This window comes from Aeromonas sp. SE22 (assembly GCF_038739755.1).
Classification (GTDB): Bacteria; Pseudomonadota; Gammaproteobacteria; order Enterobacterales; family Aeromonadaceae; genus Aeromonas; species Aeromonas jandaei.
In genome coordinates this window covers 112,878-168,859 of the sequence record NZ_JBCGFD010000007.1, presented here as the reverse complement: position 1 = coordinate 168,859, position 55,982 = coordinate 112,878, and the positions used below count along the sequence as shown (strand labels likewise).

The 55,982-nt window shown below is 61.1% G+C and carries 50 protein-coding genes, 1 tRNA gene and 1 riboswitch (2 of these 52 cut by a window edge); of the genes, 29 read left to right on the top strand and 22 right to left on the bottom strand.

Annotated elements, in window-relative coordinates; genetic code table 11:
- Positions 1–132 carry the start of a LysR family transcriptional regulator gene (locus AAHA39_RS13280; RefSeq protein ID WP_182926884.1) on the bottom strand. The gene continues 783 nt to the left of window position 1, outside the view, so only the first 132 of its 915 coding nucleotides appear in the window; its start codon is at positions 130–132; its stop codon lies off the left edge, out of view.
- Between the two features lie 258 nt (positions 133–390).
- On the opposite strand from AAHA39_RS13280, the gene AAHA39_RS13275 reads away from it, so the two are divergent.
- The 6 genes from AAHA39_RS13275 to recD all read left to right on the top strand — a co-directional run bounded on the left by AAHA39_RS13275 (position 391) and on the right by recD (position 11,150).
- Positions 391–723: a hypothetical protein gene (locus AAHA39_RS13275; RefSeq protein ID WP_041210051.1), complete on the top strand. Its 333-nt coding sequence runs from the start codon at positions 391–393 to the stop codon at positions 721–723.
- Positions 724–753: 30 nt separating this feature from the next.
- Positions 754–1,440 (top strand): pirin family protein, encoded by a 687-nt coding sequence (locus AAHA39_RS13270; RefSeq protein ID WP_320657354.1) that lies wholly within the window; start codon positions 754–756, stop codon positions 1,438–1,440.
- A gap of 38 nt (positions 1,441–1,478) precedes the next feature.
- A complete protein-coding gene (locus AAHA39_RS13265; RefSeq protein ID WP_041210053.1) occupies positions 1,479–1,871 on the top strand; it encodes a DoxX family protein in 393 nt (130 codons plus the stop codon).
- Positions 1,872–2,128: 257 nt separating this feature from the next.
- Positions 2,129–5,482 carry an exodeoxyribonuclease V subunit gamma gene (recC, locus tag AAHA39_RS13260; RefSeq protein ID WP_320657355.1) on the top strand — a complete coding sequence of 1,118 codons (3,354 nt, stop codon included), beginning with the start codon at positions 2,129–2,131 and terminating at the stop codon, positions 5,480–5,482.
- Positions 5,482–9,090: an exodeoxyribonuclease V subunit beta gene (gene recB, locus AAHA39_RS13255; protein WP_320657356.1), complete on the top strand. Its 3,609-nt coding sequence runs from the start codon at positions 5,482–5,484 to the stop codon at positions 9,088–9,090. Before recC ends, recB begins: the two co-directional genes overlap by 1 nt.
- Entirely contained in the window at positions 9,087–11,150 is a 2,064-nt protein-coding gene (gene recD, locus AAHA39_RS13250) for an exodeoxyribonuclease V subunit alpha (RefSeq protein ID WP_320657357.1), read from the top strand. Before recB ends, recD begins: the two co-directional genes overlap by 4 nt.
- A 74-nt stretch (positions 11,151–11,224) precedes the next feature.
- Here recD and AAHA39_RS13245 read toward each other — a convergent pair whose 3' ends face one another.
- Positions 11,225–11,953 carry a hypothetical protein gene (locus AAHA39_RS13245; RefSeq protein ID WP_342690018.1) on the bottom strand — a complete coding sequence of 243 codons (729 nt, stop codon included), beginning with the start codon at positions 11,951–11,953 and terminating at the stop codon, positions 11,225–11,227.
- 842 nt (positions 11,954–12,795) lie between these two features.
- On the opposite strand from AAHA39_RS13245, the gene AAHA39_RS13240 reads away from it, so the two are divergent.
- Positions 12,796–13,794 (top strand): sensor domain-containing diguanylate cyclase, encoded by a 999-nt coding sequence (locus tag AAHA39_RS13240; RefSeq protein WP_320655684.1) that lies wholly within the window; start codon positions 12,796–12,798, stop codon positions 13,792–13,794.
- Between the two features lie 71 nt (positions 13,795–13,865).
- Here the strand turns inward: AAHA39_RS13240 and AAHA39_RS13235 are convergent, their stop codons facing one another.
- Both AAHA39_RS13235 and AAHA39_RS13230 read right to left on the bottom strand, forming a co-directional pair.
- Entirely contained in the window at positions 13,866–14,492 is a 627-nt protein-coding gene (locus AAHA39_RS13235; RefSeq protein ID WP_042030191.1) for a porin family protein, read from the bottom strand.
- A 345-nt stretch (positions 14,493–14,837) separates the two neighbouring features.
- Positions 14,838–15,020: a hypothetical protein gene (locus AAHA39_RS13230; protein ID WP_320655683.1), complete on the bottom strand. Its 183-nt coding sequence runs from the start codon at positions 15,018–15,020 to the stop codon at positions 14,838–14,840.
- A gap of 372 nt (positions 15,021–15,392) precedes the next feature.
- Here AAHA39_RS13230 and dcuC point away from each other — a divergent pair, with 372 nt between their 5' ends.
- Entirely contained in the window at positions 15,393–16,763 is a 1,371-nt protein-coding gene (gene dcuC / locus AAHA39_RS13225) for a C4-dicarboxylate transporter DcuC (protein WP_033115529.1), read from the top strand.
- A 430-nt stretch (positions 16,764–17,193) separates the two neighbouring features.
- Positions 17,194–17,958, top strand: coding sequence for a helix-turn-helix domain-containing protein (locus AAHA39_RS13220; protein WP_042030190.1), 765 nt, complete (start codon positions 17,194–17,196; stop codon positions 17,956–17,958).
- A 49-nt stretch (positions 17,959–18,007) separates the two neighbouring features.
- On the opposite strand, the gene AAHA39_RS13215 is transcribed toward AAHA39_RS13220, so the two are convergent.
- On the bottom strand, positions 18,008–18,820 hold the full coding sequence (locus AAHA39_RS13215) for a UTRA domain-containing protein (RefSeq protein WP_320655680.1): 813 nt from the start codon (positions 18,818–18,820) through the stop codon (positions 18,008–18,010).
- A 212-nt stretch (positions 18,821–19,032) separates the two neighbouring features.
- On the opposite strand from AAHA39_RS13215, the gene AAHA39_RS13210 reads away from it, so the two are divergent.
- From AAHA39_RS13210 to AAHA39_RS13185, 6 genes are read left to right on the top strand one after another with little or no spacing between them, the layout of a single operon-like run.
- Positions 19,033–20,079, top strand: coding sequence for an ABC transporter substrate-binding protein (locus AAHA39_RS13210; protein WP_033115526.1), 1,047 nt, complete (start codon positions 19,033–19,035; stop codon positions 20,077–20,079).
- Between the two features lie 10 nt (positions 20,080–20,089).
- A complete protein-coding gene (locus AAHA39_RS13205) occupies positions 20,090–20,923 on the top strand; it encodes an alkaline phosphatase family protein (RefSeq protein ID WP_041210062.1) in 834 nt (277 codons plus the stop codon).
- Positions 20,923–21,822, top strand: a complete 900-nt coding sequence (locus tag AAHA39_RS13200) for an ABC transporter permease (protein ID WP_320655677.1) — start codon at positions 20,923–20,925, stop codon at positions 21,820–21,822. The genes AAHA39_RS13205 and AAHA39_RS13200 overlap by 1 nt, the downstream gene beginning before the upstream one ends.
- On the top strand, positions 21,815–22,591 hold the full coding sequence (locus AAHA39_RS13195; RefSeq protein WP_320655675.1) for an ABC transporter permease: 777 nt from the start codon (positions 21,815–21,817) through the stop codon (positions 22,589–22,591). Before AAHA39_RS13200 ends, AAHA39_RS13195 begins: the two co-directional genes overlap by 8 nt.
- A 6-nt stretch (positions 22,592–22,597) precedes the next feature.
- Positions 22,598–23,605: an ABC transporter ATP-binding protein gene (locus AAHA39_RS13190; protein ID WP_320655673.1), complete on the top strand. Its 1,008-nt coding sequence runs from the start codon at positions 22,598–22,600 to the stop codon at positions 23,603–23,605.
- A 39-nt stretch (positions 23,606–23,644) separates the two neighbouring features.
- Entirely contained in the window at positions 23,645–24,304 is a 660-nt protein-coding gene (locus AAHA39_RS13185; RefSeq protein WP_320655671.1) for an HAD family hydrolase, read from the top strand.
- Positions 24,305–24,394: 90 nt separating this feature from the next.
- Here the strand turns inward: AAHA39_RS13185 and AAHA39_RS13180 are convergent, their stop codons facing one another.
- Positions 24,395–26,038: a sensor domain-containing diguanylate cyclase gene (locus AAHA39_RS13180; protein ID WP_320655669.1), complete on the bottom strand. Its 1,644-nt coding sequence runs from the start codon at positions 26,036–26,038 to the stop codon at positions 24,395–24,397.
- Positions 26,039–26,121: 83 nt separating this feature from the next.
- Here AAHA39_RS13180 and AAHA39_RS13175 point away from each other — a divergent pair, with 83 nt between their 5' ends.
- Together AAHA39_RS13175 and AAHA39_RS13170 are read left to right on the top strand one after the other, a co-directional pair.
- Positions 26,122–26,562, top strand: a complete 441-nt coding sequence (locus AAHA39_RS13175; RefSeq protein WP_139393932.1) for a DUF2214 family protein — start codon at positions 26,122–26,124, stop codon at positions 26,560–26,562.
- A gap of 72 nt (positions 26,563–26,634) precedes the next feature.
- Positions 26,635–27,534 (top strand): DMT family transporter, encoded by a 900-nt coding sequence (locus AAHA39_RS13170; RefSeq protein ID WP_320655665.1) that lies wholly within the window; start codon positions 26,635–26,637, stop codon positions 27,532–27,534.
- A 66-nt stretch (positions 27,535–27,600) separates the two neighbouring features.
- Here the strand turns inward: AAHA39_RS13170 and AAHA39_RS13165 are convergent, their stop codons facing one another.
- The 3 genes from AAHA39_RS13165 to AAHA39_RS13155 form a co-directional block, all read right to left on the bottom strand.
- Positions 27,601–28,227, bottom strand: coding sequence for a glutathione S-transferase family protein (locus AAHA39_RS13165; protein ID WP_201968085.1), 627 nt, complete (start codon positions 28,225–28,227; stop codon positions 27,601–27,603).
- Positions 28,228–28,335: 108 nt separating this feature from the next.
- Entirely contained in the window at positions 28,336–29,604 is a 1,269-nt protein-coding gene (locus AAHA39_RS13160) for an O-acetylhomoserine aminocarboxypropyltransferase/cysteine synthase family protein (protein ID WP_139428249.1), read from the bottom strand.
- 150 nt (positions 29,605–29,754) lie between these two features.
- On the bottom strand, positions 29,755–29,931 hold the full coding sequence (locus tag AAHA39_RS13155) for a hypothetical protein (RefSeq protein ID WP_320655661.1): 177 nt from the start codon (positions 29,929–29,931) through the stop codon (positions 29,755–29,757).
- 99 nt (positions 29,932–30,030) lie between these two features.
- Here AAHA39_RS13155 and sgrR point away from each other — a divergent pair, with 99 nt between their 5' ends.
- The 3 genes from sgrR to AAHA39_RS13140 are packed head-to-tail and all read left to right on the top strand — an operon-like array spanning position 30,031 to position 32,941.
- Positions 30,031–31,749, top strand: a complete 1,719-nt coding sequence (gene sgrR, locus AAHA39_RS13150; RefSeq protein WP_320655659.1) for an HTH-type transcriptional regulator SgrR — start codon at positions 30,031–30,033, stop codon at positions 31,747–31,749.
- Positions 31,750–31,799: 50 nt separating this feature from the next.
- Positions 31,800–32,195, top strand: coding sequence for an acyl-CoA thioesterase (locus AAHA39_RS13145; RefSeq protein WP_033115515.1), 396 nt, complete (start codon positions 31,800–31,802; stop codon positions 32,193–32,195).
- Between the two features lie 32 nt (positions 32,196–32,227).
- A complete protein-coding gene (locus tag AAHA39_RS13140; protein ID WP_320655655.1) occupies positions 32,228–32,941 on the top strand; it encodes a hypothetical protein in 714 nt (237 codons plus the stop codon).
- A gap of 44 nt (positions 32,942–32,985) precedes the next feature.
- Here the strand turns inward: AAHA39_RS13140 and AAHA39_RS13135 are convergent, their stop codons facing one another.
- The 3 genes from AAHA39_RS13135 to tyrS form a co-directional block, all read right to left on the bottom strand.
- Positions 32,986–33,726 (bottom strand): lipase secretion chaperone, encoded by a 741-nt coding sequence (locus tag AAHA39_RS13135; RefSeq protein WP_320655653.1) that lies wholly within the window; start codon positions 33,724–33,726, stop codon positions 32,986–32,988.
- Positions 33,723–34,634, bottom strand: coding sequence for a lipase family alpha/beta hydrolase (locus tag AAHA39_RS13130; RefSeq protein WP_042030171.1), 912 nt, complete (start codon positions 34,632–34,634; stop codon positions 33,723–33,725). The genes AAHA39_RS13135 and AAHA39_RS13130 overlap by 4 nt, the downstream gene beginning before the upstream one ends.
- Positions 34,635–34,831: 197 nt before the next feature.
- Complete coding sequence (gene tyrS, locus AAHA39_RS13125) at positions 34,832–36,097, bottom strand: tyrosine--tRNA ligase (protein WP_320655651.1); 1,266 nt, start codon at positions 36,095–36,097, stop codon at positions 34,832–34,834.
- Between the two features lie 180 nt (positions 36,098–36,277).
- Between tyrS and AAHA39_RS13120 the strand changes: the two genes are divergently transcribed.
- The gene (locus AAHA39_RS13120; protein WP_320655649.1) at positions 36,278–37,099 is read left to right on the top strand and encodes a helix-turn-helix transcriptional regulator; all 822 of its coding nucleotides are present in this window, start codon (positions 36,278–36,280) and stop codon (positions 37,097–37,099) included.
- A 38-nt stretch (positions 37,100–37,137) separates the two neighbouring features.
- Here AAHA39_RS13120 and AAHA39_RS13115 read toward each other — a convergent pair whose 3' ends face one another.
- Positions 37,138–37,914 (bottom strand): substrate-binding periplasmic protein, encoded by a 777-nt coding sequence (locus AAHA39_RS13115; protein ID WP_320655647.1) that lies wholly within the window; start codon positions 37,912–37,914, stop codon positions 37,138–37,140.
- 137 nt (positions 37,915–38,051) lie between these two features.
- Positions 38,052–39,305, bottom strand: a complete 1,254-nt coding sequence (locus tag AAHA39_RS13110) for a hypothetical protein (protein ID WP_320655645.1) — start codon at positions 39,303–39,305, stop codon at positions 38,052–38,054.
- A gap of 223 nt (positions 39,306–39,528) precedes the next feature.
- Here AAHA39_RS13110 and AAHA39_RS13105 point away from each other — a divergent pair, with 223 nt between their 5' ends.
- The 4 genes from AAHA39_RS13105 (at position 39,529) to AAHA39_RS13090 (ending at position 42,139) form a co-directional block, all read left to right on the top strand.
- Complete coding sequence (locus AAHA39_RS13105; RefSeq protein ID WP_320655643.1) at positions 39,529–39,846, top strand: DUF1496 domain-containing protein; 318 nt, start codon at positions 39,529–39,531, stop codon at positions 39,844–39,846.
- 309 nt (positions 39,847–40,155) lie between these two features.
- A complete protein-coding gene (locus AAHA39_RS13100; protein WP_041210082.1) occupies positions 40,156–40,671 on the top strand; it encodes a GrpB family protein in 516 nt (171 codons plus the stop codon).
- 105 nt (positions 40,672–40,776) lie between these two features.
- On the top strand, positions 40,777–41,274 hold the full coding sequence (locus tag AAHA39_RS13095; protein ID WP_041210083.1) for a GNAT family N-acetyltransferase: 498 nt from the start codon (positions 40,777–40,779) through the stop codon (positions 41,272–41,274).
- Between the two features lie 4 nt (positions 41,275–41,278).
- Positions 41,279–42,139, top strand: a complete 861-nt coding sequence (locus tag AAHA39_RS13090) for an AraC family transcriptional regulator (protein WP_320655691.1) — start codon at positions 41,279–41,281, stop codon at positions 42,137–42,139.
- A 92-nt stretch (positions 42,140–42,231) separates the two neighbouring features.
- On the opposite strand, the gene AAHA39_RS13085 is transcribed toward AAHA39_RS13090, so the two are convergent.
- The gene (locus AAHA39_RS13085; protein ID WP_041210085.1) at positions 42,232–42,819 is read right to left on the bottom strand and encodes a superinfection exclusion B family protein; all 588 of its coding nucleotides are present in this window, start codon (positions 42,817–42,819) and stop codon (positions 42,232–42,234) included.
- Positions 42,820–42,991: 172 nt separating this feature from the next.
- A riboswitch (yybP-ykoY riboswitch) is annotated at positions 42,992–43,099 on the top strand.
- An 87-nt stretch (positions 43,100–43,186) separates the two neighbouring features.
- On the opposite strand from AAHA39_RS13085, the gene AAHA39_RS13080 reads away from it, so the two are divergent.
- On the top strand, positions 43,187–44,173 hold the full coding sequence (locus tag AAHA39_RS13080; RefSeq protein ID WP_320655638.1) for a sodium:calcium antiporter: 987 nt from the start codon (positions 43,187–43,189) through the stop codon (positions 44,171–44,173).
- A 66-nt stretch (positions 44,174–44,239) separates the two neighbouring features.
- Here AAHA39_RS13080 and AAHA39_RS13075 read toward each other — a convergent pair whose 3' ends face one another.
- From AAHA39_RS13075 to pepA, 3 genes are all read right to left on the bottom strand, one after another.
- Positions 44,240–47,092 carry a valine--tRNA ligase gene (locus AAHA39_RS13075; protein ID WP_320655635.1) on the bottom strand — a complete coding sequence of 951 codons (2,853 nt, stop codon included), beginning with the start codon at positions 47,090–47,092 and terminating at the stop codon, positions 44,240–44,242.
- Between the two features lie 65 nt (positions 47,093–47,157).
- Entirely contained in the window at positions 47,158–47,613 is a 456-nt protein-coding gene (locus AAHA39_RS13070) for a DNA polymerase III subunit chi (protein ID WP_320655633.1), read from the bottom strand.
- A gap of 175 nt (positions 47,614–47,788) precedes the next feature.
- Positions 47,789–49,297 carry a leucyl aminopeptidase gene (pepA, locus tag AAHA39_RS13065; protein WP_033115499.1) on the bottom strand — a complete coding sequence of 503 codons (1,509 nt, stop codon included), beginning with the start codon at positions 49,295–49,297 and terminating at the stop codon, positions 47,789–47,791.
- A 172-nt stretch (positions 49,298–49,469) separates the two neighbouring features.
- On the opposite strand from pepA, the gene lptF reads away from it, so the two are divergent.
- Both lptF and lptG read left to right on the top strand, forming a co-directional pair.
- Positions 49,470–50,582, top strand: a complete 1,113-nt coding sequence (gene lptF / locus AAHA39_RS13060) for an LPS export ABC transporter permease LptF (RefSeq protein ID WP_320655631.1) — start codon at positions 49,470–49,472, stop codon at positions 50,580–50,582.
- A 25-nt stretch (positions 50,583–50,607) separates the two neighbouring features.
- Complete coding sequence (gene lptG, locus AAHA39_RS13055; RefSeq protein WP_320655629.1) at positions 50,608–51,678, top strand: LPS export ABC transporter permease LptG; 1,071 nt, start codon at positions 50,608–50,610, stop codon at positions 51,676–51,678.
- 61 nt (positions 51,679–51,739) lie between these two features.
- On the opposite strand, the gene AAHA39_RS13050 is transcribed toward lptG, so the two are convergent.
- Entirely contained in the window at positions 51,740–52,273 is a 534-nt protein-coding gene (locus AAHA39_RS13050) for an RDD family protein (RefSeq protein ID WP_242526711.1), read from the bottom strand.
- Between the two features lie 143 nt (positions 52,274–52,416).
- On the opposite strand from AAHA39_RS13050, the gene AAHA39_RS13045 reads away from it, so the two are divergent.
- Positions 52,417–52,502 (top strand) — tRNA-Leu (locus tag AAHA39_RS13045).
- A gap of 204 nt (positions 52,503–52,706) precedes the next feature.
- Here AAHA39_RS13045 and AAHA39_RS13040 read toward each other — a convergent pair.
- The 3 genes from AAHA39_RS13040 to AAHA39_RS13030 all read right to left on the bottom strand — a co-directional run.
- On the bottom strand, positions 52,707–53,330 hold the full coding sequence (locus AAHA39_RS13040) for a PepSY-associated TM helix domain-containing protein (RefSeq protein ID WP_320655690.1): 624 nt from the start codon (positions 53,328–53,330) through the stop codon (positions 52,707–52,709).
- Positions 53,331–53,394: 64 nt separating this feature from the next.
- Positions 53,395–55,437 (bottom strand): TonB-dependent receptor, encoded by a 2,043-nt coding sequence (locus tag AAHA39_RS13035; RefSeq protein ID WP_320655625.1) that lies wholly within the window; start codon positions 55,435–55,437, stop codon positions 53,395–53,397.
- Positions 55,438–55,652: 215 nt separating this feature from the next.
- Positions 55,653–55,982: the 3' portion of an acyltransferase gene (locus AAHA39_RS13030; protein WP_320655623.1), read on the bottom strand. It continues 708 nt past the right edge of the window; 330 of the gene's 1,038 nt are visible here — the last part of the coding sequence; the start codon falls outside the window, past its right edge; the stop codon is at positions 55,653–55,655.

Below are 55,982 nucleotides of genomic sequence, written 5' to 3'. Positions count from 1 at the left end.
GTAGCTCAATGCCGAGGGTACCTTGCCCAGCTCGTCGGCCGCCGCCGCGAAGCTGCCACGGCGGTCGATGGCATCCAGCACCCGGATTGCCTCCAGGGTGAGTGCGCGTTCCTTGTTCGACTCCTTGGCCATCTTTCACCTTCAATTTTTTTGAATATGTTCGCCAGATTATCTCGCTAACAAGTTAAGCCAAGCACCTTTAATATTCAATCATCGCTTAGGCAGGAACGTCTGGCGGCCAAATATGCGGGAAGTTCCGCACTGTGACAGGCCAAATCGGCATGTCTGATGTCGGTGAAAGAACAACACACTATTTGAATGACCTCTTGCATGGATGCATTGATTCTGGCCGAGCTGGCCTTGGCAATGACATATAAAACAAGAGAGTGAATGAACATGAAAAACGTAATCAAGATGCTGGCCGTTGCAGGCCTGATGACCACAGGTTTCGCCCACGCCGCCGTACCGGCTGACTTCAACGCCACCCCGGGTGTGCTGTTTGTGAAGTGGCACTCCACCGCAGCGCTGGATGGCAAAGCCAACCCGATGCTGGAAGTGCGCGACGAGTCTGGCGATCTGTTGGCATCGGTCCACGCCAACCTGATGGGCACCCAGCAGGTGAAGATCCCGGGTCGTACCCAGGGCAACCTGACTGTCAGCCTGGCTGGCGAGAGCAGCGAGTATCGCATTCCGTTCGGTCTCGGCGGTGGCAAAGATCGCTAAACCGAACCCCGGATAGATGAGGAGCACACCATGATGAAATTGAGAGCCGCAGAGGCGCGAGGCAAGGCCAACTTCGGCTGGCTGGACGCACGCCACAGCTTCTCCTTCGGTCACTACTATGACCCGGAGTGGATGGGACACTCGGTGCTGCGGGTGATCAATCAGGATCTGGTTGCGCCGGGTGGCGGATTCGCCACCCATCCTCACGCCAATATGGAGATCCTCACTTGTGTGCTGCAAGGCACCATAGAGCACAAGGACAGCCTCGGCCATGTCGAGCAGATCCCGGCAGGGGATTTCCAGCTGATGAGCGCAGGCAGCGGGATCCGTCACAGCGAATACAACCCCTCGCAGACGGAACCCCTCTCTCTGTTGCAGATCTGGATCGAGCCGAACGAGTTCGGCACGCCACCCGGATATCAGCAGAAGAAGATCGAGTCCAGACCGGGCATGACGCTGGTGGCGTCACCGGATGGTGAGGCAGGATCGCTGCGGATCCGCCAACAGGCCCGCGTATGGCGGCTGGAACTGGCCCCGGGCGAGACGCTCGACTGGGCACTGGCTGGCCGACACGGTTACCTGCAGATGATTTCAGGGGAGTTGACCGCAAACGGTCTGGCTGCCCGACCCGGCGACGGGGTACTCAGTCGTGATGAATACCGGTGGGAGTTGGTTGCGACAAGTGCCACTCAGGCCCTGTTATTTGACCTGCCCTGATTGGTCAGTGGCGATACGAGATAGACGAGGAAAGTGAAATGGACAAGATGAAAGATGTAGCGCTGCTGGCGGGTCGTGTACTGCTGGCGCTGATGTTCGTGATTGCGGGCTGGGGCAAGATCGGTGGTTACGCCGGCACCCAGGGCTATATGGAAGCGATGGGGGTGCCGGGTTTTATCCTGCCGCTGGTGATCCTGCTTGAGTTGGGTGGTGGCCTCGCCATCATGCTGGGTCTCTTTACCCGCAGCCTGTCGGTGCTGATGGCCGGTTTCACCCTGATGGCCGCCTTTATTTTCCACTATCAGCCTGCCGAACAGATGCAGATGCTGATGTTTATGAAGAACGTCTCCGTCGCCGGTGGTTTCCTGGCGCTGGCGGCGGCCGGAGCAGGGGCTTTCAGTGTGGATGCCCGTCTCGGCAAAAACTGGTAACAGCCAGTCAGTTTGAGTTTTCCAATGCCTTTTGGCCGGTGCCCTGCACCGGCTTTTTTCTGTCTGCGTTTTCCGGGTCGGTGAGGCTGCTGCACAAATCTGCGGCGCCCCTCATGGTTCAGCGGTTTGCCCGCCTGCTGGCCACAAGTGCCTTTTGCATCTTATCCCCCGATCCCTGACAATTCCCTCTCTTGTGAAGTGACGGAAATGGCTCGCCTTTTCCCTCGCCCCCTCTCATCCACAGGCGGGAATTGCTCATGTTTACCCTCTACCACTCCAATCAGCTGGATCTGCTCAAAGAGCTGCTGGTGAGCCGCATCCGGCAGGCCCCTCTCTCTCACCCCTTCGATCGGGAGCAGATCTTGGTGCAGAGTCCGGGTATGGCCCAGTGGCTCAAGCTGGAGCTGGCCAAAGCGTTCGGCATCGCCGCCAATATCGACTTTCCGCTGCCCGCCAGCTTTATCTGGGAGATGTTCACCCGGGTGCTGGCGGATGTACCGCGCCAGAGCCCCTACAACAAGGGATCCATGAGCTGGCAGCTGATGACCATTCTGCCCGCCCTGCTCGATCGCCCTGCCTTTGCCCCGCTCGCCGCCTATCTGGGCGGTGGAGAGGACGAGGATCCCGCCAGGGATCCCGAGCAGGTGCGGTTATGGCAGCTCTGCCAGAAGGTGGCGGATCTCTTTGACCAGTATCTGGTCTACCGGCCGGACTGGATCGCCCGTTGGGAAGAGGGGGAAGGATTGAGTCAGGAGCTGGCCGGGGTGAGCGGTCAGGATTGGCAGCCGGAGCTGTGGCGTGAGCTGGTGGCCCGCACCCTGGCGCTCTCTCCGAGTGGCTACCACCGCGCCAACCTCTACGAGGAGTTTATCCACGAGCTGGAGCGCACCGCCGAACTGCCGGGCAAGCTGCCGCAGCGGGTCTTCGTGTTTGGCATCTCGGCGCTGCCGCCGCGCTATGTGGAGGCGCTGCTGGCCCTCGGCAGTCGGCCTGAGGTGGAGGTGCACCTGTTCGTCACCAACCCCTGCCGCTACTACTGGGGAGATCTGCTGGATCGCAAGACATTGGCTCGGCTGGAGAACAAGCTCAAACCCGGCACCGATATCGAGACGTTGCAGGGCCCCGCCAACCCGCTGCTCGCCTCCATGGGCAAGCTGGGGCGCGACTACCTGCATCAGCTGATGGAGCTGGAGGTGCCGCAAATCGAGGCCTTCGTCGATATCGACGAGGTGGATGGCAAAGGCAATGTCAGCCTGCTGCGCGCCATCCAGAAGGATGTGCTGGAGCTGGCCGAACGGGGCGCAGGTCAGTTCGATCTCGACAGCAGCCATCACAAGAGCCCCATCGATCCGGCGGATGGATCCTTGCAGATCCATGCCTGCCACGGCCCGATGCGCGAACTCGAGGTGCTGCACGACCGGCTGCTGGCGCTGTTCGAGCAGGACCCGACCCTCACCCCGAAAGATGTGGTGGTGATGATGCCGGATGTGAACAGCTACGGCCCCTACATTCAGGCGGTGTTTGGCGCGCGCGGTCAGATCCCGTTTGCGGTCTCGGATCGGGCGGCGAGTCAGGAGAGCCCGCTGCTGCAAAGCTTCCTCGCCCTGCTCAGGCTGCCCAATGCCCGCTTCGGGGCAGGGGAGCTGCTCGCCATTCTCGAGGTGCCCGCCGTGCTGCGCCGCTTCGAGCTGGATGACGACGAGTTCAACCAGCTGCGGGTCTGGGTGCAGGAGACCGGCATCCGCTGGGGTCTGGACGACGGCTACCCTGTCCGCTTCGATCTGCCGCCCATGTCCGGCAACAGCTGGCTGTTCGGCCTGCGTCGCATGCTGCTCGGCTTTGCCATGGGGGATGGCGAGCCGGTGGCGGGCATTCTGCCCTACGCCGATATCGAGGGTCAGCAGGGGCTGGCACTCGGCAAGCTAGCCTGGTTTGTCGACTCGCTGGCCGAGTTTTTGCCCCGCCTGCAACAGGCGCAGCCGCTGGCCGAGTGGAACGCCTGCCTGCTGGCGCTGCTGGAGCGCTTCTATCTGGCCGACGAGGATGAAGAGCGTCAGCTTCAGCTTATTCGCAGCCAGCTGGTCGAGTGGCAGACCCGGCTCGGCGAGGCCCGTTTCGAGCAGCCCATCACCGCCGACTTGTTGCAGGATTATCTCGGCAGCGTGCTGGGAGAGTCCCGCTCCAGCCAGCGTTTCCTCGCCGGTCAGGTGAACTTCTGCACCCTGATGCCGATGCGCTCCATCCCCTTCAAGCAGGTCTGCCTGCTCGGCATGAACGATGGCGTCTACCCGCGTACCCTGGCCCCCATGGGGTTCGACCTGATGGCGGTAGCGTCGCGGCGTGGGGATCGCTCCCGTCGCGATGATGACCGCTACCTCTTCCTCGAGGCGTTGCTGAGTGCCCAGCAGGGGCTCTATATCAGCTATCAGGGCTTCAGCGCGCAGGACAACAGCGACAAGGTGCCGTCGGTCCTGCTGGCGGAGCTGATCGACTATGTGCGGCAGGGCTTTGTGCTGGCGGGGGATGAGGATCTCGATGACGAAACCTCCGGCAAGCGGCTGCTCAACCACCTGATGGTGGCGCACCCGCTCACCCCCTACAGCCGCAACTACTTCTACCCGGAGGCGGGTTCGCGCCTCTTTACCTATGCCGCCGACTGGCTGCCCGCTCTCAATCCGGTGCGCGGCGCGGCCAACTTCCAGAGCGGCGAGCTGCCTCTCCCGCCCGAATGGGGCAAGGAGCAGGGGCTGGAGCTGGCGGAGCTGCTGCGCTTCTATCGCCAGCCCACCAAATATTTCCTCAACCGTCGCCTCAAGGTGTGGTTTGAACTGAACGAAGCCAACATCGAGGACAGCGAGCCGTTCGAGCTGGATGGCCTGCAACATTATCAGCTGAAAGATCTGCTGCTCGATGCCCATCTGGCGGAAGGTGAAAGTACCGAGCGTCGCGAGCGGTTGCAGCTCACCGGCCTGTTGCCGCAAGGGTGGTTCGGCAGCCTGCTGCTGGACGATCTGGATGCCGAGATGGGCAAGCTGGCGGATCGGCTGCGGCCATGGGTTGCGGCCAATGAGTCAGAAAAGCAGGCGGTGGAGATCGATATCTCCCTCACTCAGGGCCAGCTGCAAGGGTGGATCGACACCCAGAAGGGGCGTTTGCTGGTGGTCAAACCCGGCAGCTTCAACGGCAAGGATCTGCTGCTGGGCTGGATCCAGCACCTCTGCCTCTCATTGAGCGACGTCCCCGGCGACACCCTGCTGTTCGATGCCAAACAGAGTCTGCGGTTAGCCAAGCTCGCTGCCGACGAGGCGCGGCCCAAGCTGGCGGCGCTGGTGGCGTGCTGGGCGCAGGGGATGAAGCGGCCGCTGCCCTTCTTCCCCAACACCGCATGGGATTGGCTCAAGGCGATCGAGAAGGATCCCGACAAGCCGGAGGCGGCCGACAAGGCGGCCCTCACCCGTTTCAACGGCGGCTGGATGATCAATGGGGAGGGGCAAGACGCTTACGTCGCCCGCTGCTTCCCCGAACTCGATGACGAGGTGCTGGGGCAGTTGCAGGCGCTGGCTCGCGAACACCTGACCCCGCTGCTCAATACCCTGGAGGAGCTGAAATAATGGCTAACCCGCTCAATACATTGCGTTTTCCCCTCCATGGTGAACGACTGATCGAAGCCTCCGCCGGTACCGGCAAGACCTACACCATCGCCGGTCTCTACCTGCGCCTGCTGCTGGGCCACGGCCCGCTCATCGAAGAGGGGGCCGATGCCGGTCAGCCGAGCGCCCACGAGCGGCCCCTCTCGGTGACCGAAATTCTGGTGGTGACCTTTACCGAAGCGGCCACCGCCGAGCTGCGCGGGCGGATCCGCGCCCGCATTCACGAGGCGCGGCTCGCCTTTATGCGCGGTGAGAGCAAGGATGACTTGCTGGCCCAACTGCTGGACGAGGTGGAGGATCACGAACTGGCGGCCCGTCGCCTGCTGGCTGCCGAGCGGCAGATGGATGAGGCGGCGGTCTTTACCATCCACGGCTTCTGCCAGCGGATGCTCAAGCAGAACGCCTTCGAGTCTGGAGCCCTCTTTGAAACCGAATTTCTTACCGACGACAGCCAGCTCAGGCTGCAGGCGGTGAGCGACTACTGGCGCGCCGAGTTCTATCCGGTGGATAAAGCCCTCGCCAGCGCGGTGCGCGCGCTCTGGCCGAGCCCCGCCGTCCTGCTGCGGGAGATGGGCAGCTGGCTCGACAACAGCGAGCTGGAGATCCACCCAGCCTTGGGGGACGAGACCCTCGCCGCCCGCCATCAGGCGGCCATGAGCCGCATCGCGGCGGTGAAGAGCGAATGGCTGGCGCAGACGGACGAGATCCGCCGCCAGACCGACGGCCAGATCAGCCGCTACACCGGCAAGAACTACGAAGGGTGGCTTGCCAAGATAGCTGACTGGGCACAGGACGAAGGCAGTGGCTACGCCATTCCCAAGGAGCTGGAGCGCTTCGGCCAGACGGTGCTGGAGGAGAACCTCAAGAAGGGGGGGACAGTGCCGACCCTGCCGCTGTTCAGCCAGATCGATGAACTGCTGGCCAGCCGTCCCGGTATTCGGGATCTGATCCTGCAACGGGCCGCCAAAGTAGTGCGCAGCCGGATGCAGGCCAGCAAGCGGCAGGCTCATCAGCTCTCGTTCGATGACCTGCTCAAAGACCTCGACGGTGCGCTCGGTTCCAGCCTTGGCGAGCGGCTCTGCGAGCGCATTCGCGCCACCTACCGGGTGGCGATGATCGACGAATTTCAGGATACCGATCCCCAGCAGTACCGCATCTTCCATCGCCTCTACGGCGGCCATAGCGACACAGCGCTCTTGATGATCGGCGACCCCAAGCAGGCCATCTACGGCTTTCGCGGCGCCGACATCTTTACCTACATTCAGGCGCGGCGAAATGTGAGCGCCCACTACACCCTCGGGCGCAACTGGCGCTCAAGCAGTGCGCTGGTGGGGGCGGTCAACGGCCTGTTCGAGCGGGCGAAAGATCCCTTTATCTACGAAGCGGATATCCCCTTCCTGCCGGTGGAGGCGCAGGGCAAGAGCAAGGCGCTGCTGCTCGATGGCGCCACCGCGCCGGTGCTCCACTGCTGGCAGCTGACCGGCCAGCCCACCTTCAATCGGGGGGATTACCAGAGCAAGATGGCCCGCGCCACCGCCGCCGAGATCCATCGTCTGCTGACCCTGGCCCGCGAGGGCAAGGCGAAGATAGGCGATCAGGCGGTGAAGGCCGGGGATATCGCCGTGCTGGTGCGCACCGGCGCCGAGGGCAAGCTGGTGCAGCAGGAGCTGGCGCGGCTCGCCATCGCCTCCGTCTATCTGTCGAACCGCGAGAGCGTGCTGGAGCAGACGGAGGCGCGGGAGATCCTGCTGATTCTGCACGCCTGCCAGAACCCGAGCGAAGAGCGCAGCCTGCGGGCGGCGCTCGCCACCGGCCTGTTTGACCTCGATGCCAAGGCGCTCGATGGGTTGGCCAGCGACGAGCGGGCGTGGGAGAGCGCGGTGCAGGAGTTTATGGAGTACCGCAAGATCTGGCATCGCCGCGGCGTGCTGGCGATGCTGCGGGCCCTGCTGCACCGGCGCAATCTCGCCTCTTCGCTGTTGGCGAGCCCCTATGGCGAGCGGCGGCTGACCAACTTCCTCCATCTTGGCGAGCTGCTGCAACAGGTGAGCAGCGAGCTGGACGGGGAATATGCCCTGCTGCGCTGGCTGGGGGAGGCGGTGAGCCGCCCCAACGGGCAGGATGCGGAGCAGGTACTGCGGCTCGAATCCGAGCGGAAATTGGTGCAGATCGTCACCATCCACAAATCCAAGGGACTGGAGTATCCGCTGGTGTTCCTGCCCTTTATCTGCAGCCACAGAACCGCCGAGACCCCGCTCTATCACGAGGCGGACGAGGCGGGCAATCGCACCATTCTCGATCTGACCGGCGCCGACTCGTCGCTCGCCGAAGCGGACAGGGAGCGCCTTGCCGAAGATTTGCGGCTGCTCTATGTGGCGCTGACCCGGGGTGTCTACGCCACCTGGCTGGGGCTGGCGCCGGTGCGGGCGGGGGCGGGCAAGTCGGAGAAGACCGACCTGCACCACACCGCCATCGGTTACCTGCTGCAAAAGGGCGAAGAGGGGGATGCACAGACGCTGGCGACCGCGCTGACCGAGCTGGCACAGGCGCTGCCCGGGGTGGCCGTCGGTGAGCCCTCGCTCACCCGTCCGGCCCCGCTGCCGCCAGAGGAGGAGCAGCTGGGCGAGCCGCAGGTGCGCCACTTTAGCGGTTCCCTCGAGCGGGACTGGTGGATCAGCTCCTACTCCGGGCTGGCGGCGCAGGGTCACGGTCACAGCAAGGGCGTACTCGCCAATCCCGGCTTCGATGACGAGGTAGTGACCGAGGCGGCCGCGCTGGCTGCCGAGCAACCGGAGGAGGCACCCCAGCCTTCCATCTTTACCTTCCCGAAAGGGGCGCGCCCCGGCACCCTGCTGCACAGCCTGTTCGAGACCATCGACTTTCAAAGCGCCGCGGGCGAGCTGCTGGCAGAGCATATCGCCACCTTGCTGGCGCAGGACGGCTTCGACGAGAGCTGGGCTCCCGTGCTGCAACAGCAGGTGGAGGCGGTGCTGGATACCCCGCTGGAGACTGGCTTTGGCGAGCCGGTGCGGCTGCGGGACTTGAGTGCCGAGCGCAAACAGGTGGAGCTGGAGTTCTTCCTGCCCATGGGGCGGGTGACGGCACCGGCGCTGACCGCCCTCTGCCAGCAGCACGACCCGCTGTCGCGGGGCAACAAGCCGCTCAGCTTTGCCACCGTGCAGGGGATGCTCAAGGGCTTTATCGATCTGGTGTTCGAGTGGCAGGGACGCTGGTATCTGCTCGACTACAAATCCAACCATCTCGGCATGAGCCCCGCCGATTACAGCCGTTCGGCGCTGGAGCGGGCGATGGCCGAGCACCGCTACGACCTGCAATACCAGCTCTACTCGCTGGCGCTGCACCGGCTGCTCACCCTGCGCCTGCCGGGTTACGACTTCGAGCAGCACTTTGGCGGCGTTTTCTATCTGTTCCTGCGCGGCATGCCGCAGGGGGGCATTTTCCATACCCGCCCGAGCCGTGAACTGGTGCTGGGGCTGGATGAGTTGTTTAGAAACGGTGATCGCTCTGGCGGTGTTTCATCAACAGAATTAAACGAGGTAGAGGCATGAGCGGCACCATGATCAGCACCGCAGCCAGCGCAATGATGGTTGAACGGCTCAAAACACTGGCGCTGGCTGGCCGCATCCGCCAGCTGGATCTGCAATTTGCCCGGCTGGTGGCAGACCTTGGCGGCAGCCCCGAGCTGGTGCTGGGGGCGGCGCTCACCTGCTTCGAGCTGGGGCGTGGCCATGTCTGCCTGCCGCTTGAAATGTTGACTGCCGGATCCCTGCGACCGTTCGGGCTGGATCCCCAGCAGAGCCGGGATCTGCTGGGGGATCTGGCGGCTCCTGCCCGCTGGCCCGCCCTGTTTGCAGAGAGTCCCTTGGTTGGCACCGAGCAGGATGACGGGCTAACCCCGCGCTGGCCGCTGCGGCTGTGGCACGGGCGGCTCTACCTCACCCGCTACCACGATTTTGAACTGGGGGTGGCCCGCCATCTGCGCGCCCTGAGCGAGCGAGCCGAATGGCCGGAGATTGCCCCGGCCCTGTCGCGGCTGTTTGCCCGCGACTACGGGCTGGTGTTTGGGGCCCTGCTGAAAGCCCGCCTCGCCCCCGACTTCTCGGCCCGCCACTTTATCGAGAAGTATCTCGATCTGGTGTTCCCCAATGAAGTGGATTGGCCCGCCATCGAGGCGCTGCTCGCCAGCGCCCAGGCGGCGAGCGACTTGAGCAAGCTGGATGCGCTGGTGCCCGAGGCGCTCTGCTGCAACGGCCAGAAACTGGCAGCGGCCACCGCGGCGGCGCGCCCCTTTGCGGTGATCTCCGGCGGCCCCGGCACCGGCAAGACAACCACAGTGGCCAAACTGCTCGCCATTCTGGTGGAGACCGGCCTGCAAGCAGGCAAGGCCCCGGCGATCCGGCTGGTGGCCCCCACCGGCAAGGCGGCGGCGCGCCTCACCGAGAGTATCGGCTCTGCCCTGCAGGCCCTCGATCTGCCCCCCGAGTGGGTCGAAGCGATCCCCACCGAAGCGGGCACCCTGCACCGGTTGCTCGGGGTCATTCCGGGGCGCAGTCAGTTCCGCCACCACGCGGGCAACCCGCTGCACCTCGACTTGCTGGTGGTGGATGAGGCCTCCATGGTTGACCTGCCGATGATGGCGCGCCTGCTCGATGCGTTGCCGAGCCACGCCCGCCTGATCCTGCTCGGCGACAAGGATCAGCTCGCCTCGGTGGAGGCGGGGGCCGTGCTCGGCGATATCTGCAGCTTTATTGAACAGGGCATCAGTCCGGCGCAGGCTGATTGGCTCTCCCGCCAGACCGGCTACCGCTTGCAGGGCACGCCCGCGGGGGCTCCGGTGCGCGACAGCCTCTGTCTGCTGGCCAAGAGCTGGCGCTTTGATCAGCATTCGGGCATCGGCCAGCTGGCGCGCGCCTGCAACAGCGGCGATGCCGCGGCGGTGGAATCAGTCTGGGGCGCAGGATTCGCCGATATCAGCCTGCACCCCTGGGCCGGGGAGGCCTACGATGCCCTGATTGCCCAAGGGGTGGCCGGTTACGGCAGCTATCTGCAGGCGGCCCGCGCGGGGGAAGATCCCGCCGCCGTGTTCAAGGCATTCAACAGCTTCCAGATCCTCTGCGCCCTGCGCGACGGCCCGTTCGGCGTGCTGGGGCTTAACGAGCGGCTCGAACTGGCCCTGTCACGGGCTGGCCTGATTGCCCGCGATGGCGACTGGTATGCCGGCCGCCCGGTAATGGTGGTGCGCAACGATCACGGCGTCGGCCTCTACAACGGCGATATGGGGCTCTGCCTGCCCGATGAAACTGGCCGGTTAAAGGTCTGGTTTGAGCAGCCGGACGGCACCCTGCGGGCTCTGCTGCCCAGCCGCTTGCCGCCCCACGAGACGGTCTACGCCATGACCATCCACAAATCCCAGGGTTCGGAGTTTGCCCATACCGTGCTGGTGCTGCCCGACAGCCCCAGCCCGCTGCTGACCCGCGAGCTGATCTATACCGGCATCACCCGCGCCAAGGCGAAACTCGATCTCTACGGCGATCGCGCCCTGCTGGCCCAAGCGGTACGGAAAAAGACCGAGCGTTATTCCGGATTGGCGGAGAGGTTGGGGGAGTGATTGATGGCGGCGGTAAAGGGATTTACTGCCGTCGAATTGGGAAATAATGTATATATTCACAGTCCCATATCAACCTATTTAAAATAAGGAGATACTTTAGCCCAGTTTAGAGAGATTAAAGGTTTTGGTTCCGATACAGGAAATTGGATTTCATCAATTGACTCCCGTCTAATCACATCAACGGATTTTAATTTTTCATTCCATAGGAAAATATAATCACCCATAAGGCCAACATAAACCAATCCTTTATTTTCATTATTTATTGAAATGTATTCCGTACTGGATTTTATGGATTTGGCACTGCTATTCCCGTATATGTATGAGAATGAAACCATAAATATCGCGATACAATAAGCTGCCATTTTAAATGGTTTTTCATAAAGTAATTTTCCAACCACCTCAATCGCAACCATCATCATGAAATTCAATAAAAGAAGCCAAAAAGCTGATGTGTCCACGAATATTGTGGAAAAAAGAAATAATATAATAATAGAAATCTGTATAGAACGGCAAAACATTAGTGCCAGATTACGTTTCGGCTCTTTAGTTTCTTGGCTTGCCAAAGTTTCCTTCTTGAGTGTTGTTGCTACCGCAATCAATCTACCTAGCCCAATTGCAAAGATGCCAATTAGAAATGTGATAATCATCGGTAATACGGAAATTTTTATGACATCTGAAGTGTTAATAAAGTGAAATGGGTTTATGTTAAAATTCAACCAAAAACCCAATAAATAAAGAGTAGAAAATAAAAGTGCATAAATTGTAGCAAATATTAATAATTTTTGAGCATCTATATTTTCCATTTTAAACACTATTTAAAATTAGTTTGGTCAGACTATACTACGGTAACATTGATGATTAGCCAATATTGATTTTTAAGAAATGTATTATTTGAATCCATAGATGTTGTGCATCTTTTACTTATCTTCTCACCACAACACATCGACGTCGTAGATTACGACTTCGTGTATCTCGTATGTTGGGCTTCGCAGGCTCAGCGCCAATCTACCGATCGTTTAGGTTGTAGCTGAGCGCAGCGAAGCCCAACGTTTACCGCGAAATCTCTTTTTTCCTTCCCCTCATCCCCGACCCTTCTCCTCCTTTTTTAATAAACGGGAGAAGGGAGTAATGCCGTTACCGCTGTCCGATTACGCTTCGCTAATCGAACCTACACGGCTGGTGAGCATATTTCCGATGCTGCTTTATCCCCTCTCCCTCCGGGAGAGGGCAGGGTGAGGGGAACAGGTTGGCACAATGCCCATTTCGCCCGCTTTGTGAAATCCGCTAGGGTGCAAAGAACGAAGTGAATTGCACCGCTGATATTGAGCTGGCAAAAGGTGTAATGCGCTTCGCTTATTACACCCTGCGCAGACGCTCTGCCTGTTTCCCTTCCGTCTGTTCCCCATCACGGCGGCCTCTGCGTATTGGTCTGCAAATGGGCTGCACTTGAGCCACACTTGCTGACGCCCTGAACGGCCCATTTATCATGCAGAGCGAGCAGCCGATAACCGGATAGCAGGGGGAGAGTGGCATTCTGGCTGACAGGATTTTCGCCGTGTGCCAAGGTAGCGCTTCACGCCGACTCGACAACGCCGTTTGGTGGGCAAGCAAGAGTGACGCAGGCAAGAAGAGAGGATGACCTCATATGCGCAAAGAGAGTGATCCGGTCAGGATCTCCGACCTCAGCGAGTCTGTGGTACACGGGATTCTGGAGGTGATCAGCGACGGCATCTGGGATTGGAATGCCAATACCGGCTTTGTCTATCGCAATCCCGGCTGGTATCAGATGCTGGGCTATGAACCGCACTCCCTCGGCAATACCGTCTTTACCTGGGAGAGCGTGATCCATCCCGATGACATTGCGGCGGTGATGGCGAAGTTCGATCTCTGTCTCAATGGCAGCGCCCATGAGTATCGCGCCGAGTATCGTTGCCGCACCCGCGATGGCGATTACCTCTGGATTGAGGATTGCGGCCACATTATTGCCCGCAATCCCGATGGCTCGGTGGCGCGGATGATCGGCGCCCATCGCAATATCCACGCCAGCAAGCTGCTGCAGGAGCAACTGGAGCGGCGCAACAGCTCGCTGGAGCAGCTGATCGCCGAGCGCACCGCCGAGCTGGCGCGGCTCAACGAGGAGTTGCAACGCAAAGTGGACGAGAATCGCCTGCTGGCAGAGACCGATGCGCTGACCGGCGCCGCCAGCCGTTATCGGCTGGAGCGGGCGTTGCAGCTGGAGTGCGAGCGGGCACGGCGCTTCCATCAGCCTTTCTCGGTGATCGCCATGGATGTGGACAACTTCAAGCAGATCAACGACAGCTATGGCCACCACACCGGGGATCAGACCCTGATCAACATAGTGGCGCTGATCCGCCGCCATATTCGCGAGATCGATCTGCTGGCCCGCTGGGGCGGTGACGAGTTTATGGTGGTGCTGCCCAATACTCGCCATGCCGAGGCACAGCTGGTGGCGAGCAAGTTCCAGCTGCTGTTGCAGCGCGAGACGATCTGCCCTCACGGCCCGGCGACCCTGAGTTTCGGGTTGGCGGAGTATGAGCAGGATGAGCAGAAGGAGAGCCTGATGGTGCGTGCCGATCGGGCGCTCTATCAGGCCAAGCTGCAGGGCAAGAACCGGATCTGCTGAGGGCGGGACGGCAAATGGAAAGGGCCGCAGGCGTGAAACCTGCGGCCCTTTTGCATGGGAACGCGGCCGCCTTAGAAGTGGTAGCGAATGCCCAGCTTGAGGGTGTCGAGGGAGTAGTGATCGTCACCCAGGGTCATGGCGTTGAACTGGCGCTCGTAACCGATCCCCGCAGAGATATGGTCGTTGAAGGCGTAGTCGATGCCCACTTCCAGATTGGGGTGAACGGTGCCCTTGGTCTCGCTGCGGCGACCCTGAACACTCATGCCGAGGATGGTGCCGTTGCCGATCATCTCGACTTCGGTGCTGGTGTAAGCCACGCCCGGCTTGGCGTAGGCGCTGAAGCCCCAGGCCAGCGGCTGGCTCAGCTTGGCGGCCAGGCTGATGCTGCGGGTATCGATGGTGGTGTCGGTGAAGCCGGTCAGGCCCGGGCTGGTGATCCACATCAGCTGGCTCATGCGCTGGGCATGCAGACCGCTTTCGATGGCCAGCCAGTCGTTGAGGTGGTAGCCGACGATCAGGCTGCCACCGTCGAGCTGGTCGTCGATGATGTTGGCGTCGTGCGCTCGCTGGGCCACGCCATCCAGATCCATTTTGGAGGTGGTGAGATCCAGACCGAGATACCAGCCCTCGGCACACGCGGCGCCGCTGAGGGTGAGACCGAGCAGGGAGAGGGCAACTGCACTGTTAAACTTGTTCATGGATTATCTGTCCTGATGTGTGAACTGCGTGTGATTGAACTCTTTCATCCATGAAAGTTATTAATATTTCCTGCACTCCTGTATTCGAGGCGGCGCAGTATAGTCAGCTCGTTTTTCAATAACAACCCGTGTGCCAGCGGTGATTTGCTGCAAATAAAAATCGGCATAAACAATAACTGGGTAATTAATGATTAATTTAGAGCTATCACTTTATTTATAAATTACCAAAATAAACGAAATAACCGTAACCGGGCTATTTGCTGGCCGATCGGCCGGAGGGGGTTGATATCCCTTGGGTTTCTTTTTCGCTCCGCAAGGAGCATCTGATTGCAAACTGAATGATGATTAATCAGTTGTAAATGGGGTCGATTGCCAACTTTTTGTTGTTATTTTGACCGGTCGGATCTCGTCGCTGGTGGCCAAAATTTTTTGGCTGGTTGCATTTTTTATCTGCAAAAGGCGATGTTTGACTCTCGTTGTTGCTGTCTTTTTGCTCGCCAATGGTCGCTTTTGCTGCATGTCGTTCATCTGAGCTCTGGCTGCCCCGGGAGGAGCAAGGGCCGACTTGGCCGAACCCGACCGGCCGGTTGGCCACGGCGCCGTTTGCCGATGGGTGAGACGAAAAAAGGGGGCGGGCAGGGTGAGTCGCTATTTTATGAGGGCGCGCACAGCGGCCTGATGACAACTTTGAAGGGCTCCACATTCTGATTATCCGGAGTGTGTTAGGGCAATATTTTGCCGAGCGATTCGCTATTGATTAAATCTTTATTATTGCGGTGCTGGTCACACCGACCAATTCAATTTGCCGGGGGCGGCTGATACGCTGCCGAATCCCGATTATGAGAAATAACAATCAGATGTAATCGGGTCGTCACGGGTGCTGCAACAAGGATAATAAATATGTCGACAATATTGATTCTGGTGGTGGTGGGGCTGGTTGCCTACGCCATGCTCAAGCGGTTCAATCCGCAGGCGACCTTGCTGACCGCGGGTCTGGTGCTGCTGGCGTATGCCCAGTGGGCGGGGATCAACCCGATCCTGCCGGCCGAGAACAGTCAGGGCTTCTGGTTTTTCGATCTGTGGGAGAAGTTCGCCATGGTGACCAACTCCCGCCTCGCCTCCACCGGTCTGACCCTGGTGGCGATTGCCGGGGTGGCCACCTACCTCAACCAGATCGGCGCCTCGGCGGCGCTGGTGAAGGCCACTTCCCGCCCCATCATGGCGCTGAAGAATCCCTATGTGCTGCTGGCGATCATCCTGCTGCTGGTCTCCATCCTCTACGTCTTTATCACCGGGGCGACCTCGCTCTCCCTGCTGCTGATGGGCACCCTCTATCCGCTGCTGCGCAACGCCGGGATCAGCGCTAAGACGGCGGTGGCGACCATCGTCATCCCCACCGCGTGGGAGTTTGGCCCCGGCCAGATCAATGCGGTGATCGGTGCCAAGGCGATCAATATCGAGGTGATGCCGTTTGTGGTGAACCATCAGCTGCTGTTCCAGATCGCGCTGCTGGTGATCATCCCCTTCGTCAATATCGCGTGGCAGCGCTACTGCGACCGCAAGGATGGCCATGACACCGCCGCCGAGCGGGGCAAGTATCTGCACGAGCTGGAGGCAAAACACGAGAACACCCCGGGCTACTACGCCCTGCTGCCGGTGATCCCCTTCGTCTTTCTGTTCGGCTTCTCCGAGCTGTTTGTCAGCGCCATCAAGATGACCATTCCGGTGGCCATGATGTCGACCATGACCCTCTGCATCATCATCGAGGCGCTGCGCTACCGCTCTCTCAACAAGGCATTCGCCAACTTCGAGGCCTGGCTGACCGGCACCGGGATGATCTTCGGCAGCGTGCTGACCCTGATGCTGGCGGCCGAGTTCTTTTCCGCCGGTCTCACCAATATCGGCGCCATCACCCAGCTGATCGATCTGGCCAAGTCGTTCGAGCTCAACCCGCTCGGGCTGTCGCTGGTCTTCTCGCTCTTTATCCTGCTGACCGCCTTTATCACCGGCTCGGGCAACGCCCCCGTGATGGCGTTTATTCCCATCGTGCCGCTGGTCTCCAGCCAGTTCGACATCAACCCGCTGTTGCTGCTGGTGCCGATCCTGTTCGCGGCCGGCATTGGCCGCACCATCTCGCCGGTGGCGGGGGTGATCATCACGGTCTCCGGCATCGCCAACCTGAGCCCGGTGGATGTAGTGAAGCGCACCTTCGTGCCCATGATGGCGAGCATGGCGGTGGTGATGGCGCTGACGGCCATTCGCTATATCTGATTGGATTGCCATCTGCTGACGCCTGCCCTGTGGCTGGCGTTTTTCATGGCGCAAAAAAGAGTAGAGCGGTGCTTTTGCAAGCGCCGCTCAAGATCAGGAAAGAGGAAAAACCTTGCGGTTTAAAAAATACAAATTTGGAAGCAAACAATCGATTTCTAAACCAGGAAGGGTCTTGAATTCGATACGTCAAAAGTATGCGTGATGAGCTATGCAGCACTAGCAAAATGTTTTCCGGTTCAAGGATATGCGCTGGCGGGTATCAGATTTTGCGACCGCTGGCCGGAACTGGTCAGGCCTCGGCGCCATTTCAGCCGTTTACGGGCGACCACCATCTTTTTGGTGTCAATATCTGAGCCTTGGCGGTACAAATAGAGGCGACCCCGCTGCGGCATAACCATGCAGTCACGATGCAACTACAAGGATGAGTCCCGTGAGCTACAGCCAGACCCTGGCCACCCAGATCCTCGATACCCTGAAGAAGACCCTGACCGACAAGGGGATCCGCTATCAGACGCTGGCGGAGGCGATGGGGGTCTCCATTGCCACCATCAAGCGGATGATGAACAAGCCCTCCCTGCCGTTCGATACCCTGCTGGAGATCTGCCATCTGGTGGGGCTCTCGTTCGAGGAGCTGCTGGAGCGCACTCAGGATGCCCAGAGCCGGCGCGCCGTCTTCACTCAGGAGCAGGACGAGGCGTTTCACAACGAGCCGGGCCTCTATGCCTTTCTGGCCAATATCTTCTGGCGTGACAAGACGTTGATCGATCTCAAGCGGGAGTACGGCCTGACCGATGCCTCCTGCTACCTCTATCTGCGCAAGCTGGAGAAGCTCGGCATCCTGCAGCTTGGCATCGACAACAGTTACCACTTCCTCATCAGCGAGCGGATCAGCTTCGAGCAGCACAGCCGCTTCGCCCGCCAGCAGGCGCGGCAGGCGATGTCGATGCTGGGGGAGTATCTGGTGGAGAACATGCACAAGTCGAACAACTATCTGGCGCTCTGCCAGCTCCACCTCAACGAGAGCGAGGCGATGGGGCTGATCGAGCGGATGAAGGAGTACTGGCATCAGGAGCTCAAGCTCAACCGCCCCGCCATCGGCCCGCAGGAGCACCGCAAGACCTACACCATGTCGCTGCAACTGGCCGACTGCGGCTATCAGAGCTTTGACGACATGATCCCCAATATCGACAACTGATCCCGGCGGATCCTGCGGGATCCGCATCTGCTCGTGAGCCTGAACGAGGCTACTCTGCCAGTTGCGCGGGCTGCGTTTTGGCGATGATGGGTTGCAACGCCCGCGTATCTAGGCAGATACGGATTGCATCCGGCCGCCAGTGTTCGATATCGCAATCCACCAGGGCCCCCCGCTCGTCGTAGTTGACCCGCACCAGCCGCAGCACCGCGATCCCCTCCGCCAGATTGAGGGCGCGGGCGATGGCGCCGCGCGCCGCCGAGGGGGTGATCTCGAGACTCGCCCCACCCTGGCCTATGCCATAGCGCTGCTGATAGAGCTCGGTGAGGGAGCTGGCCAGCGGTGCGCTGGCGATATCGGGAAAGCGACTCGCCAGCAGATGGTGGCTGACGTGGAGCACCGGGCGGCCGTCGATCAGCCGCAGGCGGCGAATTTCATACAGCGGCGTAAAAGGATCCAGCCCCATCCAGCGGCACAGCTCACTGCTGGCGAGCTCGCTGCCGTGGGCCAGCACCCGGGTTTCGGCGGTGCGCTGCTGCTCGCCGATCCACTGGTGAAAGTGGGTGTGGATGGCGGGATCGTAGGTGAGGCGAGGCGGCGCCACGAACCAGCCACGCCGCTCGGCCCGGTAGATAAGGCCATCCGCCTCGAGGCTGGATAGCGCCTCCTTGATGGTGATGCGGGTGGTGGCAAAACGCTCGCTCAGGGCCCGTTCGGCGGGCAACTGCTGCCCCGCCGCCAGCTGGCCGCTGCCGATATAGCGGCGCAGGGTCTGGCAAATCTGTTCACACTTGGAGGCGCGGCCCTCAGCCGCTAGCCGTTCGCTCAATCTCGGTTCAATCACGCTCATGTCCCTGTCGCTCATTCTGGCTGTGCGGGCTGGCCTGGCCCTTGTTGGTTCAGCCCTTGCTGGAGTAGTCCAGCCTCACTTGGGTTCAGAGTTGTAACCGCTGCGGATGACAGCGACATGACAGGGCAATTGTCATCAAACTGCCATCAAAGCGCCCCGCGACCGTCATATTTCCCCTCTAGCATCCCTCTCGAACCTTAACTGACCTAGTCCAGAGGGATGGGATGATGAAAAGCGTGATCGCAAGTGCACTGGCTCTGGTAGCCATCAGCCAACCGCTGTTTGCTGCCGAAAATATCGCGGATCTTGAGAAGGCCGCCCGCGGCGAAGGGCAGCTCAGCAGTATCGGCATGCCCGACAGCTGGGCTAACTGGAAGGATACCTGGCAGCAGCTGGGCAACATCTACGGCATCAAGCATCAGGATACCGACATGAGCTCGGCGCAGGAGATCGCCAAGTTCGCTGCCGAGAAGGCCAACGCCACCGCCGACATCGGCGACGTGGGCGGCGCCTTCGGTCCGGTTGCGGTCAAGCAGGGGGTCACCCAACCCTACAAGCCCTCCACCTGGGCCGATATTCCCAACTGGGCCAAGGATGCGGACGGTCACTGGATGCTGGCCTATACCGGCACTATCGCCTTCCTGATCAACAAGGATCTGGTCAAGGCCGCCCCCACCAGCTGGCAATCCCTGCTGGGCGGCAACTACAAGGTGACCCTGGGTGATGTGGGTGTTGCCTCCCAGGCCAACAACGGCGTGCTGGCGGCGGCCTACGCCACCGGTGGCAGCGAGAAGAATCTCAAGCCCGCCCTGGAGTTGTTCGGCAAGCTGGCCCAGCAGGGTCGCCTGTCGCTGAACGACCCGACCATCGCCAACATCGAGAAGGGCGAGGTGGAAGTGGGGGTGCTGTGGGACTTCAACGCCCTCAACTACCGCGACCAGATCGACCCCAAGAAGTTTGAAGTGGTGATCCCGAGCGACGGCTCCGTCATCGCCGGTTACACCACCATCATCAACAAGTGGGCCAAGAACCCCAACGCCGCCAAGCTGGCGCGGGAATACATCCTCTCCGATGCCGGTCAGATCAACCTGGCGCGTGGCTATGCCCGCCCGATCCGCAGCAACGTTGCGCTGCCAGATGACGTGAAGGCCAAGCTGCTGCCGGCCGAGCAGTATGCCAAGGCCAAGCCGGTGCAGGATCACGCAGCCTGGGAGCAGAGCTCCAAGGCCCTGCCGCGTCAGTGGCAAGAGAACGTCATGATCTACATGCAGTAAGGAGCGGCCAGTGCAACACAAGGTGATAGTGGTACTTGTGGATGGCCTCTCTGCCGGGGTAGCCCATGGGATGGGCTACCTCGCAGGCATGGTGGAGGCGGAGCGTGGCCTCTATACGACCCTCAGCTGCGCCCTGCCATCCCTCTCCCGGCCTCTCTACGAGTGCATCCTGACCGGCGTTCCGCCGGTAGCGAGCGGCATCACCCACAACGGGGTGAGCCGTCTCAGTCTGCATGACTCCATCTTCCATCTGGCCCGCGCCGCGGGTAAACGCACCGCAGCGGCGGCCTACTACTGGGTGAGCGAGCTTTACAACAAGAGCCCCTGGCTGGCGGCCCGCGATCGCTTTACTCACGACGAGCAGCTGCCGATCCAGCACGGCTGCTTCTACTGGGATGACAACTACCCCGACAGCCATCTGCTGATGGACGGCGAGTGGCTGCGCAGCCAGTACGATCCCGATTTTCTGCTGATCCACCCGATGGGGGTGGATGATGCGGGCCACAAGTTTGGCTTCGACTCCCGCCAGTACCGCAATCAGGCGCGCCGCATGGATAGCCTGCTGGCCGATCTGCTGCCCCAGTGGCTGGCGGAGGGGTATCAGGTGGTGGTCACCTCGGATCACGGCATGAACAACGACCTGAGCCACGGCGGCACCCTGCCTGAAGAGCGCACCGTGCCGCTCTGGCTGTTTGGCGATGCCTTCGTCGAGCGCTGGCCGGATGGGGTGGCGATTGCCCAGACCCAGCTCTGCGCCCTGATGGCGGATCTGCTGGGGGTTTCCCACGACAAGCCGGCAGCGCCACCGCTGCTCAAGGCCGCCTTTATGCGCGAGGTGCACTGATGATGCCTGCAACCACCGAGATCCTGGTGGATCAACCCGTGGCAACCAAGCAGAAGGTGCGCCGCCACTGGCTGCCCGCGCTGGTGCTGCTGCCGTTTATCCTCTTGATGATCCTGTTCCAGCTCGCCCCCATGGTGTGGGTGCTGGTGGGCAGTTTCCAGACCCCCGATGGCTGGGGCATCGACTACTACCGGGAGATTTTGAGCTCTCCCTTCTACCTGCAATCGTTCGGCAACTCATTGCGCATCGCCGGTATCGCCAGTCTGGCGGGGCTTGCTATCGGCACCCTCGGTGCAGCCGCGCTGCGCCACAGCGGCGAGCGGGTCAAGCGGGTGCTGCTGGCCTTTGTGACCATGACCGGCAACTTCAGTGGGGTGCCGCTGGCGTTCGCCTTCATCATCATTCTCGGCATCAACGGTGCAGTGACCCTGCTGCTGAAATCCTGGGGATTGATAGACGGCTTCAACCTCTACTCGGGCAGCGGCCTTATCCTCATCTACATCTATTTCCAGATCCCGCTCGCCCTGCTGCTGCTCTATCCGGCCTTCGATGCGCTGCAGGATGAGTGGCCGCAAGCGGCCGCGCTGCTCGGCTCGAGCAAAGGGCAGTATGTGTGGCACGTGGCGCTGCCGGTACTGACGCCTGCGCTGCTTGGCACCCTGATCATCCTGTTTGCCAACGCGGTGGGGGCCTATGCCTCCGCCTACGCCCTCACTACCGGCAACTTCAATCTGGTGACCATCCGGGTGGCCAGTCTGGTCTCCGGCGACATCTTCCTCGAGCCCAATATGGCGGCGGCGCTGGCGGTGATCCTGATGGTGCTGCTGGGAGTGGTGACGGCCGCCAACCAGTGGTTGCTGAAAAAGAGCTATGTGAACAAGGGGCAATCCCATGCATGATTTGATGCCGCGCTGGCCCAAGTGGGTGCTGGGTGGGCTGGTCGCCACCCTGCTGCTGCCGCTGTTGGCCACGTTTCTCTACTCCATCTCCACCCGCTGGGGGGCGACCCTGCTGCCGGATGGCTTCACCCTCGACTGGTATCTCAAGCTGTGGGGCGATCCGCGCTTTCTGGCGGCGTTTGGCCGCAGCCTCCTGGTCTGTTTCGCCACCCTGCTGCTGGGAACCCTGGTGCTGGTACCCACCGTGCTGGTGGTGGCCTACTACTTCCCCAAGCTGGATCCCTGGATGAACCTGTTGATCCTGCTCCCCTTCGCGGTGCCGCCAGTGGTCTCCTCAGTCGGGCTGCTGCAAATCTACGCCGACGGCGTGCTGCCGATTATCGGCACGCCGTGGATCCTGATCGGCACCTGGTTCACCGTGGTGCTCCCCTTTATGTACCGGGCGCTGGCCAATAGCCTGCAGGGGGTGCCGCTGAAAGATCTGATGGATGCCGCCCACCTGCTGGGGGCGAGTAGTCGGCGCGCCTTCCTGCTGGTGGTGATCCCCTGCCTGCGCAAGGGATTGCTGGCTGCGCTGTTTCTCTCCCTCTCCTTCCTGCTCGGCGAGTTCGTGTTCGCCAACATGCTGGTGGGCACCCGTTACGAGACCCTGCAGGTCTACCTCTACAACATGCGTGCTACTTCGGGCCACTTCACCAGTGCGCTGGTGATGAGCTACTTCCTGCTGACCCTGCTGCTCACCTGGGCGGCCAACAGATTTCATCGGTGAATCAACATGTTCCATCTAGAAGTGAATCAACTGCACAAATCCTACGGCGATACCAGAGTGTTCGAGGGGATCGAATTCGGCATTCGCAAGGGGGAGCTGGTGACCCTGCTCGGCCCCTCCGGCTGTGGCAAGTCAACCCTGCTGCGGGCGCTGGCCGGGCTCACCCCGGTAGATGGCGGTCAGGTGCGGGTGGCCGGTGAAGATATCACCTGGCAGGAACCCCAGAAGCGGGGCATCGGCATGGTGTTCCAGAGCTATGCGCTTTTCCCCAACATGACGGTGTGGGACAACGTTGCCTTCGGCCTCAAGATGAAACCCCAGCCGGGACGGGATCTTGCCGCCAGCGTGCAGGAGGCGCTGGAGCTGGTGGAGCTGACCGGCTTCGAGCGCCGCTATCCGGCCGAGCTCTCCGGCGGCCAGCGCCAGCGGGTGGCGCTGGCCCGGGCTCTGGTGGTGCAGCCGCGGATCCTGCTGCTGGACGAGCCGCTCTCGGCGCTGGATGCCCGCATCCGCCGCAGCCTGCGCCAGCAGATCCGCGAGATCCAGCAGCGCCTTGAGCTCACCACCATCTTCGTGACCCACGATCAGGAGGAGGCGCTGACCATGTCGGATCGGATCTTCCTGATGAACAAGGGATCCATCGTCCAGAGCGGTACGCCGGAGGAGATCTATACCCGTCCCGCCAGCGAGTTTGTGGCGAGCTTTATCGGCAACTACAACCTGCTTGGCGCAGAGCAGGGCAAGTCGCTGTTTGGCCCCCGTTTTCAGGGCAAGCTGGCGCTGCGACCCGAGTCCCTCTCCCTGCTGCCGGCTGGCGCTCACAGCGACGAACCGAACCTGCCGGGGGTGATCAGCGGGCAACAGCTGCTCGGCAACGTGATCCGCTATCAGGTGACCTGCGAGGCAGGTGTGCTGACGGTGGATTGCCTCAACCGCTCGGCCCGCGAGCTGCTGCCGGTGGGGCGCTCCGTGACCCTGGTAGTGGCCCGGGATCAGCTCTGTGAGGTAGCATGAGGCGGCATTTCATTTCCATTTTCACTGCGAGGAGCGCCCATGGCACTGGCACTGTTTGATCTGGACGAGACCCTGATTGCCGGGGATTCCGCCAGCCTCTGGCTGGAGTACATGGTGGCCGAGGAGCTGGCCCCCGCCAGCATGATTGCCGAGGAGCAGGGGATGATGTCCCTCTACCATCAGGGCAAGATGGACATGCACCAGTACATGGCCTTCACCCTGCAACCGCTGGCGGGCAAGACGCGCCAGTGGCTCGACTCGCTCTGTAGCCGCTTTGCCGAGCAGGTGCTGCGCGAGCGCATCTATCCAGAGGGGCTGGCACGTATCGAGTGGCACCGCCAGCGTGGTGACGAGCTGGTGCTCATCTCCGCCTCCGGCGAACATCTGGTGGCCCCCATGGCGCGGATGCTGGGGATGGAGCACTGTGTCGCCATCCTGCTCGATGAAGAGTCCGGCATGCTGACCGGCCAGACCCGCGGCACCCTCAGTTTTCGCGAGGGCAAGGTGGCCCGCATCAACCAGCTTTTTGCCGGGCGGGAACAGCTCTGGCAGGAGAGCTTTGGTTACAGCGATTCTCACAATGATCTGCCCATGCTGCGGGCAGTGAACCATCCCCATGCGGTCAATCCGGCCCCCGCGCTGCGTCAGCAGGCCGAGGAGCTGGGCTGGCCCGTGCTGGAGTGGCAGCGCCAGCTTTGAGTACCGGTTGGTGGGGATGAAAAAGTGGTGATGAAAAAAGAGAGAGGCCGGAAGGCCTCTCTCTTGTTATCTGAGCGCTGCTGTTGGCTGTCATGCCTCGTTGGCGCGTAGCGGCTCCTCATCAGACGCTTTGTCCGCGGGACGCGGTTCATCCGGCAGTGCTGTCTGTTCGCCGTTTTGCGGGAAGCAGATGCGGTTTTTCCCCTCCCGCTTGGCGCGATAAACGGCGTTGTCTGCGAGCTCAATCAGATCTTTGCCAGACATACCGGGTTTGCTGAAGGCGACGCCGCCGCTGATAGTGATGGTGAGATCCACCTCGCGCCACTCCAGCTGCTCCACTCCGATCCGGAAGGTCTCCAGCAGGGAGGGGAGCATGGGTTGATCCTCGCCATAGCGGAAGATGAGCACCAGCTCCTCGCCACCATAGCGGCAGAACCAGCCCCAGTCGTGGAACAGTCGCATGCCGAGTTTGCCCACCCGCTTGAGCACCACGTCACCGGTCTGGTGGCCGAAGGTGTCGTTGACCCGTTTGAAGTTGTCGAGATCGAACATCACCAGCCCGAAGGGGTGGCCCTGCTTGATCTGCTGTTGCAGGCATTCGTCGAAGAAGCGGCGGTTATAGAGGCCGGTGAGCTTGTCCTGATTGGCTTGCAGCCGGATCTGGGCGAAGTCCTGGCTGGCGGCATCCATCTCTTCGTAGACTTTGGCCAGCTCCAGCATGCGGCGGCCGTTGTAGGCGATACCGCCGGAGCGGCTGGCCCGGATCAGCAGGGTGATCTCGCCCAGCATGCGGCGGAAGTAGCGTGACCAGAGCATGGCGAGCAGCAGATAGAGTACGCAGGCAACGCCGATCATCAGCTGCACGTTGACGGAGACGCTGTCTATCACCCGTTCCATGCTGGCGGTAGGTTCGACGCTGAGCAGGACCCAGCGCTGCTCGGGAATGCGGTTGTAGGCGACCATCTGGCCGCTTGCCTCATCGAGGAAGAAGCCCTGATCGCCCTTCATCCGTATCAGCCATGTAGGGTCGGCCAGCGGCTTGAAGACGCGGGCGCGATCCGGGTGCGCCAGTACCAGCCCCTCGTGGTTGATCAGCATCTGATAACCCCGCCCGTCGTGATAATCCACACCGCGTTTGTTGTTGAGCCAGCTGGCGAGCGGAGTGAGTTGGGTATCGAGGGAGAGCACACCGACCCGTTTGCCATCCGGGGTCAGGATGACCCGGGCCAGCGCCATGGTGAGGGTGCCGAGGGTGTAGTCGTAGTAGGGGTCGGTAAAGACAATCTGGCCGGGGTGGCTGGCTGCCAGCTTGTACCAGGGGCGAACCCGGGGATCGAACCTTTCGTCAGCCTGCCATGCCGGGTGGATCAGCATCTTGCGATACTCGGTGCCGACATAGACATAGTCGAGCTCCATCACCTTGTGATAGGCCCGCCACGACTGGAGATAGTGCTCGCCGTTGCGAATGGTCGGCTCAATGAAGTCCTGATAATTTACCTGCTGGTAAATCAGCGTAAACTGGCGTTTGAGCGTCTCCAGATAGGGTTCGAGCAGGGTGTGCAGATATTGGGTATTGCGGGCCACCAGATTTTGTTCCTGCTCGTTGCGCAGGGTGCGCTCCATATGCAGGTAGTAGATGCTGCCCAGCAGCAAAACAGGGATAAAGAGCAGGAGGAGGCCCAACCGCATGCGGGAGATTAATGACCACGTATTCCTGGGCTTGCCGCGGGGCATGAAGAGATCCTTTTCAGCACGAGTGAGACCAGCATATATGATGGCGTTCGGCTCGTCTAAAGGCAGGATGTGAGAATTTGCTGATGCTCAATCATTCTCTGCTCTGCCATCTCCATGACGGCAGCATTATTCTGCTGCTGCTCGCCCTGTGCATCGAATACCTCATTTTTCGCCGCGGGCTCAACATGGTGCGAGTGCGCCGTCTGCTGGTGGTGGACGGGGTTTCGGCACTGGCCCTGTTCGGCATCTTTGCCACCGGTAGTCTGCTGGCGCTCGAACATGCCGGCTCGCTGGCGGCTCTCTTCGCCCACCCGGCTCACGGCATGCAGACCCTGCTCTTTCTGGTGATCGTGGGATCGCTCGATTACCCCAGTCGCCTCTTCTATCGTTGGCGCCGCTCCCTGCGGCTGGGTCGCGCGCCGATGATCTCCATCCAGCAGCAATTCCGGGTGATCTGGATCCTGCGTGGCAACATGTTGCTAGTGCTGATCTTCGCCCTGCTGGTAAAACATCCACTGCCATAAAGACAAGAGGGTGGGGAGACGGGTATCTTGGATCAGATAACCCGCAAAACGCTGATTTAAGGATGAATCATCATGCGTTCCAATCTGATGTTGCTGATGGCTGCCACCATCTGGGGCATGGGCTTTGTCGCCCAGCGTCTCGGGATGGACCATATGGGGCCATACACCTTCAATGGCCTGCGCTTTCTGCTCGGCGCCTTCTCTCTGCTGCCGCTGCTCTGGTGGCTCAAATCCCGACAACCTGTTGCCGTCGCGGGCGATCATCGCCAACTGCTGACCGGTGGTGTGCTGGCCGGGCTGGTGTTGTTCTGCGCCGCCTCCCTGCAACAGGTGGGGCTGCTCTACACCACAGCCGCCAAGGCCGGTTTTATCACCGGCCTCTACATCATTCTTGTGCCTGTGCTGGGTTTGCTGTTGCACCACAAGACCGGTACCAACACCTGGATTGGCGCCCTTATCGCGCTGGCCGGTCTCTATCTGCTGAGCGTGACCGATGACTTTTCCATCGGCTTTGGCGATCTGCTGCAGGTGATTGGCGCGCTGTTCTGGGCGATCCATCTGCTGCTGGTGGATCACTACTCCAACCGGGTGGCCCCCATCAAGCTGGCTTGCGTGCAGTTTGTGGTGTGCGGTCTGCTCAGTCTCGTTACCGCCTTCATCGTCGAAACGCCGACGGTGGCCGGGGCGGTTGCCGGTTGGCAGGCGCTGCTCTACGCCGGTCTGGTCTCGGTGGGAGTTGGCTATACCCTGCAGGTGCTGGGGCAGCGCGGTGCCCATCCGGCCCATGCCGCCATCATTCTCAGTCTGGAGACCGTCTTCGCCGCCGTGGGTGGCGTGTTGCTGCTGGGCGAAACGCTGGATGAGCAGACGGTGGCGGGCTGTTCGCTGATGCTGGCGGGGATGCTGATCTCCCAGATCCGGCTGCGCTGGTGGTGGAAGTCGCGCCGCGACAAGGTGCCGCTGGCCAAGTAAACCGCGCTCTGCCTGCATAACAAAAACGCCCCGACTGTCGGGGCGTTTTACATGGTGGCTGTTCGGTCAGGGGCGCTGATCCAGCTCGCGTTCCAGCTCCATGGCCTTCTGGCGAGCCGGATGGGTATTGAGGCGCTGCCAGTAGGCTTGCAGATGCGGGAAGTGGGCCAGCTGGCCGCTTTGTGCCAGCAGATCCACCAGGAAGGAGTTCATGATGTCGGCGCCGGAGAGGCGATCCCCCACCAGATAGTGGCGATTTGCCATCACATCGTTGAGGTAGCCCAGCACCTTGGCACACTCCGCCTTGGCATAGTCCGGCAGGAAGCGCATCGGGCTGCCATCCTTGCGCACAAACATATCCAGCAGCAGTGGCAGGATGCCCGAGCTCTCGGCGAAGTGGAGCCACTGCAGATATTCGGCATACTCCGGGCTGTCGGTGGCCGGTGCCAGCCGTTCCGGAGCGTGGCGGGCAATCAGGTACTCGGTGATGGCGCCCGATTCCGCCAGTACCCGGCCATCGAACTCGATGACCGGCGACTTGCCGAGAGGGTGAATGGCTTTTAGCTCGGGCGGTGCCAGAAAGGTGGTGGCATCGCGCTGATACGCCTTGATCTCATAGGGCTGGCCCAGCTCTTCGAGCAGCCAGATGATGCGTTGGGAGCGGGATTTGTTCAGGTGGTGCAGGACTATCATAAGGACCTCGATTCGGTGGCAGGGTGGGATGTACGAGCGGGCGAGGGGGGCGGTTCACCGGCAGTAAAAAAAGAGCGGGCTGATGCCCGCTCTCTCTCGTTGACTGACTTATGCCTCCAGCGCCTGATCCAGATCCGCCAGAATGTCCTCGATCGCCTCGATCCCGACCGACAGCCGGATCATCTCGGGTTTGACCCCAGCCTTGGCCTGCTCCTCTTCGCTTAACTGGCGATGGGTGGTGGAGGCGGGGTGGCAGGCCAGCGACTTGGCGTCACCGATATTGACCAGCCGCTTGAATATCTTCAGTGCATCGTAGAAACGCACGCCAGCCTCGTAACCATCCTTCAGGCCGAACGAGAGAATCGCCGAGGGGCGACCGGCCATGTATTTCTCTGCCAGCAAGTAGTGCGGGTGACCCGGCAGACCGGCGTAGCTGACCCATGCCACTTTGGGATGATGCTTGAGGTGGTGGGCGACCCGCAGGGCGTTGTCGACGTGGCGCTCCATGCGCAGGCTCAGGGTCTCCAGCCCTTGCAGCAGCAGGAAGGCGTTCATCGGCGCCAGCGCCGCGCCGGTATTGCGCAGGGGCACTGTGCGTACCCGCCCAATAAAGGCGGCCGGGCCAAAGGCCTCGGTATAGACCACCCCGTGGTAGGAGGGTTCGGGTTTGGTCAGCTGGGGGAAGCGCTCGGCGTGATCCGCCCAGGGGAACTTGCCCGAGTCGACGATGACGCCACCCAGCGAATTGCCGTGGCCGCCGACATATTTGGTCAGGCTGTGGACCACGATGTCAGCGCCGTGTTCGATGGGCTTGCACAGCACCGGGGTGGCGACCGTGTTGTCGACGATAAGCGGCACGCCACGGGCGTGGGCTGCCTTGGCCAGCGCGGCCAGATCGACGATGTTGCCCGCCGGGTTGCCGATGCTCTCGCAGTAGACCGCCTTGGTCTTGTCGTCGATCAGGGCGGCGATGGCTTCGGCGCTGTCATCCTTGGCAAAGCGCACCTCGACCCCGAAACTCGGCAGCATGTGGGCGAACAAGGTGTAGGTGCCGCCATAGAGCTGGGGCGTGGAGACGATGTTGTCACCGGCTGCGGTCAGCGCCTGAATGGCGTAGGTGATGGCGGCGGAACCTGCCGAGACCACCAGTGCGGCGATCCCCCCTTCCAGCGCGGCCATCCGCTGCTCCAGCACATCATTGGTGGGGTTCATGATGCGGGTGTAGATATTGCCCGGCACCGCCAGATTGAACAGATCCGCCCCGTGCTGGGCGCTCTCGAATTCGTAAGCCACCGTCTGGTAGATGGGTACGGCAACGGCTTTGGTGGTGGGGTCGTTGGTAAAGCCGTGGTGCAGGGCCAGGGTCGCATCTTTCATCACACACTCCTTGTTGGATGTTGCTTATGGCAGTTATAGATGGATAGACGTCCAATCTATCAGGCCCATGGCCGATGTAAACAGCAAGATCCGGCAAAGCAATTGCTCCCGCAGGGGATGCCCGTCCCGAGTGGATGGCACGGCTCGCACTCAGAGGCGGCGGCGATACTCCTTGTCGTCGATCTGGTTCATATCCCACTGCATCAGGCGGTTGAGCTGCTGCATGGGATCTTCGATAAGTGGCAGCGGGCGCGGCAGGATCCGCTTGAAGTAACGGCGCAGGATCTGCTGGATCCGGTTCGGTTTGGGATCGATGTGATGGTTCATGGTGAGGCTCCTTATGTTGTTGCTCAGCGTCATCGTCAGTATTGAGTTAAAATGAGGAAGTAAAAACTGATGACTTTTGAATGAAGGGTTTCCTCTTTTATGCCGACCGGTCGCCTCTACCAGCAATTTCAACGGCTCGCCCAGCAGCTTGGCTGCGATGAGCGGGAGATCAGTCTCGCCGAGGTGGCGGAGCTGCTCTGTTGCACCCCGCGCAATGCCCGTCTGCTGCTGCGGCGGATGCAGGATCAGGGCTGGCTCAACTGGACAGCGGAAGCGGGGCGGGGGCGGCGCTCCCGGCTCACTCTGCTCGACAGTCAGGAGAGCCTGACCCGGCGCCGCTTGCGGGATCTGCTCAGTGAGGGGCAGCTGGCGCAGGCGGTGCGGCTGGCCGAAGATCGCCTCGATCTGCTCACCCCGCTGCTGCTCGAGCAGCTAGGTCAGGCCACCCGCGAGGGGCGTCAGATCCTGCGGGTGCCCTACTACCGGCCGCTGCCGCAGCTGCTGCCTACCGGCCCGATGCGTCGCTCTGAGGTGCATCTCAGCCGCCAGATCTTCAACGGCCTCACCTGGCGAAATGAGGAAAATGGGGAAATCGAGGGCGATCTGGCTCACCACTGGGAACAGGTCGGCCCCTGCCACTGGCGTTTCTACCTGCGCCCGGCGGTGCGCTTTCACCACGGTCGAGAGCTGGTGGTGGAGGATGTGATGGAGAGTCTGCTGGCCCTGCGGGATCGCCCGCTGTTCGCCCATCTGGCGCGGCTGGAGAGCCCCTGGCCGCGCACCCTGGATCTCTATCTCGACAGCCCGGATCCCCTGCTGCCCGACCTGCTGGCCGAGCCGGTGGCGGCCATTTTGCCGCGCGAGCTCAAGGGGGAGGCGGGCTTTGCCCTGCAACCAGTGGGCACCGGCCCCTATCGGGTGATCGCCAACGACCCGCTGCAGCTGCGCCTCGCCGCTTTTGACGACTACTTCGGTCTGCGCGCCCTGCTCGACGAGATCGACATCTGGATGCTGCCGGAGCTGGCGGAGCGGCTGGAGAGCCACCTGCAGCTGGGACGCGACAGCCCCGAGCTTGGCATCATGCGCGGCGAGTCGGAGCTCGAATCGGGCTGCTACTTCCTGCTGCAGGATGAGCGCTCCCGTGCCTTGCAGGATCCTGCTCTGCGCTACTGGATCATTCAGCTGCTCAGTCCGGTGGCCCTGATGGCACGGGTTGCCCCCGAGCTGCAACGGGGCTGGACCAGCGCCCTCGGCATGCTGCCCCACTGGCGCGAGGCGCTGCCACCGCCGCAACCCCGGCCACAGAGCCTGCCACAGCGGCTGGTGCTCGCCTGTTTCAACCAGCATATCGAGTTCAACGAGTGTGCCGGTGCCATGGCCGACCTGCTCGGGTCGCAGGGAATTGAGCTGGAGGTGCGTACCCTCGATTACGGCCGCTGGGTGAGCGGCGAGGATGAGGATGTGGATCTCTGGCTTGGTACCCTCAACCTTGAACATGAGGGGCCCTTTGCCCCCTACGGCTGGTTGCAGGGCACTCCGCTGCTGCGCCGGGTGTGGGCCAGCCAGCTGCCGTTGTGGCAGGGGTTGACGCAGTGGCGCGCCAGCGGTGCCGAACCCGGCCCGCGCGCCCTGATGGCCCGGGTGCAGCAGCAGGGCTGGTTTGTGCCGCTGTTTCACCACTGGCTTGAGCTGGAGAGCCGTACCGGCGTGCACGGGGTGCGGATGACGGCGCTCGGCTGGTTCGATTTTCGCAGCGCCTGGCTGCGACCCGAGCTGGTTGGTCAGGCAGAGGGCGATGGCGGGGAGCTTGAGTCCTGATGCGGGGCGCGTTAGCCTGAGCGCGGTTCAACGACAAGGAGTCACCAGCCATGCTGGAAATGCAGATCCAACCCCGCTTTCAGGAGACAGATGCCCTCGGCCATATCAACAATACGGTGCCGGCGGTCTGGTTTGAGTCGGCGCGGGATCCCCTGTTCAGGATCTTTTCGCCCGAGCTGGATGTGCATGACTGGCACCTGATCATCGCGGGCTACACGGTGCAGTTCAAACGGGAGCTGTTCTACGGCCAGCCGGTCACCATCAAGACCGGTGTGCGCCGCATTGGCAGCAGCTCCTTCACCATCTGGCAGGAAGCCTGGCAGCAGGGGGAGCTGGCCGTCACCGGCGAGACGACCCTGATCCATTTTGACTATCGGGCACGGCAATCCATCCCTCTGAGCGAGACTCACCGGGAGGGGCTGCGGGCCTGGTTGATAGAGAGTTAACCCGGGCCTTTCGGCCAACACACAGGACACATATGCGCAATACCGTGATCGCACTGAGCCTCGGCTTGGGGCTGGGGCTCTGCTCCCTGCCGTCTCTGGCGGCAACTCTTGCCGAACAGTTCTCCCTGATGGAAAAGGGGGCCGCCAGTGCCCTCGATACCCGTCTCTTCAGCCACGACGGCGTCGACATCAAGGCCTGGGTCGATGGCGCCCCCGTCATCATCGCCGTGCCCATCATGAACGAGCTGGGCAAGCTGGAGGGGGAGAGCCGCTACTACTTCAAGGGGGGCAAGCTGTTCGGGGTCAAAGAGCCCGCCGCCCAGTTCGCCTTTGATGACAGCGGCAAGCTGACCCAATGGCTGGACGAAAAGGGTCAGCCAGCCGAGTTCGTCAGCAAGATGAGCATGCAGCAGCGTCAGGAGTGGCTCACCAAACGGGCCGCCGAGCTGAGCAAGCTCTTTGCTCCCGGCGCTGCCGAACAGAAGGCCGCCAAGGGCAGCGTCAAGCTCAAGGGGGCTGAGCTCGCCCACTGGCTCTGCAACGGCAAGCTGATGGAGCTGGCTGGTGGCGACAAGGTGATCTTCGAGCAGGAGAAGCTGAAGATTGGCGAGCAGGGGATCGCGGGCGATGTCTCCTTGCGTCAGGAGAAGGGGTGGCAGGAGCTGAGCCTCAAGTGCGAGGTGCAGGGCCATCAGGTGACTCGCCTCACCTGGCAGCCGCTGCCGGCGACCAACAAGCCGCAATAAGCGCACCACAACAAGGGACCCATCGCGGGCCCCTTGTCATTGGCTTACTGCTCCCCCAGCTTCATCCGGGTGAGCGCTTCGACCCGTCGCCACTGCTGTGGCTCGAACCAGCGGGCCAGCAGCTCCTGCTGCTGTTCGGCTTTGGCTGTGGCGGGTAACTGCCCCAACTCGGCCAGATAGCCGTTAAGCTGCTCCTTGAATCCCTGCCGATCCTGCTCAAGCTGATGGATCCTATCCACCGCTTCCGGCCCCGCCTTTTCAAGCAACAGGGCATCCCGTCTGGCTGGCTCCATCTGTTCCAGCGCCTGCAGCTCGCCCAGCAGGCGGCCGTTGGCTTCGGCCTCCTGAAACCACTGGGGCTGCGCCGCCAGCCAGATCTCCAGCTCGCTGGCCAACTCCTTCTTGTCGGCATCGCTTGCTTCGGCCAGCGCCTTGCGGCGCAGGGTCCACTGCTCCATCAGACGATCTTCGGCAAACAGCTGCTCCTGCTCGGCCGGGGTGAAGCTTTGTTGACGCAGTTGCTCCCGCTCGTCGAAGAGGATTTGCAGGCTGGCGAGGGTGATATCGGTGGGCACGGTCAGGCTGCTCTGGGCCGAGATAAAAGCGCGATAACGCTCCTGCAGCTCGTCGGCGGCCTCCTGCACGGGATCGTGGTGATGGTTGCTGGCGGCAGGTACGCCTTGCTGGCGCGCCACCTGCGCAGTCGGGGCTGCCGGCCAGAGCAGCACGCCGCCGAGCAGCAGGGCGATGGCGCAGGGGACGGCGAGCAGGGTGACGATCCTCATAGTCCCAGCTCCTTGAGGCGGTGGGCATGGTCGCGATAGAGGGTGACCGGGTCGGTTTCAAACAGGTGGTGGATGCCGAAGGACTGGTTCACCTCATCCAGATGGTTCATCCGGTAGTCGGTGCCGATCACCTTGCCGAGGTGGCTGCTGCAGACGCCGACCAGCCCGTCATTGGGCTCCTTGAAGAAGGTGCCGGTCAGCGCCAGCGCCGGATCCACCGGATCCAGAATATTGGTCATGTTGCCGCGTCCGCTCCAGGAGAAGTAGTAGACGCCGTTGGTCGCCCGCATCGGCCCCTCGCCGCAATACTGGCTGGGCAGCCCTTCCGGATAGCGCTGGTTGAACTGGCTGGCTCCCTTGCTGGTGAGGGCATCGAGCGCGGCGACCGGATCCTGCGGCAGCTGACTGCCCCCCGAGAGGAGAGAGATGACGCCGGAGAGCGCGTGGGCAGCGGCGGCAGCCAACTTCTCGGCGGCCGAGCCGGGCGCCGCATTGGTGCGCACCAGATCGGCGATGTCGGAGCCGTAGTTCACCCCGCCCACGCTGGTGGCTGAGGCGACCAGCTCAGGGGCGACCGAGGCGACATAACGAATGGTGGGGCCGCCGTGGGAGTGGCCGATCAGGTTGACCTTCTCGGCGCCGGTGGCGGCCAGCAGCAGTTCAATCTGGGCGAGCAACTGCTCCCCCCGCTGCTCGGAGCTGGCGGTAGCAGATACCTGAGCCACGTAGACCTTGGCGCCATCGCGGCTCAGGGCTTGCGGAATGCCGTAGAAGTAGTCGACCCCGAGCAGCTTGTCGAAGCCGAACAGGCCGTGCACCAGCACTATGGGGTAGCGGGTCTGGGTATATCCGCTGGCGTGCGCCAGCATGGGCAGGGTGCAGAGAAGCACCAGAAGCCATCTCTTCATCATCAGCATCCTTGTCGATTTGTCAGGGGTTGTGAGGTGGGGCGGACTCCATGTTCGCCGGTGCCAGTATGGTGGCTGCTTGAGAAACGGGCTGTGAGGGGGATCGCAAGTTGGGATTCAAAAGAGGTTGTGGCCATCCCTGGCCAGCGGTTGAGGCGGGGAGGCGACCTTGTGATGCCTCCCCAACCAAGCGGGAATCAGTGCCACATCACCAGCCGGTACTGCTTTTTGCCCCGGCGCAGCAGCAGGTAGCGGCCGAACAGCCGATCAGCCGTCGTCAGCGGCTCATCCCGGCGGATCTCGCCGTTGAGGCTGATGGCGCCTGCCGCCAGCAGCTCGCGGGCGATTCGCTTCGAGTTGGCCAGACCGCTCTCTACCAGCAGGGTCACCAGATCGGTTTCCCGCTCGATACGGCAGCTTGGCATGCCATCTTGTGCCAGCTGGGACAGATCGCTCTCGCCAAGGCGGGCCACCTCGCCACTGAACAGCAGTTCGCTGATGCGCTGCGCCGCTGCCAGCGCCCCCTTGCCATGCACCAGTTCGGTCAGCTCGTCGGCCAGCACCTGTTGGGCCAGTTTGCGTCCTTGCCGCGTAGCATCCTCCGCCTCCAGCGCCTCAATCTCGGCCAGCGGCATAAAGCTGTAGTAGCGCAGGAAGCGGTAGACATCCTCGTCCGCCGTGCCGAGCCAGAACTGGTAGAAGGCGTAAGGGGAAGTGAGCGCCGGATCGAGCCAAACCGCACCACCCTCGGTCTTGCCAAACTTGGTGCCGTCCGCCTTGGTGATGAGCGGCAGTGTCATGCCATAGACCTGTGCCTGATTGAGGCGGCGGGTGAGATCCATGCCGCTGGTGATGTTGCCCCACTGGTCGTTGCCGCCAATCTGCAGGGTGCAGCCGAGGCGCTGGTTGAGCACCGCGAAGTCCTGGGATTGCAGCAGGGCGTAGGAGAACTCGGTGAACGAGATGCCCTGATCCGGGCGGGCCAGCCGCTGGCGCACCGATTCGCGGGCCAGCATGGCGTTGACCGAGAAGTGCTTGCCGATGTCGCGCAGAAAATCGAGGGCGGACATCTGCCCCATCCAGTCGGCGTTGTTGACCAGCAGCGGCGCCGCCAGCCCTTCGCTGGCTGGCAGCAGCGCTTTTATCTGGGCCGACAGGCTGGCTACCCAGCTCTGCACCGTCTCGGCGCTGTTGAGGTTGCGCTCGGTCGCCTTGAAGCTGGGATCGCCGATAAGGCCGGTGGCCCCACCCACCAGCGCCACCGGGGTGTGACCCGCCAGCTGGAAGCGGCGCAGCATCAAGAGTGGCACCAGATGGCCGATGTGCAGGCTGCCGGCGGTGGGATCAAAGCCGCAGTAGACGGTGCGCGGGGTAGCGAGGTGGTCAGCCAGCGCCACCGGGTCGGAGTTCTGGGCCACCAGGCCGCGTCGGGTCAGCTCATCGAGCAGATGGGGGTTGATCATGGGTTCTCCAACAGCAGAGGGAAAAGGCCACATCCTCGCCGTTCCGGCTCGCGCCGAATATGTCCCTTAGGGGACAGTTTTGCCACTCTCGTGCTAGCATCCGGCTATCGTGTGACCATCGCACAACCATAGCGGGAAGCCTGTCCGCCACCCGGAAGCCATCGTCATGACCCAGCGCCCATGATCCAGACTCTTGCCACAGATGCCATGACCCGCAGCATGACCGAGGTGGTCGATGCCCTGCACGGCAGCGCCTTTCCGGCGGCGCTGGTGCGTCTTATCCAGCAGCAGGTAGCGTTCGATTGCGCCCTGCTGCTCGGGGTGGGGCAGCGCCCCGTTTACCTCTACGACAACCTGCACCACCAGCGTGCGCTGCTGTTCGATCGCTACCTCACCCGCCACTTCAGCCAGGATCCCTTTATGCAGGCGCTGGAACAGGGTATGGAGGCCGGGGTCTGGACGCTGGCGCAGGTCTCTCAAGGTCGGCTCGACCCCGAGTATCGCCACCACTTCTATCAGGCCACCGGCTGGCAGGAGGAGGTGGGGCTGATCCTGCCGGTGCGGGACGGCCTCACCCTGATGCTGTTTTTGGGGCGACTCGACAAGCGCAGCACCCTCAGCCGTGACGAGCTGGCCCGGCTGGAGGCACTGTTTCCGCTGGTGCATTCGCTGTGCCGCCAGCACTGGCGGGAGGGCGCCGCGTTGCTGGCACAGAGTCCGGCACTGCCGGGTGGCGCCGATCTCAAGGCGACCGTGGAGCAGGCCATCGCCAGCGTGGGAGGGGCAAGCCTCACTCGCCGCGAGCGTCAGGTGGCGGGATTGCTGTTGCAGGGGCTCGACACCGAGGCCATTGCCGGTGCGCTCGGCATCGGCAGCGGTACGGTGAAGAATCACCGCAAGCACCTCTACGCCAAGCTGCATCTGCGCTCGCGGGCCGAGCTGTTCCGCTTCTTCCTCAATCACCTCATTACGGCGCCTGCGGCTGTCAGCGAAGAGGGGTAACGGGAAATAAAGAGCCCGCCAGGTGGCGGGCTGTGGTGCTATTCGATTCGGGGGAGGCTACTGTCGGCGCCGCGAGGAGGGGTTAGGTGTTCATAGCGGGATAGCAAGCGCTTGAACTCTCCCCCCTGTCTGACCTTGTCGAGCGCTTGTTGTATTTTGGCGACCTCTTTTTTGTCGGCCCGTGGGTTGAAGGCAAAGCAGTTGTCCTGTTCCTCCAGGATGGCGATGGTGACAAAATCTTCAGGTTTGAATCCCAGCTCTTTCAACTGGTGAAACAGCATCACCTCATTGCCGGCAACCAGATCTGTGCGGGCCATGATGAGCTGGCGCACCACCTGATCCATCCGCTCTACCGACATCAGGTTGAGCGGGCTGACCCCACGGTTGAGCAGCAGCTGTTCACCTACATCCGCCTGCATCACCCCGATATGCAGTTTGGCGAGATCCGCTTTGCTGGTCACTTTGGGGGCATCCTTCTTGCGACCGACCAGCGCTACCCGAGAAAAGCTGATTGGGCAGACCCAGAGGAAGTGGGGATCCCGCTCTTTGGTGTGAGCCGTGGTGAAAAGAACCGCCTCCGGCTGTTGGGTCAGCAGATACCAGCCCCGCGCCCAGGGTAGAAAATGGATCGGCTGAACAGGTTCGCCCAACTCACGCCATACCAGCCGCAGCAACTCGACGGCCATCCCCACCGGTTGGCCATTTTTGTCCTGCCCGTTGAGGGGCATGTTCTGCTCCGAGTAGTAGATAAAGGAATGGGCAGGGAGCGCGACAAGCAGGGCAAAACCGAGCAGAGCAGAGAGCAGACAACGCATGACACACTCCTTGTGCGGATAGACTGGTGTTACCTAACAGTCTATGTGGCCTTTGCCACAACTTCATGATCAGATTGCACGATATTGCCACCCGGTATGGTGGAAAGTAACAGGCCACCTTGCGGTGGCCTGTGGCATTACTTGAGCAGGGCTTCCATCTCTGCTTCTGCCTTGGCGCGGGCTTTGGCCTCTGCCTCTTTGGCGGCATCGGCTACGCTCTCGCCCGCGGTATGGCTGGCGGCACTCACCTGCTGCGTGGCGGTAGCAGCGCTGCTGACAGCCTGTTTGGCTGGCTCGATGGCTGTTTTGGTTGCTGCCGGTGCTACGGTAGCCGCTGCACTGCTGACTGCCTGTTTGACGGGTTCGACGACGGCCTTGGTTGCTGCCGGAGCTGCGGTCGCGACTGCACTGCTGACTGTCTGCTTGGCGGGCTCGACGACGGCTTTGGTTGCTGCCGGTGTTGCGGTTGCGACAGCACTGCTGACCGCCTGTTTGGCGGGCTCGACTGCGGCTTTGGTGGTTGCTGGAGCTACGGTCGCGACGGCGTTGCTGACCGCCTGCTTGGCGGGTTCTACGACGGCTTTAGTGGCTGCTGGAGCTACGGTAGCCGCTGCACTGCTCGCTGCCTGACTGGTTTGGACTACCGCCGCTTTGGTTTCCTGAACGGTCGCGGTGGTGTTGGCGACAGCCTGTTTGGCCGGAGCAACCGCGGCCGTTGCACTCTTGGCTGCACTGGCGGCGCCAGTGGTTGCGGCCTGAGTGGTTTGTCCGGTCAGCTTGCTGGTGGTGCCGCTGATCGCTTGCGTGGCACTGTTGGTCAGGGAGCCGGTGACGCTGCGGGTGGCGTTGCCGATCGCACTACCCAGCGAGAAGGGGGCGGTGGCACTCGAGCTGGCACTGCTGCCCGTCAGCGCGTTGCTGGTGGTGGCAAGGGGTGTCGCTGCTGCCTGCCAGCCCTGCATGGCGGTTGGCCAGACCGGAGTGGTACCCGCCAGATTTTCGCCGAAGGTCTGGGTGGTGCCATCCCCTTTTTGCAGCAGTACGGACATCTGGTTGGTTTGCGAGTTCCAGACCATACCCGCCTGTTTGGCGATGTCGGGTACGGGGGCATACTCGGAGAGCACGTAGAAGAGCGGCCCCTCCTGCTGCAGCTTGTTGGCAGTCTTGAGCAGCTGCATGGTGGTGTCGTAGTTGGGGCCAAGGATGGCAGTCATCCGATCCTTGACGAGAGGCTGTTCGAACAGGTTCGCCTCATTGGGATCGAAGCCGACCAGTGGCTTGAGCAGGGCCCACATCAACTGGCTGGTGGGGCTCATCATCAGCAGAGGGGCAACACAGGCGGACAACATCAGGCTCAGGCAGGCCGCCTTGAGCAACGGCATGATACGCATTGGGATAATATCCAAATAACGATTTGATAAATAAGGTTATATTTTGTCTTGAACGGACAAGTTCACCGGAATTTGACGGCTGACGACAAGAGATAGTCAGCGGGCGCAGGCAGGCTACCATATTGGTTCCGGAATACCAGTCAGCCTTGCATTTGCCGGTAAAGTAAACACGCGGTATGGTCGCTCCCTATTGGCTGAGCTCACCGCAGTAAAGGAAGAGTCCATGAAAAATCGAGTTTTTTGGCTGCTGGCATCCTGCTGGCTGTTGCCCGTTCATGCAGCTACTGATACCAGGGTGGCTGGCGAGGGGAGCAGTACCCAGCTGGTATTGCCGCTCGGTTCCCTGCCGGAGCGGGTCTGCTGGTTTCAGGATCAGAAGTACTCGCAGGGCGCCCGTATTCTGCAGGGGGATATCTGGCTGGAGTGTGGCCCGCAGAACGATCTGGAGAGCAATGGCCCGCTGGTCTGGCGTTCGGCGGCGACCGTATTGCCGGCGACCCGCGATGATCGACAACAAAAAACGATTTCGGTTGGTCAGTGACCCATTTCTTGATCCAGCTAAAGACAAGGGCGTGATCCCTGTCGCATAATGCAGCTCCTTCTTCTCATGGCTGGAACCTAAGAAATGGCTCGTCGCTCTTCCAATGCACAACGTCGTCGCAGTAGCTGGTGGTACAAACGCCTGTTGGCAAGGGAGCGGCAAGAGCGCGAAGCGCGTTCTGTCCGTGATTGATACAGAAGTAAAAAAACGGAGCCTCGGCTCCGTTTTTGTTATGTGTTGCCGTCAAATCCGGCCAGCGTTCCCCATTGCCAATGGCTTGATGCCACGTATCCCCAAGGAGCAGATGCCGTGAAAGTCGAAGTAGTTCCCTACCGTCCCCAATGGCCAGCCCTCTTCCAGGCAGAAGCAGACCAACTGCGCAGCCTGCTGGATGAGTGTCTGCTCGCAGTGCACCATATCGGCAGCACCTCGGTCAGCGGGCTGGCGGCCAAGCCCATCATAGATATCCTGCTGGAGGTCTCCTCGCTGGAGCGGCTAGACCAGCAAAACGGTCTGCTGGAAGTAATGGGGTACGAAGCGATGGGAGAGTGCGGCATCTCGCGGCGTCGCTATTTTCGCAAAGGCGGCGATGAGAGGACGCACCAGATCCATGCCTTCTTGCAGGGGGATCCCCATGTCGTTCGTCATCTGGCCTTTCGTGATTATCTCAGGGCTCATCCTGCCATCTGCCGGGAGTATGCCGCTCTGAAAGAGACGGTTGCAGCGCAGTGTGAGAACCGGATCGAGCGCTATTGCGAGGGCAAGAATGACTTTGTGAAAGAGCACGAGGCGAGAGCGCTGAGCTGGCTGGCCAGCAGGCGTTAGAAACCCGGTGTCGTACCTCAGCTACGGCCCGGCGAATAAGTGGGCTGGGGGGATGTGCAAATCAGCCGGATATTGCATGATGGGGGTTTCGAGAAGGAGCCTCATATGTCGATTACCATCCGTCATGCCGAACCCGCCGATGCCCCCGCCTTGCGGGATCTTTACGCCATGCCCAATGCCCAGGCGGGCACTCTGCACCTGCCCACACCTCCCCTTAGCCAGTGGCAAAAACGGTTGGAGAACGGTGATGTGGTCGCCTTGGTGGCGGAGGCCGATGGGAGACTGGTGGGTCAGATCTCATTGCATGTGGAGCCCAATCCCAGACGCAAGCATGTGGCCGGGATTGGCATGGGTGTGCGGGATGACTGGGCCGGTAAGGGGGTTGGCTCTGCCCTGATGGCCGCGGCGCTGGATCTGGCCGATAACTGGCTCAACCTGCACCGGATTGAGCTGACGGTTTTTGTCGATAACGAAGCGGCGCTGGCGCTCTATCGCAAGTTCGGCTTTGTGGAGGAGGGGCGGGCCCGCGATTATGCCTTCCGCCAGGGGCGCTATGTGGATGTGTTCTATATGGCCAGAGTCGCGGGGGGCGCCAGTCGCTAACGGCATGGTCGATTATCAGGCCAGATTGCGCCCGGTGATCCGGGCGCTGGAGCAGAATCCCGATCTCTCCATCGAAACGCTGGCAAGCAGTGCCTGCTTGTCTTTCTACCATTTTCACCGGGTGTTTACGGCTGTGGCGGGGGAGACGCCCGGGGAGATGTGTCGTCGTCTGCGCATCCAGCGGGCTGCTTGGCAGCTCTGCTATACCGATGCCAGTGTCACGGCCATTGCGTTGGGGGCGGGGCTCGCCAGCTCCCAGGCGTTTGCCAAGGTATTTCGCCGTTACTATGGTTGCACGCCGGGAGAGTTTCGCCACGACAAGAGCAAGAATGGACACTTGATGAGCAAGGATGGACACGCATTTGTGAAGCCGAATCCTTATGCTGAGGGTCACTCATCTGCAAGGAGCAATACCATGAAAATCATCGAGATGGACGCCCGTACTCTGGCCTATATACGTGTCACCGGCCCCTATGGCGATGGGTATGACCCCGTCTGCAGCCAGCTGCATCAGTGGGCCAGCGCCCGCGGTCTGGAAGGTGGGGAGTGGATCTTCATCTATCACGATAACCCCGAGGTGACTCCGCCAGCTCAGTGTCGCACTGACATCGGGGTGACGGTGCCTGCGGGGACGGTGGGGATGGGAACGGTCGAGATCCAGCTTATTCCCGCCGGTCGTTACGCCCAGTCCCGTTATCTTATTACCGACCGCAGTCAGTATGGCCCTCGTTGGCAGGAGCATATCGGCGACATCGTTGCTGCCGGGCTGGAGTTTGGCAATGGTCCCTGCTTCGAGCTCTATCACAGCATGAGCGATGATCCTGTGCAGGACGATGTCAGCTTTTGCTCCAGCCTAAAGGGGTAGGGCGCAGCAAGACGGAAGGGATGGTACAGAACGTCGCGCAGAAACGAGAGAGCCGGACAGTGTCCGGCTCTTTTTATATCAGCGGGCGCTGATTAGCGCTGCAGGCTCTTCTGGGCGAACTTGGGTCTGGCATTCATGATCTGCTCCACCTGCTCGTCGCTCATCTTGCCACGCGACAGCCCCAGCACCTTGTAGGTGAGCAGCGGTCGGGCAGGCAAGGCGATCATCAGGGCGCGGATCTGGTTCTCGTCCTCTTTCTCGCGCGTCGGTTTGCCGTAGGCGTAGGTGAGGACGCCGGCATCCATCAGGTTTTTGACGGCGGGCTCGGTGATCGGCAGGTTTATGACGCTTTTACGCTGCAGCACGAACTCGCGCAGCACCGCCTTCTCGTTGAAATCGAGGAAGCTGATCATCTGGGCCAGTTGATCTTGCTGGCGGCGTGCCTGCCACTCGTCACAGGCCCACTCCCAGGCGATCAGGAAGCCCTGACTGCAGAAGTAGGAGATGGCGATCAACATGCCGACACCCAGCCAGGCCGCGTGGGTCGTGGCCCACTGGCTGACTGCACCCTTCATCAGTCCGGCCGGAAACAGCAAAATGATGCTGCAACAGAGCAACAACCAGACCATCATCCAGTTGAGGCGGTTCAGTTGATAGAAATGTTGGATCCACCGTTTCATTGTTCATCCTTCCCAAACTGTTGTGGATAGTGAACTACCTACAGCAATCGGTGTGCCAACAGCGCAATGGCAGCGGGGAGGGGAGGCTGGCGAGGTTACATTCCCTTACAACTTATTGAATGAGTTGTCATTAATTTGCCTTGTGAGGCGGCGGTCGAGTTGGTAAAACATCCCCTCAGTCATTGGGGAGTAGCAACCCGTCCGCATTCCGGGCCGGGCCCATGTCAACACTCTTGGATCCTCGTATCCATGGCATGGGCGGCGATAGGCACTATCGCTCTGCAAGACCTTTGGCCTCGATATGCACGCCAGCCGGGCGAGCCATGTCGGGTCCATCGGTTATTCTGCTCGCCTGGCGGTATCTATTATGTTGATTACCCTGCTGTTATTTCTCGTCTCTGCGGTCACCATCTACCTTGCCTGCGAATACTTCGTCAACGGCATCGAGTGGACCGGCCACCACTTCAAACTATCCCAAAGCGCCACCGGCTCCCTGCTGGCGGCACTGGGTACGGCGCTGCCCGAGTGTATCGTGACCCTGACCGCTCTGCTGATGGGCAACACGACCGCCCAGCAGGAGATCGGCATTGGCGCCGCCCTTGGCGGGCCGCTGGTGCTGGCGACCATCGGCTATGCGGCAGTCGGCCTAACCCTGCTGCTTTGCATGGGGCGTACCGAGCGCGCCATCGATGGCGAGGTGCAGCGCGAGATTGGCCGGGATCAGCGCTGGTTTATGGGGATCTTTCTGGTGGCGACCGCGCTGGGGCTGGTCGCTTTCACCGGCAAGAGCTGGCTGGCCCCGCTCTTCCTGCTGGTCTACCTCGTCTATGTAAGGCGCGAGCTGAAACAGAGTGACAGCCACGAAGTCGAATTGCCGGAGCCCCTCAAGCTGGCCCCAGATGCCGGGATCCCGCCCCTTGGCAAGGTGTTGCTGCAGACGCTGGCTGCGTTGGTGGTGGTAGCGCTGGCGGCCCAGCTGTTTGTCCATCAGCTGGAGAGCATGGGCGAGCAGTTTGGTCTCTCGCCGGTGCTGGCAGCCCTGTTGCTGAGTCCGGTGGCGACCGAGATGCCGGAGCTGATGAACGTGCTGATCTGGGTGCGGCAGGGCAAGAACCGGTTGGCGCTGGCCAATATCTCCGGGGCCATGATGATCCAGGGCACCATCCCCAAGGCGTTTTGTCTGCTCTTTACCCCCTGGCTGCTGGATGGCGCCATGATGGCCTCCTCGCTGGTGACGCTGTTGGCGGTCGGGTTGCTCTGGTGGGGGTTCAGAAAGGGAACCATGACCGCCGGACGGCTGGCGCTGGTCGGTCTGCTCTATCTCGGTTTCTGCGGCTGGCTGCTGGTGCGCTGAAACGGGAAGCGCGGATATGAAAAAGCCCCCTTGGCAGGGGGCTTTGTTGTATCGGTTGGGCAGCGCTTACAGGGCGGCGATCTCGGCCTGCTGGGCTTCCAGCTTGGTCAGCTGGAGACGGTAATCTTCCAGCTTCTCGCGCTCTTTGGCGATGACCGCTTCCGGCGCCTTGGCGACGAAGGCTTCGTTGCCAAGCTTGCCTTCGATGCGGCCGCACTCGCCCACCAGACGGGCAACCTCTTTGGCCAGACGGGCCAGTTCCGCATCCTTGTCGATGAGACCGGCCATCGGGATCATCAGCTCGGTAGCACCGATCAACTTCTTCACTGACAGCGGGGCGGTTTCTCCGTCCGCCAGTACGCGGATGGATTCCAGACGGGCCAGCGACTTGAGGAAGGCCTCGTTGTCAGCGGCGCGCTGGGCATCCTTGGCATCGCACTGGAGCAGCACGTTGAGGGGCACGCTCGGCGCCACGTTCATCTCGGCGCGGATGTTGCGGATGCTGACGATGAACTCCTTCACCCACTCCTGATCCGCCATCGCGGCTTCGTCCACCATGGCGGCGTCGAACTCCGGGAAGGCCTGAATCATGATGGTGTCGGCGTGTACGCCGGCCAGCGGGGCGACCGATTTCCAGATGGTCTCGGTGATGAACGGGATGATCGGGTGCGCCAGACGCAGCAGGGTTTCCAGCACGGTCACGAGGGTGTGGCGGGCAGCGCGCTGCTCGGCCTCGGAACCCTTGGTCAGTACCGGCTTGGTCAGCTCCAGATACCAGTCACAGAACTGGTTCCAGATAAATTCGTACAGCACGCCAGCCGCGATGTCGAAGCGGTAGGTATCGAGGGCGGTACGGAAGTCACGGATAGCCACCTGCAGCTGGGACTGGATCCAGCGATCCGCCAGGCTGAACTGCATTTCGCCACCGGCAAAACCGCAATCCTGATCTTCGGTGTTCATCAGCACATAGCGGGAGGCGTTCCACAACTTGTTGCAGAAGTTGTTGTAACCATCCAGGCGCTTCATGTCCCAGTTGATGTCACGACCGGTAGAGGCCAGTGCCGCCAGGGTGAAGCGCAGGGCGTCGGTACCGTGGGCATCGATCCCTTCCGGGAACTGCTTGGCGGTACGCTTGGCGATCTTCTCGGCCATCTGCGGCTGCATCATGTTGCCGGTGCGCTTCTCCAGCAGGTCTTCCAGCGAGATGCCGTCGATCATGTCGAGCGGGTCAAGCACGTTGCCCTTGGACTTGGACATCTTCTGGCCCTCTTCGTCACGGATCAGACCAGTGATGTAGACGGTCTTGAACGGGACTTGCGGCTGGCCGTTTTCGTCCTTGATGAAGTGCATGGTCATCATGATCATCCGGGCAATCCAGAAGAAGATGATGTCGAAGCCGCTCATCAGCACGTCAGTCGGGTGGAAGGTCTTGAGTGCCTCGGTGTTGTTCGGCCAGCCCAGGGTGGAGAAGGTCCACAGGGCGGAGCTGAACCAGGTGTCGAGCACGTCTTCGTCCTGACGCAGGGTGGTTACGGACGGGATGCTATGCTTGGCGCGCACTTCATCTTCGCTGCGGCCAACGTAGACGTTGCCGGCATCGTCATACCATGCCGGGATGCGGTGGCCCCACCAGAGCTGACGGGAGACGCACCAGTCCTGAATGTCGCGCATCCAGGAGAAGTACATGTTTTCGTACTGCTTCGGCACGAACTGGATGCGGCCATCTTCTACCGCCTCGATGGCGGTCTTGGCCATCGGTGCCACGCGCACGTACCACTGGTCGGTCAGCATCGGCTCGATGGGCACGCCACCGCGATCGCCGTAAGGCTGTTGCAGCACGTGATCCTTGATCTCGTCAAGCAGACCCAGCTCTTCCAGCTTGGCCAGAATCGCTTTACGAGCGGCGAAGCGCTCCAGACCGGCGAACTCGGCCGGCAGGGCGGCGTCGTAGGCAGTGCTCGGGTTGCCGTTGGTATCGACCACTTCGGCCTCGGCACGCACGTGGGCATCCAGAGTGAAGATGTTGATCATCGGCAGGCTGTGGCGCTTGCCCACTTCGTTATCGTTGAAGTCGTGGGCCGGGGTGATCTTCACGCAACCGGTGCCCTTCTCCATGTCGGCGTGTTCGTCGGCAACGATGGGGATCAGACGGTTCACCAGCGGCAGCAGGATGTGCTGGCCGATCAGCGCCTTGTAGCGCGGGTCTTCCGGGTTTACCGCAACGGCGGTATCGCCCAGCATGGTCTCCGGACGGGTGGTGGCGACGATCAGGTAATCCTTGCCTTCGGCGGTCTTGGCGCCGTTGGCCAGCGGATAGCGCAGGTGCCACATGTGGCCCTTGATCTCGCGGTTCTCCACTTCCAGATCGGAGATAGCGGTGTTGAGTTTCGGATCCCAGTTCACCAGACGCTTGCCGCGGTACATCAGGCCATCTTCGTAAAGACGGACAAACACTTCCTGCACGGCGGCGGAGAGACCCTCATCCATGGTGAAGCGCTCGCGCTCCCAATCCACGGAGTCGCCCAGACGGCGCATCTGGCGGGTGATGGTACCGCCGGACTCTTCCTTCCACTGCCAAATCTTGTCGATGAAGGCATCACGGCCGTAATCGTGGCGAGTCTTGCCCTCTTCTGCCGCGATCTTACGCTCAACCACCATCTGGGTGGCGATACCGGCGTGGTCGGTACCTGCCTGCCACAGGGTGTTCTTGCCCTGCATGCGGTTGTAGCGGATCAGGGTATCCATCAGGGTCTGCTGGAAGGCGTGACCCATGTGCAGGCTGCCGGTGACGTTCGGCGGCGGGATCATGATGCAGAAGGAGTCTTTGCTGGTGTCGCCGTGGGGCTTGAAGTAGCCCTGAGCTTCCCAGTGCTGGTAGAGCGCCTGTTCGATGGCGTTGTGATTAAAAGTCTTTTCCATGGTCTCGCCGTAATCTGGATGGATGGATTCTGGTGTTGATTCGTCGTGGATCACTGGCGGCGCAGTCAGGGCTGCGCCGGATCCGGTGCGGCAAGGACGGGCTGATCCCTCATCTCGAGGGCATGGCCTGCCTGGCGATAGTGCTTGTAGCGCTCGCGGGCTTGCTGCTTTTGTGTTTCGTCAGTGGGGACAAAATCTACCACTTGAGCGAAGTGTCCTGCAAACAAAGGTGTCTGTTTGGCCAGATTGATGAGGCGGGCGTAGCGCCGGCGTGGCGGCTGGTGGCCGATCTCCACCGGCGCCTGACCGCTTTCGCCCTGCAGCTGGTGCGGTACGAAGCGCTCCGGCGGCAGCTGCCACAGCAGCTCGTCGAGGCGCAGAGCCTGAGCCTCATCGTCGCAGAACAGGTAGATATGGCCCGCACCCCAGCTATCGGCTGCGAGCTGGCAGGCGAGCCGTTCGATGGCCGAAGCCTGCGCGTCACCCTGTTCACTCATCAGGTAAAAGGTCACTTGGCTCATCAGGTTGATCCCGTGTTGCAGTGACGGACTATTGACCGCCTCATGAGGCTCGCGGGGTGTTTCTCCGCTCGCAACTCACTGATTCAAGAATGAAACAAGGAAGAGGCGGGCCTCTTCCTTGTGATTCAGGGTAACGCCAACCCCGTTGATGCACGCATCAGACAGGGCGAAAGGGTTACTCTTTCTCTTCGATATCCACGCCAGCCCGGTTCAGCAGGAACTGGGTCAGCAGGGGCACCGGACGACCGGTGGAGCCTTTATCCTTGCCACTCTTCCAGGCGGTCCCGGCGATATCCAGGTGGGCCCAGTTGTACTTCTTGGTGAAGCGTGACAGGAAGGCGGCCGCAGTAATGGTACCGGCCGGACGACCGCCGATGTTGGCCATGTCGGCGAACGGGCTGTCGATCTGCTCCTGATACTCGTCGAACAGCGGCAGACGCCAGGCGCGATCACCCGCCTGCTCGGAGGCGTTGAGCAGCTCGTGGGCCAGCGGGTTGTGGTTGGCCAGCAGACCCGAGGTGTGGTGACCCAGCGCGATGACGCAGGCACCGGTCAGGGTTGCCACGTCGATCACGGTGTCCGGTTCGAAGCGGTCCACATAGGTCAGCGCATCGCACAGCACCAGACGACCTTCCGCATCGGTGTTGAGCACTTCGATAGTCTGGCCGGACATGGAGGTGAGGATGTCACCCGGACGATAGGCGTTGCCACCCGGCATGTTCTCGCAGCCTGCCAGCACGCCAACCACGTTGATCGGCAATTGCAACAGTGCCAGCGCATGCATGGTACCGAGCACGGAGGCGGCGCCACCCATGTCGTACTTCATCTCGTCCATGCCGTCGGCCGGCTTGATGGAGATGCCGCCGGAATCAAAGGTCAGACCCTTGCCGACCAAGACGATGGGCTTGGCGTCCGGATGACCCTTGTACTCGATGATGGCCATCATGGCTTCGTTGTCGGAACCGCGAGCCACTGCCAGATAGGAGTTCATGCCGAGCTCGGCCATCTCCTGCTCGCCCACCACCTTGGTAGTGATGTTGTCGTAGGCATCGGCCAGACGACGGGCCTGAGAGGCGAGATAGGCCGGATTGCAGACGTTGGGCGGCATGTTCGCCACGTCGCGGCAGACCCGCACACCCTTGGCCACGGCCAGACCGTGAGCGATGGCTTTTTCACCAATGGTCAGTTCTCGACGCGTCGGCACGTTGAATACCAGCTTGCGCAGCGGGCGACGTGGCTCGGCCTTGTTGGTCTTGAACTGATCAAAGCTGTAGAGGCCCGCCTTGGTGGTTTCTACCGCCTGACGCACCTTCCAATAGGTATCCCGACCCTTGACGTGCAGCTCGGTCAGGAAGCAGACCGCTTCCATGGAGCCGGTTTCGTTCAGGGTGGTGATGGTCTTGTTGATGATCTGCTTGTACTGGCGTTCGTCGAGTTCCCGCTCCTTGCCGCATCCGACCAGCAGTACGCGCTCACTGAGCACGCCCGGTACTTGATGCAGCAGCAGCATCTGGCCTGGTTTCCCTTCCAGGTCGCCACGGCGCAGCAGCGAACTGATATAGCCATCGCTGATCTTGTCCAGTTGTTCGGCAACCGGAGAGAGGCGACGAGGCTCAAATACGCCGACTACGACGCAGGCGCTCCGTTGCTTCTCAGGACTGCCACTCTTTACACTGAACTCCATGGAATCTCCTACATCCTAAAGACAAAAGGCACCTTTTATTGAATAATGCGGTGCTTGTTGGGGTATCAGAGGCGGAGCGAACAGCCACTGGCTCCGCAGTTTAAACTGGTAAAAATCCAATATACGGCCCTATTTTTCAGGCATTCGACTAAAAACACAAGTTTACTTGGGAATGACTGTGATCGTTTTCCGATATTTGTTCAGGGAAACCCTGAAAACCCAGCTGGCAGTGTTATTCGTGTTGCTGCTTATCTTTGTCAGCCAGCAATTTATCCAGATTATTGGCGACGCTGCCGACGGCGAGGTACCGACACGTCTGGTCTCTACCCTGTTGCTGCTCAACCTGCCCAACATGGCGTTGTTGATGCTGCCAATCAGCCTGTTTTTGGCCATCTTGTTCGCTCACGGGCGCTTCTATGCCGAAAGCGAGATGACGGTGATGCATGCGGTTGGTTTCAGCCACCGTTTCGTGATGCGCAATGCCATGTTTCTGGCGCTGCTCACCGCCGCTGTCGCAGCCTTCAATACCGGCTGGATCGCCCCGCAGGCGAAGGAGCGCGAGTATCAGGTGATCGATGATTTCAAGGCCGACCCCGGCATCTCGTTCCTGCAGGCGGGTCGCTTTATGGAGCTCGACAAGGGGCGTCTGGTTGCCTACATCCAGGATTTGAATGATAACGGCTCCAAACTGCACAAAATCTTCGTGCTGCAGCGACCCGAAGGGAACAATCCCCCCTCTGTGGTGGTGGCATCCGAAGGGGTGGTGACGGTGGATGCCAACGGTTTACAGTGGCTGACCCTGATCGATGGCTCCCGCTACGAGGGCAACTTCTCCGGCAAGCAGTTCCAGGTCTCCGATTTTCGCGAGTACGGCCTGATCATTCGCCAGCAGGAGATGGAGCGCTCCAACCGCAAGGCGGCAGCCAGGCCGACCATGGAACTGTTCGGTACCCAAGACAACGCCATGATGGCGGAGCTGCAGTGGCGTCTCTCGTTGCCGCTTTCGATTCCGGTGCTGACCCTGCTGGTGGTGCCGCTGGCGCGGGTCAATCCCCGTCAAGGCCGTTACGCCAAGCTGCTGCCTGCCATCATGCTCTATCTCTCTTACTTCCTGCTGCTCAGTGCCGCCCGTTCGGCCATCGACAGCGGCCGGTTGCCCTACTGGCCGGGGATGTTCCTGGTTCCGCTCGGTTACCTGCTTTTTATTGGTTTGCCCCTCAACCTGCAGGGCACCAGCTGGTGGAATGGGGTGAAAGGGCGTTATTTCAACAGAAAATCAGCATGATGCTGCAACATAGGAACTTCTGCTGATGTTTGGCATTCTCGACAGATATATCGGCCGGGTCATCTTTATGTCGATCCTGCTGTGTGAGATCACGCTGGTTGGCCTTGCGGGTCTGATCAAGTACGTGGAGCAGCTGCGCTCGGTCGGTGAGGGCAACTACGACATGGTCAATGCCCTCTACTATGTGCTGCTTTCGATGCCGAAAGAGGCGGTACTCTTCTTCCCGCTGGCGGCCCTTCTGGGTGGCCTGATCGGTCTGGGTCAACTGGCGACCAGCTCCGAGCTGGTGGTGATGCAGGCGGCGGGTCGCTCCAAGATCAGTATCGTTATGGCCGCGCTCAAGACGGCGATCCCGCTGATGATCCTGGTGTTGCTGATGGGGGAGTATGTGGCCCCCGTTGCCAAGCGAATGGCGGATGATATTCGTGCCGGCGCCATCTCCGAAGGGCGGTTGACCGTCTCCGCCTACGGGGTGTGGGCTCGCGATGGCAACAACTTCGTCAATATCAACGGGGTGCGCAACGATGGCGTGCTGACCGGTATCACCCTCTACCGCTTTACCCCCGAGCGCAAGATGATCGATGTAGTTCAGGCGCAGGAGGGGACGTTTGAACAGCACCACTGGCTGCTCAAGCAGGTACAGGTCACCCGCTTTGATGATCCGACCCGGGTGCAGAGCGAACAGCATGCCCAGATGGAGTGGAGCTCCGAACTGACGCCCAAACAGCTTGGGGTGGTGAGTATCGATCCGGAGAACCTCTCGATCTCCGGCCTGCGCGACTACATCGGCTATCTGGACGCCAACAAGCAGGATGCCGGCCGCTACAAGCTGGAGATGTGGCGCAAGTTGCTGGCCCCCCTCTCGGTGGTGGCCATGATCCTGCTGGCCTCCTCGTTTATCTTTGGCCCGCTGCGCTCGGTGAGCATGGGGGCGCGGATGCTGATGGGGATCATGACCGGCTTTGCCGTCTACGTGAGTGATCGGGTATTTGGTCCCGTTACGCTGGTCTACTCGGTTCCTCCGATCCTGGCGGCGATTGCCCCCAGCCTGCTTTTTGGCGGCATATCGCTTTATATCCTCGGCCGCAAACAGTAGCGGTTCTGGAATGTAAAAAGGGCACCTTTCGGTGCCCTTTTTCGTTCCTGTCGAGCAAGGCTTACTTGTTCAGCAGATCCAGATTTTCCTGTTTGCTCAATACCACGACCTGGCACTCAGCCCAGATATCCTGAAACGCGCGCGGTGCCTTGCGATTAAAGAGGCACATCAGATTGCCAAGGCCGAAGGCGGCAGTGGCGAGCCGGATCAGCGCCTGAGTGATGCGGATATTGCTGCCATCTTCGTTCTGGATGCGCAGACGCCAGGCCCGCATGCCGATGGTTTGGCCGGCGCGAGTCCAGAACCAGGTGTAGAAACCGCAGATGACAAAGGCGAGCCACAGGGTATAGATCAGGCTCAGGGGATGGCGGGTCAGCAACCAGACGGTATCTTCACCCGCCGGTACGCTGGCCATGCCGGTGACCAGCAGCAGTTTGGCGACGCCCATGCCGATAAAACCGGCAATGACGAGCAGCGAAGTGACGACCAGATAGTCGTAGATGAGGGCTCCCAGCCGACGCAGCAGACCTGCTGACGGGTGTTGCACTGCGGCAGGTTTGGAGGGGGTTTGTTGGACTTTTTTATGCTTGGCCATCGTTTTTATTCCATTAAAAGGATGGCGGCATTCTATGTAACTGATCCGGTGTCGGCAAGGCGTTGAATAAATGAACAAACAGGAGTGTTCAATCGAAAAACACCTTGCATGGCATCCAGCCATTCGTATAATCCCTCGCAGTTGCCCGGGTGGCGAAATCGGTAGACGCAGCGGATTCAAAATCCGCCGGTGAATAACCGTGTCGGTTCGAGTCCGACCCCGGGCACCATCAAATTCATGACAAAAGGCCATCAGCAATGATGGCCTTTTGTTTTTTCCGCTTTTTATTTCTCGGCGCTCTGCATGGCTGGAGCAGCTTTTTTTCCTCTTTTAACTCGCCCGTTCATCCCTCTCTTTTCTTGCCGCCAGAAAGCTTCTTTTTATGCCAGTATTCCGCCCGTTCGAGCGTAATAGCCTGTTATGAAAAAGAAACTTATCCCCACAGGGCAAATAGCAAGGTGCCAAAAGTGCCGCCAAAGAGCATCAGGGCGGCGGCTTTGGGTGAGCCGTGCAGCTTGGTCCACATAAAGAGGCTGGTGAGGGCGAGCAACAGTAGTGCCAGCGCGGCGAGATCGCCAAACAGTTGCCAACCAAGGCCAGTTCCCATGCCTCGATGCAGCCGGTTGAGGCTGGCGGCAAAGTTCGCCTGCTGCAGGTCGGTGCGTACCAGCAGGGTACCTTCGACATAGTTGGCGGCCACGCTGTGGGTGAGGGTGACGCCACGCATCTCCCAGCGGGCGGGCAGGGTGAGTTCACCGGATGGTGTCGGCAGTCGCTGGGCCGGGGTGATCATGGCGCGCCCCTCCTCGAATCCGCCCGCGTAGCGTTGCTGCAGCAGACTCTTCAGCTCATCGGGGCTGGCCAGCGGTGCGGCCAGCGCTATCTCTTCGCTCAACTTGACGGTGTGGGGGCCGGGTAGCGGCAATACGGCCCTGTGCTGCAACCAGAGCCCGGTAATGCCATAGAGCAGCATCAGGGTAAGAGTGAAAAATCCGGCCCAGGCGTGGAGGCGGCGCACCCATTTGTTGTTGTGAAGGGGAATTCTTCTGCGTTTCATCATCTGTGTTTCATAAAAAACTGGCCAGCAAGGGCTGGCCAGTGAGGATGGTCGGTTACAGGGCTCAGAAGCGGTAGCTGCCGGTTAGCATCAGCTGACGGGGCGTTCCCGGCATGATCTGGGTGGCGCCGGTGGCGCTGACGAAATACTCATGGTCGGTCAGGTTCTCCGCGCTCAGCTCGGCTTCCCACTGTTGCCAACGGTAACCGGCACGGGCATCGAAGCGAGCGTAGCCGGGCAACACTGTGGTGTTGGCGTTGTCGGCAAAGCGATCGCCCACTGCTGTCATCCCCGCTTCGCCAAACCAGCCCTGTTTGCCGCTCTGGTAGCCGGCGAACAGCTGGCCATTCTGGCGAGAGACGTTCATCGGCCGTTTGCCCTGCAGATCGGCATCCGCCTTGACCTGCTCGGCATCCTGAATGGCGATACCACCACGCAGATAGAGCTCGTCGGTCAGCTGGGCGCGGGCGCTCAGCTCGACACCGTCGGTACGCTGCAATCCGGTCAGGATCACCTTGGTGGGATCCAGCGGATCCTTGCTGCGTTTGTTGTACATCTCCAGCCGGTAGGCAGAGAGAGTGGTCGCCAGCCGGCCATTCAGCCAGTCGCTCTTGACGCCCCCTTCGTAGAGACGGGTGTGCTGCGGTTCCAGCTGGTTGTTGGGATCTCCCGGAGTGAACCCGATCAGCTCGCCGCCCACCGGAGTAAAGGTCTTGCTGTAGGAGGCGTAGAACGCATGCTCCTCAAGGGGATTCCATACCAGGCCCAGGCGCGGACTCAGGCTGGTGACCGAAAGGGTCTCCTCCTTGTTGAGGTCGTTGCGGCGGCTGGTGACGGTGAAGTCATCACGACGCAGCCCACCCACCAGATGCCAGTCGCCCAGGCTGAGCTGATCCTGCAGATAGATGCCGTTACCACGTACCTTGTGGTTGGCATCGCTGGATAGCTTCATCGGGCCGTTGTAGCTGGGCAGCGAGCCCGGGTCATAGAGGTTGCCGGGTGCAATGGGGCCGGCATTCTGATAGAGCTTGGGCGTGCGTGCCTGCCAATCCTGCTCCAGACCGATCAGCAGACGATGCTCGACGGGGCCGCTTTGCAGCTGGCCTTCTACCTCGGTGTTGCTGATCAGGTTCTTGGCCTTCAAATCCTGCTGCCAGCGAGAGCGGGTCACCTTGTCCCCTTTCACGCTGGTGACATAGGTGTTGTCGAACTGGCTGTCGAGGGTGGTGTAAGCGAGCTGCTGGCGCAGTTGCCACTGATCGTTGATATCCCAGGAGAGGCGGGAGCGGGTCGACTGCGCCACATCGTCGATGAAGTCGCGGCTGGTGTCGCTGTAAACATACTCTCGTGGCACATCTGCCGGTCGGCCATTGACGCCGGGAATACCACGATCCGGCGTGCGGTTGTGCTCGTTGCGCTCGAACTGCACCAGCCAGTTGAGGTTGTCGCTGATCTCCCAGTTGGCTGATGGTGCCAGCAGGGTGCGCTTGCCGGTTACTCCGTTGCGGAAACTCTCTTTATCCTCCTGCGCCATGTTGAGGCGCAGTTGCAGCTGCTCGTTCGCTTCACCATTGAGGTCTGCGGCCAGCCGCTGAGTGTCGAAACTGCCGACCCGGGCGGTGACGCTGGAGGCTTGTCCCTTTTGCGGTGTCTTGCTGACCCGGTTCACTATGCCGCCCGTGCTGCCACGGCCGTAGAGTACGGCTGCCGGCCCTTTCAATACCTCGACCCGCTCGATATTGCCGAGATCGCGGGTGTACTGCATGTCATCGCGAAATCCGTCGAGATAGAAGTCGTTGCTGGCGCTGAAGCCGCGGATATTGACCCCGTCGAAGCGGGTATCACCGCTGGCGTTGACCCCGGGAATGCCAGCCAGAGCTTCGCTCAGGGTGGGTTGGCCGAAGGCAGTCAGCTCGCTTGCCTTGACGCTGTCTATGGCTTGCGGCACCAGTTTTGCCGGCGTGCTGGTGCGGGTCGCTGTCGCGACCTCCTCGTGCTGGCTGCGCTTGCCGACGACCGTCATGGTTTCATCGGCAGCCTGGGCATGAAGGGTTGTACCGAACAGTGCCAGCGATATGAGGGTTCTGCGAAAGTGAGGGTGCTGCATATTCAATTTGACTCTTGAAGGTGCGACCTGATGGCCTGAACTTGTTGATTTAATTGTAATTAGTGTCCACCCCGAAAAATCGGGATGCCAATGATATTGATTTTCATTTGTATGGCAAGATGAAAATGGAGGTGTGTAGTGGAAGATAGCGCGGGCGATGGGATGGCGAGTTGTGCGAGGAGGCTGGCCCGCAAGGGGCGGGCCGGAGAACGAAATTACTGGGTACGCAGCAACCAGCGGGTCGCAGGCAAGGTAGCCAGCAGGCGATAAGCAAGCAGTGAGGCACCCAGCAGCAGTGGCACCTTGACCAACTCCCATAAAATGGAAGCGCCCTGCGGGCCAAAGGTGAAGATCCATACCACCAGCATCATGTGCAGACAGTAAAGGCCCAGCACCTTGGGGGATTGGCGGGCGAGCCAGCTTCCCTTACCCCAGTCAGGATGGGCCAGCAACAGGCCAAAGAGGCCAACAGCCCAAGGTACGGAACCGAGCAGAAAATCGTGGCGAGTCAGCGGGATACCGGAAAAAGCGCGCAGAACGCAGGC

What these genes read in the sequence shown, in the direction of transcription:
- AAHA39_RS13230 (WP_320655683.1), bottom strand. Translation starts at nt 15,020, where the DNA reads ATGAACGACATGCAGCAAAAGCGACCATTGGCGAGCAAAAAGACAGCA.
- AAHA39_RS13165 (WP_201968085.1), bottom strand. Translation starts at nt 28,227, where the DNA reads ATGATAGTCCTGCACCACCTGAACAAATCCCGCTCCCAACGCATCATC.
- dcuC (WP_033115529.1), top strand. Translation starts at nt 15,393, where the DNA reads ATGTCGACAATATTGATTCTGGTGGTGGTGGGGCTGGTTGCCTACGCC.
- AAHA39_RS13075 (WP_320655635.1), bottom strand. Translation starts at nt 47,092, where the DNA reads ATGGAAAAGACTTTTAATCACAACGCCATCGAACAGGCGCTCTACCAG.
- AAHA39_RS13090 (WP_320655691.1), top strand. Translation starts at nt 41,279, where the DNA reads ATGGTCGATTATCAGGCCAGATTGCGCCCGGTGATCCGGGCGCTGGAG.
- AAHA39_RS13275 (WP_041210051.1), top strand. Translation starts at nt 391, where the DNA reads ATGAACATGAAAAACGTAATCAAGATGCTGGCCGTTGCAGGCCTGATG.
- AAHA39_RS13190 (WP_320655673.1), top strand. Translation starts at nt 22,598, where the DNA reads ATGTTCCATCTAGAAGTGAATCAACTGCACAAATCCTACGGCGATACC.
- AAHA39_RS13130 (WP_042030171.1), bottom strand. Translation starts at nt 34,634, where the DNA reads ATGAAGAGATGGCTTCTGGTGCTTCTCTGCACCCTGCCCATGCTGGCG.
- AAHA39_RS13040 (WP_320655690.1), bottom strand. Translation starts at nt 53,330, where the DNA reads ATGAAACGCAGAAGAATTCCCCTTCACAACAACAAATGGGTGCGCCGC.
- AAHA39_RS13270 (WP_320657354.1), top strand. Translation starts at nt 754, where the DNA reads ATGATGAAATTGAGAGCCGCAGAGGCGCGAGGCAAGGCCAACTTCGGC.
- AAHA39_RS13145 (WP_033115515.1), top strand. Translation starts at nt 31,800, where the DNA reads ATGCTGGAAATGCAGATCCAACCCCGCTTTCAGGAGACAGATGCCCTC.
- AAHA39_RS13170 (WP_320655665.1), top strand. Translation starts at nt 26,635, where the DNA reads ATGCGTTCCAATCTGATGTTGCTGATGGCTGCCACCATCTGGGGCATG.
- AAHA39_RS13120 (WP_320655649.1), top strand. Translation starts at nt 36,278, where the DNA reads ATGATCCAGACTCTTGCCACAGATGCCATGACCCGCAGCATGACCGAG.
- AAHA39_RS13035 (WP_320655625.1), bottom strand. Translation starts at nt 55,437, where the DNA reads ATGCAGCACCCTCACTTTCGCAGAACCCTCATATCGCTGGCACTGTTC.
- recC (WP_320657355.1), top strand. Translation starts at nt 2,129, where the DNA reads ATGTTTACCCTCTACCACTCCAATCAGCTGGATCTGCTCAAAGAGCTG.
- AAHA39_RS13180 (WP_320655669.1), bottom strand. Translation starts at nt 26,038, where the DNA reads ATGCCCCGCGGCAAGCCCAGGAATACGTGGTCATTAATCTCCCGCATG.
- AAHA39_RS13140 (WP_320655655.1), top strand. Translation starts at nt 32,228, where the DNA reads ATGCGCAATACCGTGATCGCACTGAGCCTCGGCTTGGGGCTGGGGCTC.
- AAHA39_RS13265 (WP_041210053.1), top strand. Translation starts at nt 1,479, where the DNA reads ATGGACAAGATGAAAGATGTAGCGCTGCTGGCGGGTCGTGTACTGCTG.
- AAHA39_RS13070 (WP_320655633.1), bottom strand. Translation starts at nt 47,613, where the DNA reads ATGAGCCAAGTGACCTTTTACCTGATGAGTGAACAGGGTGACGCGCAG.
- AAHA39_RS13240 (WP_320655684.1), top strand. Translation starts at nt 12,796, where the DNA reads ATGCGCAAAGAGAGTGATCCGGTCAGGATCTCCGACCTCAGCGAGTCT.
- AAHA39_RS13235 (WP_042030191.1), bottom strand. Translation starts at nt 14,492, where the DNA reads ATGAACAAGTTTAACAGTGCAGTTGCCCTCTCCCTGCTCGGTCTCACC.
- AAHA39_RS13115 (WP_320655647.1), bottom strand. Translation starts at nt 37,914, where the DNA reads ATGCGTTGTCTGCTCTCTGCTCTGCTCGGTTTTGCCCTGCTTGTCGCG.
- AAHA39_RS13195 (WP_320655675.1), top strand. Translation starts at nt 21,815, where the DNA reads ATGCATGATTTGATGCCGCGCTGGCCCAAGTGGGTGCTGGGTGGGCTG.
- sgrR (WP_320655659.1), top strand. Translation starts at nt 30,031, where the DNA reads ATGCCGACCGGTCGCCTCTACCAGCAATTTCAACGGCTCGCCCAGCAG.
- AAHA39_RS13105 (WP_320655643.1), top strand. Translation starts at nt 39,529, where the DNA reads ATGAAAAATCGAGTTTTTTGGCTGCTGGCATCCTGCTGGCTGTTGCCC.
- recD (WP_320657357.1), top strand. Translation starts at nt 9,087, where the DNA reads ATGAGCGGCACCATGATCAGCACCGCAGCCAGCGCAATGATGGTTGAA.
- AAHA39_RS13050 (WP_242526711.1), bottom strand. Translation starts at nt 52,273, where the DNA reads ATGGCCAAGCATAAAAAAGTCCAACAAACCCCCTCCAAACCTGCCGCA.
- AAHA39_RS13110 (WP_320655645.1), bottom strand. Translation starts at nt 39,305, where the DNA reads ATGCGTATCATGCCGTTGCTCAAGGCGGCCTGCCTGAGCCTGATGTTG.
- lptF (WP_320655631.1), top strand. Translation starts at nt 49,470, where the DNA reads ATGACTGTGATCGTTTTCCGATATTTGTTCAGGGAAACCCTGAAAACC.
- AAHA39_RS13215 (WP_320655680.1), bottom strand. Translation starts at nt 18,820, where the DNA reads ATGAGCGACAGGGACATGAGCGTGATTGAACCGAGATTGAGCGAACGG.
- recB (WP_320657356.1), top strand. Translation starts at nt 5,482, where the DNA reads ATGGCTAACCCGCTCAATACATTGCGTTTTCCCCTCCATGGTGAACGA.
- pepA (WP_033115499.1), bottom strand. Translation starts at nt 49,297, where the DNA reads ATGGAGTTCAGTGTAAAGAGTGGCAGTCCTGAGAAGCAACGGAGCGCC.
- AAHA39_RS13095 (WP_041210083.1), top strand. Translation starts at nt 40,777, where the DNA reads ATGTCGATTACCATCCGTCATGCCGAACCCGCCGATGCCCCCGCCTTG.
- AAHA39_RS13155 (WP_320655661.1), bottom strand. Translation starts at nt 29,931, where the DNA reads ATGAACCATCACATCGATCCCAAACCGAACCGGATCCAGCAGATCCTG.
- AAHA39_RS13175 (WP_139393932.1), top strand. Translation starts at nt 26,122, where the DNA reads ATGCTCAATCATTCTCTGCTCTGCCATCTCCATGACGGCAGCATTATT.
- AAHA39_RS13080 (WP_320655638.1), top strand. Translation starts at nt 43,187, where the DNA reads ATGTTGATTACCCTGCTGTTATTTCTCGTCTCTGCGGTCACCATCTAC.
- AAHA39_RS13200 (WP_320655677.1), top strand. Translation starts at nt 20,923, where the DNA reads ATGATGCCTGCAACCACCGAGATCCTGGTGGATCAACCCGTGGCAACC.
- AAHA39_RS13085 (WP_041210085.1), bottom strand. Translation starts at nt 42,819, where the DNA reads ATGAAACGGTGGATCCAACATTTCTATCAACTGAACCGCCTCAACTGG.
- AAHA39_RS13245 (WP_342690018.1), bottom strand. Translation starts at nt 11,953, where the DNA reads ATGGAAAATATAGATGCTCAAAAATTATTAATATTTGCTACAATTTAT.
- lptG (WP_320655629.1), top strand. Translation starts at nt 50,608, where the DNA reads ATGTTTGGCATTCTCGACAGATATATCGGCCGGGTCATCTTTATGTCG.
- AAHA39_RS13210 (WP_033115526.1), top strand. Translation starts at nt 19,033, where the DNA reads ATGAAAAGCGTGATCGCAAGTGCACTGGCTCTGGTAGCCATCAGCCAA.
- AAHA39_RS13135 (WP_320655653.1), bottom strand. Translation starts at nt 33,726, where the DNA reads ATGAGGATCGTCACCCTGCTCGCCGTCCCCTGCGCCATCGCCCTGCTG.
- AAHA39_RS13160 (WP_139428249.1), bottom strand. Translation starts at nt 29,604, where the DNA reads ATGAAAGATGCGACCCTGGCCCTGCACCACGGCTTTACCAACGACCCC.
- AAHA39_RS13185 (WP_320655671.1), top strand. Translation starts at nt 23,645, where the DNA reads ATGGCACTGGCACTGTTTGATCTGGACGAGACCCTGATTGCCGGGGAT.
- tyrS (WP_320655651.1), bottom strand. Translation starts at nt 36,097, where the DNA reads ATGATCAACCCCCATCTGCTCGATGAGCTGACCCGACGCGGCCTGGTG.